54 protein-coding genes and 1 tRNA gene (1 of these 55 only partly in view) are annotated in these 55145 nt (G+C 75.4%); 30 read left to right on the forward strand and 25 right to left on the reverse strand.

Going from position 1 to position 55145, the window contains the following annotated elements; genetic code table 11:
* Positions 1-21 precede the first annotated feature (21 nt).
* A complete protein-coding gene (locus ACFU9A_RS04465; protein WP_430574059.1) occupies positions 22-243 on the forward strand; it encodes a hypothetical protein in 222 nt (73 codons plus the stop codon).
* Between the two features lie 3 nt (positions 244-246).
* Here ACFU9A_RS04465 and ACFU9A_RS04470 read toward each other — a convergent pair whose 3' ends face one another.
* Positions 247-1077 (reverse strand): hypothetical protein, encoded by an 831-nt coding sequence (locus tag ACFU9A_RS04470; protein WP_430574060.1) that lies wholly within the window; start codon positions 1075-1077, stop codon positions 247-249.
* 37 nt (positions 1078-1114) lie between these two features.
* Positions 1115-1693: a TetR/AcrR family transcriptional regulator gene (locus tag ACFU9A_RS04475; protein WP_430574061.1), complete on the reverse strand. Its 579-nt coding sequence runs from the start codon at positions 1691-1693 to the stop codon at positions 1115-1117.
* 102 nt (positions 1694-1795) lie between these two features.
* On the opposite strand from ACFU9A_RS04475, the gene ACFU9A_RS04480 reads away from it, so the two are divergent.
* The 5 genes from ACFU9A_RS04480 (at position 1796) to ACFU9A_RS04500 (ending at position 7057) form a co-directional block, all read left to right on the forward strand.
* A complete protein-coding gene (locus ACFU9A_RS04480; RefSeq protein WP_430574062.1) occupies positions 1796-2992 on the forward strand; it encodes an FAD-dependent monooxygenase in 1197 nt (398 codons plus the stop codon).
* A 34-nt stretch (positions 2993-3026) separates the two neighbouring features.
* A complete protein-coding gene (locus tag ACFU9A_RS04485; RefSeq protein ID WP_430574063.1) occupies positions 3027-4964 on the forward strand; it encodes an NHL domain-containing thioredoxin family protein in 1938 nt (645 codons plus the stop codon).
* Between the two features lie 45 nt (positions 4965-5009).
* Complete coding sequence (locus tag ACFU9A_RS04490) at positions 5010-5405, forward strand: DUF5655 domain-containing protein (protein ID WP_430574064.1); 396 nt, start codon at positions 5010-5012, stop codon at positions 5403-5405.
* Between the two features lie 121 nt (positions 5406-5526).
* Positions 5527-6123: a calcium-binding protein gene (locus ACFU9A_RS04495; RefSeq protein ID WP_430574065.1), complete on the forward strand. Its 597-nt coding sequence runs from the start codon at positions 5527-5529 to the stop codon at positions 6121-6123.
* A gap of 76 nt (positions 6124-6199) precedes the next feature.
* Positions 6200-7057, forward strand: a complete 858-nt coding sequence (locus tag ACFU9A_RS04500; protein WP_430574066.1) for a carbohydrate kinase family protein — start codon at positions 6200-6202, stop codon at positions 7055-7057.
* Between the two features lie 264 nt (positions 7058-7321).
* Here ACFU9A_RS04500 and ACFU9A_RS04505 read toward each other — a convergent pair whose 3' ends face one another.
* Complete coding sequence (locus ACFU9A_RS04505) at positions 7322-8029, reverse strand: response regulator (RefSeq protein ID WP_430574067.1); 708 nt, start codon at positions 8027-8029, stop codon at positions 7322-7324.
* Entirely contained in the window at positions 8026-9369 is a 1344-nt protein-coding gene (locus ACFU9A_RS04510; RefSeq protein ID WP_430574068.1) for a sensor histidine kinase, read from the reverse strand. The genes ACFU9A_RS04505 and ACFU9A_RS04510 overlap by 4 nt, the downstream gene beginning before the upstream one ends.
* Positions 9370-9506: 137 nt before the next feature.
* Between ACFU9A_RS04510 and ACFU9A_RS04515 the strand changes: the two genes are divergently transcribed.
* On the forward strand, positions 9507-10343 hold the full coding sequence (locus tag ACFU9A_RS04515; protein WP_430574069.1) for a GAP family protein: 837 nt from the start codon (positions 9507-9509) through the stop codon (positions 10341-10343).
* Positions 10344-10350: 7 nt separating this feature from the next.
* On the opposite strand, the gene ACFU9A_RS04520 is transcribed toward ACFU9A_RS04515, so the two are convergent.
* On the reverse strand, positions 10351-11343 hold the full coding sequence (locus ACFU9A_RS04520) for a phosphotransferase family protein (protein ID WP_430574070.1): 993 nt from the start codon (positions 11341-11343) through the stop codon (positions 10351-10353).
* 21 nt (positions 11344-11364) lie between these two features.
* Positions 11365-12009, reverse strand: coding sequence for an HAD family hydrolase (locus ACFU9A_RS04525; protein ID WP_430574071.1), 645 nt, complete (start codon positions 12007-12009; stop codon positions 11365-11367).
* A gap of 110 nt (positions 12010-12119) precedes the next feature.
* Between ACFU9A_RS04525 and ACFU9A_RS04530 the strand changes: the two genes are divergently transcribed.
* On the forward strand, positions 12120-13004 hold the full coding sequence (locus tag ACFU9A_RS04530) for a sugar phosphate isomerase/epimerase family protein (protein WP_430574072.1): 885 nt from the start codon (positions 12120-12122) through the stop codon (positions 13002-13004).
* A gap of 9 nt (positions 13005-13013) precedes the next feature.
* Here ACFU9A_RS04530 and ACFU9A_RS04535 read toward each other — a convergent pair whose 3' ends face one another.
* From ACFU9A_RS04535 to ACFU9A_RS04555, 5 genes are all read right to left on the reverse strand, one after another.
* Entirely contained in the window at positions 13014-13658 is a 645-nt protein-coding gene (locus ACFU9A_RS04535; RefSeq protein WP_430574073.1) for a response regulator transcription factor, read from the reverse strand.
* On the reverse strand, positions 13646-14866 hold the full coding sequence (locus tag ACFU9A_RS04540; RefSeq protein ID WP_430574074.1) for a sensor histidine kinase: 1221 nt from the start codon (positions 14864-14866) through the stop codon (positions 13646-13648). Before ACFU9A_RS04540 ends, ACFU9A_RS04535 begins: the two co-directional genes overlap by 13 nt.
* Positions 14867-14875: 9 nt before the next feature.
* Positions 14876-17365 (reverse strand): FtsX-like permease family protein, encoded by a 2490-nt coding sequence (locus ACFU9A_RS04545; RefSeq protein WP_430574075.1) that lies wholly within the window; start codon positions 17363-17365, stop codon positions 14876-14878.
* Complete coding sequence (locus tag ACFU9A_RS04550; protein WP_430574076.1) at positions 17362-18126, reverse strand: ABC transporter ATP-binding protein; 765 nt, start codon at positions 18124-18126, stop codon at positions 17362-17364. Before ACFU9A_RS04550 ends, ACFU9A_RS04545 begins: the two co-directional genes overlap by 4 nt.
* A gap of 117 nt (positions 18127-18243) precedes the next feature.
* Complete coding sequence (locus ACFU9A_RS04555; RefSeq protein WP_430574077.1) at positions 18244-18846, reverse strand: TetR/AcrR family transcriptional regulator; 603 nt, start codon at positions 18844-18846, stop codon at positions 18244-18246.
* 52 nt (positions 18847-18898) lie between these two features.
* Between ACFU9A_RS04555 and ACFU9A_RS04560 the strand changes: the two genes are divergently transcribed.
* From ACFU9A_RS04560 to ACFU9A_RS04570, 3 genes are all read left to right on the forward strand, one after another.
* Entirely contained in the window at positions 18899-19465 is a 567-nt protein-coding gene (locus ACFU9A_RS04560; protein WP_430574078.1) for a DinB family protein, read from the forward strand.
* 86 nt (positions 19466-19551) lie between these two features.
* A complete protein-coding gene (locus ACFU9A_RS04565) occupies positions 19552-20550 on the forward strand; it encodes a hypothetical protein (RefSeq protein ID WP_430574079.1) in 999 nt (332 codons plus the stop codon).
* A gap of 802 nt (positions 20551-21352) precedes the next feature.
* A complete protein-coding gene (locus ACFU9A_RS04570) occupies positions 21353-22384 on the forward strand; it encodes a pirin family protein (protein WP_430574080.1) in 1032 nt (343 codons plus the stop codon).
* Between the two features lie 6 nt (positions 22385-22390).
* Here the strand turns inward: ACFU9A_RS04570 and ACFU9A_RS04575 are convergent, their stop codons facing one another.
* Both ACFU9A_RS04575 and ACFU9A_RS04580 read right to left on the reverse strand, forming a co-directional pair.
* Positions 22391-23830 carry a hypothetical protein gene (locus tag ACFU9A_RS04575; RefSeq protein WP_430574081.1) on the reverse strand — a complete coding sequence of 480 codons (1440 nt, stop codon included), beginning with the start codon at positions 23828-23830 and terminating at the stop codon, positions 22391-22393.
* 161 nt (positions 23831-23991) lie between these two features.
* Positions 23992-24462, reverse strand: coding sequence for a nitroreductase family deazaflavin-dependent oxidoreductase (locus ACFU9A_RS04580; RefSeq protein WP_430574082.1), 471 nt, complete (start codon positions 24460-24462; stop codon positions 23992-23994).
* Positions 24463-24552: 90 nt separating this feature from the next.
* On the opposite strand from ACFU9A_RS04580, the gene ACFU9A_RS04585 reads away from it, so the two are divergent.
* Complete coding sequence (locus tag ACFU9A_RS04585) at positions 24553-25437, forward strand: LysR family transcriptional regulator (RefSeq protein WP_430574083.1); 885 nt, start codon at positions 24553-24555, stop codon at positions 25435-25437.
* Positions 25434-26417: a serine hydrolase gene (locus tag ACFU9A_RS04590; protein WP_430574084.1), complete on the forward strand. Its 984-nt coding sequence runs from the start codon at positions 25434-25436 to the stop codon at positions 26415-26417. Before ACFU9A_RS04585 ends, ACFU9A_RS04590 begins: the two co-directional genes overlap by 4 nt.
* On the opposite strand, the gene ACFU9A_RS04595 is transcribed toward ACFU9A_RS04590, so the two are convergent.
* The 3 genes from ACFU9A_RS04595 to ACFU9A_RS04605 form a co-directional block, all read right to left on the reverse strand.
* Positions 26390-27364 (reverse strand): MBL fold metallo-hydrolase, encoded by a 975-nt coding sequence (locus ACFU9A_RS04595; protein WP_430574085.1) that lies wholly within the window; start codon positions 27362-27364, stop codon positions 26390-26392. The two genes, ACFU9A_RS04590 and ACFU9A_RS04595, sit on opposite strands and share 28 nt — an antisense overlap.
* 174 nt (positions 27365-27538) lie before the next feature.
* Positions 27539-27612 (reverse strand) — tRNA-Gly (locus ACFU9A_RS04600).
* Between the two features lie 101 nt (positions 27613-27713).
* Positions 27714-27917: a cold-shock protein gene (locus ACFU9A_RS04605; RefSeq protein ID WP_380244697.1), complete on the reverse strand. Its 204-nt coding sequence runs from the start codon at positions 27915-27917 to the stop codon at positions 27714-27716.
* 828 nt (positions 27918-28745) lie between these two features.
* Between ACFU9A_RS04605 and dcd the strand changes: the two genes are divergently transcribed.
* From dcd to ACFU9A_RS04665, 12 genes are all read left to right on the forward strand, one after another.
* Positions 28746-29321, forward strand: coding sequence for a dCTP deaminase (dcd, locus tag ACFU9A_RS04610; RefSeq protein ID WP_430574086.1), 576 nt, complete (start codon positions 28746-28748; stop codon positions 29319-29321).
* A 158-nt stretch (positions 29322-29479) separates the two neighbouring features.
* Positions 29480-30613, forward strand: coding sequence for a hypothetical protein (locus ACFU9A_RS04615; RefSeq protein ID WP_430574087.1), 1134 nt, complete (start codon positions 29480-29482; stop codon positions 30611-30613).
* 197 nt (positions 30614-30810) lie between these two features.
* Entirely contained in the window at positions 30811-31692 is an 882-nt protein-coding gene (locus tag ACFU9A_RS04620; RefSeq protein ID WP_430574088.1) for an ABC transporter permease, read from the forward strand.
* Between the two features lie 62 nt (positions 31693-31754).
* The gene (locus ACFU9A_RS04625; RefSeq protein WP_430574089.1) at positions 31755-32804 is read left to right on the forward strand and encodes an ABC transporter substrate-binding protein; all 1050 of its coding nucleotides are present in this window, start codon (positions 31755-31757) and stop codon (positions 32802-32804) included.
* A gap of 11 nt (positions 32805-32815) precedes the next feature.
* On the forward strand, positions 32816-33631 hold the full coding sequence (locus ACFU9A_RS04630; protein WP_430574090.1) for an ABC transporter ATP-binding protein: 816 nt from the start codon (positions 32816-32818) through the stop codon (positions 33629-33631).
* A 174-nt stretch (positions 33632-33805) separates the two neighbouring features.
* Complete coding sequence (locus tag ACFU9A_RS04635) at positions 33806-36793, forward strand: Na+/H+ antiporter subunit A (protein WP_430574091.1); 2988 nt, start codon at positions 33806-33808, stop codon at positions 36791-36793.
* Positions 36790-37368 (forward strand): Na(+)/H(+) antiporter subunit C, encoded by a 579-nt coding sequence (locus ACFU9A_RS04640; RefSeq protein ID WP_430574092.1) that lies wholly within the window; start codon positions 36790-36792, stop codon positions 37366-37368. The genes ACFU9A_RS04635 and ACFU9A_RS04640 overlap by 4 nt, the downstream gene beginning before the upstream one ends.
* 38 nt (positions 37369-37406) lie before the next feature.
* Complete coding sequence (locus tag ACFU9A_RS04645) at positions 37407-38960, forward strand: Na+/H+ antiporter subunit D (RefSeq protein WP_430575339.1); 1554 nt, start codon at positions 37407-37409, stop codon at positions 38958-38960.
* Positions 38957-39580 carry a Na+/H+ antiporter subunit E gene (locus ACFU9A_RS04650; RefSeq protein WP_430574093.1) on the forward strand — a complete coding sequence of 208 codons (624 nt, stop codon included), beginning with the start codon at positions 38957-38959 and terminating at the stop codon, positions 39578-39580. Before ACFU9A_RS04645 ends, ACFU9A_RS04650 begins: the two co-directional genes overlap by 4 nt.
* A complete protein-coding gene (locus ACFU9A_RS04655) occupies positions 39577-39981 on the forward strand; it encodes a monovalent cation/H+ antiporter complex subunit F (RefSeq protein WP_430574094.1) in 405 nt (134 codons plus the stop codon). The genes ACFU9A_RS04650 and ACFU9A_RS04655 overlap by 4 nt, the downstream gene beginning before the upstream one ends.
* Positions 39978-40334, forward strand: a complete 357-nt coding sequence (gene mnhG / locus ACFU9A_RS04660) for a monovalent cation/H(+) antiporter subunit G (protein ID WP_430574095.1) — start codon at positions 39978-39980, stop codon at positions 40332-40334. The genes ACFU9A_RS04655 and mnhG overlap by 4 nt, the downstream gene beginning before the upstream one ends.
* A 23-nt stretch (positions 40335-40357) precedes the next feature.
* A complete protein-coding gene (locus ACFU9A_RS04665; RefSeq protein WP_430574096.1) occupies positions 40358-41404 on the forward strand; it encodes a cation diffusion facilitator family transporter in 1047 nt (348 codons plus the stop codon).
* 33 nt (positions 41405-41437) lie between these two features.
* Here ACFU9A_RS04665 and ACFU9A_RS04670 read toward each other — a convergent pair whose 3' ends face one another.
* The 4 genes from ACFU9A_RS04670 to ACFU9A_RS04685 form a co-directional block, all read right to left on the reverse strand.
* Complete coding sequence (locus tag ACFU9A_RS04670; protein ID WP_430574097.1) at positions 41438-41956, reverse strand: methylated-DNA--[protein]-cysteine S-methyltransferase; 519 nt, start codon at positions 41954-41956, stop codon at positions 41438-41440.
* Between the two features lie 74 nt (positions 41957-42030).
* Positions 42031-43671: an AlkA N-terminal domain-containing protein gene (locus ACFU9A_RS04675; protein ID WP_430574098.1), complete on the reverse strand. Its 1641-nt coding sequence runs from the start codon at positions 43669-43671 to the stop codon at positions 42031-42033.
* A gap of 156 nt (positions 43672-43827) precedes the next feature.
* On the reverse strand, positions 43828-44847 hold the full coding sequence (locus tag ACFU9A_RS04680; protein WP_430574099.1) for an alpha/beta hydrolase: 1020 nt from the start codon (positions 44845-44847) through the stop codon (positions 43828-43830).
* The gene (locus tag ACFU9A_RS04685; protein ID WP_430574100.1) at positions 44840-45925 is read right to left on the reverse strand and encodes an LppM family (lipo)protein; all 1086 of its coding nucleotides are present in this window, start codon (positions 45923-45925) and stop codon (positions 44840-44842) included. Before ACFU9A_RS04685 ends, ACFU9A_RS04680 begins: the two co-directional genes overlap by 8 nt.
* 136 nt (positions 45926-46061) lie before the next feature.
* Here ACFU9A_RS04685 and clpB point away from each other — a divergent pair, with 136 nt between their 5' ends.
* On the forward strand, positions 46062-48674 hold the full coding sequence (gene clpB / locus ACFU9A_RS04690) for an ATP-dependent chaperone ClpB (RefSeq protein WP_430574101.1): 2613 nt from the start codon (positions 46062-46064) through the stop codon (positions 48672-48674).
* Between the two features lie 67 nt (positions 48675-48741).
* Here the strand turns inward: clpB and ACFU9A_RS04695 are convergent, their stop codons facing one another.
* The 3 genes from ACFU9A_RS04695 to ACFU9A_RS04705 form a co-directional block, all read right to left on the reverse strand.
* Positions 48742-49539 carry a C40 family peptidase gene (locus tag ACFU9A_RS04695; protein ID WP_430574102.1) on the reverse strand — a complete coding sequence of 266 codons (798 nt, stop codon included), beginning with the start codon at positions 49537-49539 and terminating at the stop codon, positions 48742-48744.
* Positions 49540-50056: 517 nt separating this feature from the next.
* A complete protein-coding gene (locus tag ACFU9A_RS04700; protein WP_430574103.1) occupies positions 50057-50776 on the reverse strand; it encodes a septum formation family protein in 720 nt (239 codons plus the stop codon).
* Between the two features lie 17 nt (positions 50777-50793).
* Positions 50794-51678, reverse strand: coding sequence for an exodeoxyribonuclease III (locus ACFU9A_RS04705; protein ID WP_430574104.1), 885 nt, complete (start codon positions 51676-51678; stop codon positions 50794-50796).
* A gap of 193 nt (positions 51679-51871) precedes the next feature.
* On the opposite strand from ACFU9A_RS04705, the gene ACFU9A_RS04710 reads away from it, so the two are divergent.
* From ACFU9A_RS04710 to pyrE, 3 genes are read left to right on the forward strand one after another with little or no spacing between them, the layout of a single operon-like run.
* On the forward strand, positions 51872-52483 hold the full coding sequence (locus ACFU9A_RS04710; protein ID WP_430574105.1) for a hypothetical protein: 612 nt from the start codon (positions 51872-51874) through the stop codon (positions 52481-52483).
* A gap of 9 nt (positions 52484-52492) precedes the next feature.
* On the forward strand, positions 52493-53266 hold the full coding sequence (locus tag ACFU9A_RS04715) for an SDR family NAD(P)-dependent oxidoreductase (protein ID WP_430574106.1): 774 nt from the start codon (positions 52493-52495) through the stop codon (positions 53264-53266).
* A gap of 43 nt (positions 53267-53309) precedes the next feature.
* The gene (pyrE, locus tag ACFU9A_RS04720; protein ID WP_430574107.1) at positions 53310-53894 is read left to right on the forward strand and encodes an orotate phosphoribosyltransferase; all 585 of its coding nucleotides are present in this window, start codon (positions 53310-53312) and stop codon (positions 53892-53894) included.
* Between the two features lie 19 nt (positions 53895-53913).
* Here pyrE and ACFU9A_RS04725 read toward each other — a convergent pair whose 3' ends face one another.
* Both ACFU9A_RS04725 and ACFU9A_RS04730 read right to left on the reverse strand, forming a co-directional pair.
* Positions 53914-54120 carry a hypothetical protein gene (locus tag ACFU9A_RS04725; RefSeq protein WP_430574108.1) on the reverse strand — a complete coding sequence of 69 codons (207 nt, stop codon included), beginning with the start codon at positions 54118-54120 and terminating at the stop codon, positions 53914-53916.
* Positions 54121-54184: 64 nt separating this feature from the next.
* The gene (locus tag ACFU9A_RS04730; protein ID WP_430575340.1) at positions 54185-54925 is read right to left on the reverse strand and encodes an HAD-IIA family hydrolase; all 741 of its coding nucleotides are present in this window, start codon (positions 54923-54925) and stop codon (positions 54185-54187) included.
* Positions 54926-55012: 87 nt separating this feature from the next.
* On the opposite strand from ACFU9A_RS04730, the gene ACFU9A_RS04735 reads away from it, so the two are divergent.
* A protein-coding gene (locus tag ACFU9A_RS04735; protein ID WP_430574109.1) for an SDR family oxidoreductase crosses the window boundary here: on the forward strand, positions 55013-55145 show its beginning. It continues 701 nt past the right edge of the window; 133 of the gene's 834 nt are visible here — the first part of the coding sequence; the start codon lies at positions 55013-55015; its stop codon lies off the right edge, out of view.

The raw sequence follows: 55145 nt of genomic DNA on the forward strand, positions 1-55145 counted from the left end.
TGGAGGGGTCGGAGGTGTTCCATGGTCACGATCGACGAGGCGCGCGCCGCCAAGCCCGCCCTGCGCGAGGCGCTCGAGAGCGTCGAGGGGGTGTGCGGCGTCGGGCTCGCCCAACGCGGTGACGAGGCGGACTGGGTGCTCCAGGTGAACGTCGTCTCCCTCAGCGCGCGCAAGGACGTGCCGCCGCAGGTGGACGGCGTCCCCGTCCAGGTGACGGTCGTGGGCGCGGTCACCGCGCTCTGACACCTACGGGCGGCCGCCGCCCGCCTCCCGCCACGCCTCCGCGAGCGCGGCCACCGACGGCCAGCGCCCGGCCCGCTCGCTGAGCAGCGCGCGCTCCGCGACGGCGAGCTGCTCCGCGGACCCGACCCATGCGCCCGGCGCCTTCGTCGCGTCGTCGCCCAGGAAGGTGTGGGCCAGCGCGCCCAGCGCGACCACGGTGGTGACCTCGTCGATGGTCGCGCCGAGCTCGTACTCCTCCGGCGACATGAACCGCGTCGAGCCCCACATGCGGCCCATGCGGTTCACCACGGGCGCGCGCTCGTAGACGTCGAGGTCGCAGAGCGTCACCCGCCCGGTCCGGGGGTCGAGCAGCACGGAGCCGTCGTAGAGGTCGACCGCGGTCCAGCCGAGGGCGGCCGCGTGGACGTGGAAGTCGTAGACCTGCTGCACCGCGGCCGCCCGGTCCGCGGTCGAGAGCTCCCGCACCACGTGCCCCCGCTCGTACTGGCGCCCGACGGGCGTCGCGTCGGTCCAGTCGAACACCAGCGCGTGCCCCGTCCCGACGTCGACGGCCTCGCGCAGCCGGACCAGGGTGGGGTGCGCGAGCTCCCGGTACACCTCGGCGGCCCGGCGCAGCCGCGCGACGGCGTGGTCGACCTCGCCGTCGTACCGGGCCGTGCGCGCCCCCGCGTACTTGACGAACACGCGGCCGTCGGGCCCGTCCACGCCGAGGCAGAGGTTCCCCGAGTCCTGGTCGTCCAGCACGGCGAACACCGTGCCCCACCGGGCGGTGAACGACAGGTCGTGCTCCTCGCGCAGGCGCACCGGCATCCCGTCGACCTCCGTCAGCACCATGCGCCCGAGGCTAGCAACGCCCGCGGCGCCGACGTGCTCAGGCGGTCAGTGCGACGAGCGCCGCGGCCTGTGCCAGCAGGTCGTCCGCCCCGACGACGTCGGCCGGGTCGAGCAGCAGGTGCGAGACGGCGCCGAGCAGCAGCATCTGCAGCAGCGTGCCGTGCTCGGCGGGGACGCCGAAGAGCTCGGCCAGCGCGGCACGGGCCTGCTCGTTCGCGCCCCCCAGCGACGCCGCCCGCTCCGGGTCGCGCGCCGCGTCCGCGAGGAGCTCGAACTGCACTGCCCACAGCGACCGGTCCTCCGCCGCCGACGCGACGACGCGCCCCCAGACCGCCCGGAACCGCTCGCCGGGCGTGCCGCCGAGGTCCTCCGCACCGATGGCCTCCAGGCCTTCCCCCCAGTCGCGCAGGGCCTCGACGAGCGCCGCGTCGAGCAGCGCCTCCTTGCTCCCGAAGTGGTAGCCGATCGCGGCCAGGCTGACGCCCGCGCCGGTGGCGATGTCGCGGGCCGTGGTGCGCGCGTAGCCGCGGTCGCGGAGGCAGTCGCGCGCGGCGGCGAGGAGCGCCTCCCGGTTCCCGGCCGGCGGGGTGGGGCGGCGCGTGCTCGAGGAGGTCATGCGTCGATGGTAGCTCAAACGTCTGATACGAACGTCTTGCACAGATGTCTCAATCGCGTCTACGGTGGTGCCCGTCACGTTCCCTCGGCAGGAGGTCCTCCCATGAACCGCACGATCCTCGTCTCCGGCGGCGGCGTCGCCGGCCTCGCCCTCGCGCAGCGGCTGTCCGCCGGCGGCGACGCGGTCACCGTCGTCGAGCGGGCGCCCGGGCCCCGCGCCGGCGGCTACAAGGTGGACGTGCGCGGCGCCGCGCTCCGGGTCCTGGACCGCATGGGCCTGCTGGAGGAGGCCCGGACCCTGCGCACCGAGGTCCGCGCGGGCACCGTCGTCGACGCCCGCGGGCGCCGGGCGGCGAGCATGGACGGGGACACCTTCGGCGGCCGGGTGCACGACGATGTCGAGCTGCTGCGCGGTGACCTGCACCGCCTGCTGCGCGAGAGCGCCGCCGGGGCCGAGCACGTCCACGGCGACTCGATCGCCACGCTCGAGGACACGGGCGACGGCGTCGAGGTCGGCTTCGCGTCCGGCCGCACGGGCCGTTACGACCTCGTCGTCGGCGCGGACGGGCTCCGGTCCGCCACCCGCAACCTCGCCTTCGGCCCGGACGAGCGGTACCTCGTCGACCTCGGGTACTACGTCGCCGTCGCGACCGTCCCCAACCGCCTCGGCCTCGACCGCGAGGAGGTCACCTACGTGGGGCCGGGCCGCACCGCGCTGATGTACGCCATCGCGCGCGAGGAGGGCGCCCGCGCGATGTTCCTGTGGTCGTCCGGCCCGCTGGGGGAGCAGGGGCTCGACCGCGCCGGGCGCGAGCGCCTCCTCGCCGAGGCGTACGCCGGCGAGGGCTGGGAGGTGCCGGCGATGCTCGCGGACGTCCCCGACTCGCCCGACCTGCTGTTCGACCCCCTCAGCCAGGTGCGCATGGACCGGTGGTCCACCGGGCGCGTCGTGCTGCTGGGCGACGCCGCGCACTGCGCGTCGCCGGCGTCCGGGCAGGGCACGAGCATGGCCCTCGTCGGGGCGTACGTGCTGGCCGCGGCCCTCGCCGCGCACGACGACCACGCCGCGGCCCTCGCCGACTACGAGCGCATCATGCGCCCGTTCGTGGCCGCGAACCAGGCGCTCGGCCCGGCGAACGTCAAGCGCATGGTCGTCGGCACGAAGGGGCAGGTGCGCGCCTCGCTCGCCATGCTGCGCGTGCTGGACAGGCTGCCCGGCAAGGAGCGGATGCTCGCCGCGATGACCGCGCCCATCCACAAGGCGGCGAACGCCGTCGAGCTGCCCGAGCTGGTGCACTGACGGCGGCCGGGCGGGGCCGGTGCAGAATGCTCGGGTGACTTCCTCCACCCGCCTTCCCCGCGTCCGCGCCTCCGAGCTGGTCGGCCGCGGCTGGCTGAACACCGGCGGCCGCGACGTCACCCTGGCCGACCTGCGCGGCAAGGTCGTGGTCCTCGACTTCTGGACCTTCTGCTGCATCAACTGCCTGCACGTGCTGGACGAGCTGCGCGACCTGGAGGAGCGGCACCGCGACGAGCTGGTGATCGTCGGCGTGCACTCGCCGAAGTTCGCGCACGAGGCGGACCCCGTGGCGCTGGCCGCCGCCGTCGAGCGGTACGAGGTGCACCACCCGGTGCTCGACGACCCGGAGCTGGTCACGTGGGGCGCGTACACGGCGCGCGCCTGGCCGACGCTGGTCGTCGTCGACCCCGAGGGGTACGTCGTGGCGCAGATGGCGGGGGAGGGGCACGCGTCGGCGATCGAGGCGATCGTCGACGAGCTGGTCGCCGAGCACGACGCGAAGGGCACGCTGCACCGCGGCGACGGCCCGTACGTGCCGCCCGCGCCGGCGCCGAGCACGCTGCGCTTCCCCGCCAAGGCGGTGGCGCTGCCCGGCGGGAACCTCCTCGTCGCGGACGCCGGCCACCACGCCCTGACGGAGCTCGCGCCCGACGGCGAGACGCTGGTGCGGCGCATCGGCTCCGGCGAGCGCGGGCTGGTGGACGGCGGCCCCGCGGGCGCGGCGTTCAGCGAGCCGAACGGGCTCTGCCCGGTCCCGGACGAGCTGCGGCCCGCGCTCGGGTACGACGTGCTCGTCGCGGACACCGTCAACCACGTGCTGCGCGGGGTCGACCTGACGACGGGCCGCGTGACCACCGTCGCGGGCACCGGCGAGCAGTTCATGGTGGGCGGGCAGGAGAACGTCGTCGGGCCGACGGGGCCGTTCGACGCGGCCGCGACCCACCCCGCGAAGGCGGTCCGCCTCAGCTCGCCGTGGGACGTCGCCTGGTCGCCGCGGCTCGGCGCGTTCGTCGTCGCGATGGCGGGCCACCACACGCTGTGGGCGTTCGACCCGCTGGAGGGCGCCGTCCGGCTGCTCGCGGGGACGATGAACGAGGGGCTGGAGGACGGCCCGGGCGACCAGGCGTGGTTCGCGCAGCCGTCCGGGCTGGCGGCGGCGACCGGCCCGCACGCCGGCGACGCCCTGTGGCTGGCCGACGCCGAGACGTCCGCCCTGCGCCGGGTCGCGCCGGCCGACGACGGGTCGGTCACGGTCACGACCGCGGTCGGGCAGGGGCTGTTCGACTTCGGCCACCGCGACGGCCCGGCGGGCGAGGCGCTGCTGCAGCACCCGCTGGGCGTGGCGGCCCTGCCGGACGGCAGCGTCGTCGTCGCGGACACGTACAACGGCGCGCTGCGGCGCTACGACCCGGCCGCCGGTGTCGTCACGACGCTCGCCACCGGCCTGGCGGAGCCGAGCGACGTGCTCGTCGAGACGGCCGACGACGGCGTGCGCCTGCTGGTGGTGGAGTCCGCCGCGCACCGGCTCACGCGGGTGGCGCTGCCGGCGGACGTCGCGGGCGAGGTGCTCGACGGCGGGGCGCACCGCATGGCACGGCCGGCGACCGAGGTCACGGCCGGGGAGCTGCGCCTGGAGGTGCCGTTCGCGCCCGCGCCGGGGCAGAAGCTCGACGACCGCTGGGGCCCGTCCACGGAGCTGCGGGTCAGCGCCACGCCGCCGGAGCTGCTGCTCGACGGCGCGGGCGACGGCACCGACCTCGACCGCGTGCTCGTGGTCAACCCCGACGTGGCCGAGGGCGTGCTGCACGTGACCGCGAAGGCCGCGTCCTGCGACGTCGTGCCCCTGGGCCCGGACGGGGAGCCCGACCCGGACGTCTTCCCCGCCTGCCACCTCGCCCAGCAGGACTGGGGCGTGCCCGTGCGCGTCACCGCCGACGGCGACGCGACCCTCGTCCTGCCGCTGCGGGGCTGAGCCGCCGGCCCGGCGCCTGTCGGGGGCTCGCCGTAGCGTCTCGGTATGACCCCCGTCACCGAGGATGAAGCCGAGTCGCCGTGGACGGTCGACCGGCACCTGGAGGGCCGTCCCGAGGCGACCCTGGAGCTCTACCGCGCGTTCATGGAGCGGGCGGAGGCGATCGGCCCGTTCACGCTCTCGCTCTCGCGGTCGGCGATCACGCTGAAGGGCACCCGGCGCGGCTTCGCGGGCGTCGTGCCGCGCCCCGACATGCTGCGCGGGTACCTGGACCTGCAGCGCGTGGTCGAGGACCCGCGCATCACGAACGCCAAGCCCTACACCAAGCGCCTGTTCGTGCACTACTTCCGCCTCACCGACCTCGACCAGCTCGACGACGTCTTCGCGGGGTGGCTGCGCGAGGCGTACGCCGTCGGCGCGGGCGAGCACGTGGGCCTCTGACCTCGGGCGGCCTCCGACCCCGGGCCCCGGATGAGAGGGGCCTCATCTGCGCCCCATGAACGGCTCATCGCCGCGGGCGACGGTCGTCGTGTCCACACCGGAACGACACGGAGGTCCGACGATGAGCACCCAGTCAGCACGCACCCCGGCAGCGAGCACCCGAGGGGCTCGCCCCACCCGCACCCGCCGTCTGGCGGCGCTGTCGCTCGCCACCCTGGCCGCGGCGGGCCTGTCCACCGCGGCCCTCGCGTCGTCCGCGCAGGCGGCGACGCCCACCTGCGCGGGTCTGCGCGCCACGATCGTCGGCACCGACCGGGCCGACGAGATCGAGGGCACCTCGGGCCGTGACGTCATCGTCGCCCGCGGCGGCGCCGACGAGATCGACGGCAACGGCGGCGACGACGTCATCTGCGCGGGCAGCGGCAACGACGAGGTCGACGGCGGACGCGGCGACGACCGCATCTACGGCGGCTCGGGTCACGACGAGCTCGAGGGCGACAGCGGCGCCGACCGGATCAGCGGGTCGACCGGCAACGACCACCTCGAGGGCGGCTCCGGCGACGACCGCCTGTACGGCGGCAAGGGCCACGACCTCGTCGAGGGCGAGCGCGGCAGCGACCACGTCAGCGGCGGCGCGAGCACCGACATGGTGCGCCAGGGCAGCGCCTCCGACCGCGACGAGGACCGGTGGGACGCCCGGTACGGCGTCGACGACTGAGCCCCACGACGCGGGCCCTGCCCGGGTCGCGGCGCCGCGCACGCGGCGCCGCGACCTCGGCCGTTAGGGTTCCGGCGTGACCACTCCCGACGTCCTCGTCGCCGGCCCCGCGTCCTGGAACCGCATCGTCCACCTGGACGCCCTGCCGGACCCGACGCCGCACACCGTCTTCGCTCGCGGCGCGTACGACACGGTGGGCGGCACCTCCGCGGGCAAGGCCCTCAACCTCGCGAGCCTGGGTCGCGGCGTCGTGCTGCGCACCGTCCTCGGCGCCGACGACGAGGGCGCGCGCGTCCGTGGCGTGCTCGACGACGCGGGCGTCCGTCTCCTGGTCGAGCCGGCCCCGGACGGGCGCACGGAGAGCCACCTCAACCTCATGGACACCGCCGGCGGTCGGCTGTCGGTGTACCTGCGCGCGCCCGGCGAGGTCCGGGCCGGCGGGCCGGGCTGGGACGAGGCGCTCGCGGCCGTGGACGGCGCGGCGGCGGTCGTCGTCGACCTCGCGGTGCACTCCTTGCCCGTGCTCGCGGCGGCGGCCGACCGCGGGCGCGACGTGTGGGTCGACCTGCACGACTACGACGGCGACACCGCGTTCCACCGCCCGTGGGCGGAGGCGGGCACGCACGTGTTCCTCAGCTCCGACCGCCTGCCCGACCACCGGGCCTTCATGGCCGACCGCCTCGCCGCGGGGGCACGGCTCGTCGTCTGCACGCACGGCGCGCGCGGCGCCACGGCGCTCACGGCCGACGGCTTCGTCGACGTCCCCGCCGAGCGGGTGGACGACGTCGTGGACACCAACGGCGCGGGCGACGGGTTCTTCGCGGGCTTCCTCGACGCGCACCTGCGCGGCGCGGACGTCGCGGAGGCATTGTCGGCGGCGGCCGCGCACGCCGCCCGGGTGGTCCGCAGCCCGGGCCTCGCGCCCGTCGGCTGACGCCCTGCGCCGACTCCGCGGGCGTGTCGCCTGGCGTGTCGCCGCGCCGACCGCGGTGTCGTTCTTCCTGTCGTCAGCGAACCAGGAGCGATGGTTGCGGTGCGAGCGCGGATCCGGCTGGGGACGCAGATCGTGCTGGGCCGGACCGGTGACAGGTGGGCGGTCACGGATCCCGTTCTGCTGACGAGGCGAAAAACAGCAGCCCCTGCCGGGTGACGGCGCGCCGCACGACGCGCCGCGCGACGGCGACGCGCCCCGCGAGGGTTACGCGAGCCCGGCGTCCCGCGCGACGATCGCCGCCTGCATCCGCGAGACGACGCCCAGCTTGGCCAGCACCCGCGACACGTGCGTCTTGGCCGTGGCCTCGGTGATGACCAGCTCGTCCGCGATGCCCTGGTTGGACAGCCCGCGCCCCAGCGCGCCGAGCACGTCCACCTCCCGCGGCGTGAGACCGGCGAGCCGGGGGTCGGGCCGGCCGGCGGGGTCGGTCGTGGTCGTGGTCGCGGGCGAGGGCCCGCGGGCCGGGGCCCGCCCGCCGCTCAGCTGCGCCAGCACGCGCCGCGTCACCTCGGGCGCGAGCACGCCGTCCCCGGCCGCGACGCGCCGCACGGCGTCGACGAGGGCGGTGGGCTCCGCCGTCTTGAGGAGGAACCCGGCGGCGCCCGCGCGCAGGGCGCCGTCCACGTACTCGTCCAGGTCGAAGGTGGTGAGCACGAGGACGTCGGCCAGCCCCTCGGCGACGATCGCCCGCGTGGCGGTGATGCCGTCGGTGCCGGGCATGCGCAGGTCCATGAGCACGACGTCGGGGCGCAGCGCGCGGGCGTTGGTCACCGCCGCGGTGCCGTCGGCGGCCTCGCCCACCACCTCCACGCCGTCGGCGGCGTCCAGCAGGAGGCGGAGGCCGGCGCGGATGGCGGCGTGGTCGTCGGCGAGCAGCACGCGGACCGTGCCGGGGGCCGGGGTCGCCGTCATCGGGTCCGCGCCCCGCTCTCCGTGTCCGTGCCGCTGCCCGCGTCGAAGGCGCCGGACGGGACGCGCGCCCGCACCGCCCAGCCGCCGTCGTCGGTCGGCCCGGCCTCGAAGGACCCGCCCAGCGCCTCGGCGCGCTCGCGCATGGTGAGCATCCCCGTCCCCGCGCTGAGGGGCGCCGCCGACGCGACGTCGCCGGGGCGGCCGGTGGGCGGGGCGGCGTTCCGCACCTCCAGCGCGACCACGTCGCCGAGCGCCGGCTCGCGGGCCAGACGCACGGCGACGCCGGCCCCGGGCGCGTGCTTGCGGGCGTTGGTGAGCGCCTCCTGCGCGATCCGGTAGAGCGCGTGCCCGACGGCGGCGGGGCGGTCCGCGCCGGCCACGCCGTCCGGGTCGTCGACGGTCACGACGGTGCCGTCCGCGCGGGCGGCGTCGAGCAGGTCGTCCAGCCGGTCCAACCGGCCGGGGGCGGCGAGCGGGTCGCGGGGCGCGTCGGCGCGCAGCAGCTCGATCATCGACCGCATCTCGGTGAGCGACTCGACCGCGCTGGCGCGCACCTGCTCGAGGGCGCCGCGGTCCCGGTCGGCGTCCGGCGGGCCGCTGAGCGCCGCGCCCGAGTGGATCGCGATGGTCGACAGGTGCGAGGCGATGACGTCGTGCAGGTCGCGGGCCATGGCGGCACGCTCCGCCCGGACCGCCTCGTGCCGGTCGAGCTCGCCGATGCGCGCGAGGTCGGCGGCGCGCTCGCGCTCCAGCTCCGCGGTCCGCCGCGCCTCGTCCGCGCGAGAACGCTCCACGGCGGCCAGCTCGGACTTCTGCCGCACGTTGTCGGCCCACCACATCGGGACCAGCAGGATCGCGCCCAGGTTCAGGCCCATCGTGACGAAGGCGCGCGCGTCGCGGGTCGCCTCGCCCGCGGCGACCGCCCCCGCGACGCTCAGCACGACGGCCGTGCTCCACAGCCACCGGCGCGCCGTCGGGCCCGACCACATCGCCGCCGCGAACAGCAGGTCCCACAGCACGAGCAGGATCGCGAGGCTGCCGCCCCACGCCAGGTCGACCAGGGTGACCGCGACGCCGCCGGCGAGCGCCAGCATCGGGTGGGAGCGCTTGGCGAGCGTGAGGGCGCACCCGACGGCGAGGAGCGCGACCCGCCACCACGGCTGCGGCGTCGTCGCGCCGAGGGGGCCGCCCCGGAAGAGGTCGACGAGCCCCACCTCCAGCAGGAGCCAGCCGAGCGCGAACAGCGTCAGCGCGGTGGCGACGTCGCCGCGCCGGTCGTCGCCGCCCCACACGCGCACGACACGGCCCAGCAGCGTCGGCGCGCGGTGGTCGGTCGTCACGGCCCCATCCCAGCACAGGGGGCGGCGCGGGGGATCGGTCGAACGGTGTATCCGCGGCGTCCGACCGCGTGGCGGCGCCCGCAGGATCACTCGTTCGGCCGACGACCGCGGCCGGGCCGCCCGCCAGGATCGACGGCATGGACCTTCCCTTCGACCTCGGCGGCATCGAGGGCGCCGGCCTCGCCGCGATGGCCGGCGTGCTCGTGGTGCTGGCGCTCGTGGACTCGACCAGCTTCGGCACCCTCCTCATCCCCGTGTGGCTGCTGATGTCGCCCGGCCGGCCGCGCCCGGCGCGCCTGCTCGCGTACCTCGGCACGGTGGCGGCGTTCTACCTCGCGGTGGGGATCGCGGTGATGCTCGGTGCCGGCGCCGTCCTCGACCGGTACGGCGCCGCCCTGGACTCCCGGCCCGCGATGATCCTGCAGCTCCTCCTGGGCCTCGGCCTGTTCGCGCTGAGCTTCCGCTTCGACGGCAAGAAGGCCGCCGCCCGCGCCGAGCGGGAAGGGGCCAAGCCGGGGCGGCTCGTGCGCTGGCGCGCCCGCGCGATGGGCATCGAGGCGGGCGCCACGCCGGGCGCCGAGGCGGGCGTCGCCGTCCCGGGCCTGCTCCCGACGGCGACCGCCGCGCCCCCGCAGGCGTCGCTGCTGCCCCTGCTGGGCCTCGCGCTGGGTGCCGTGGCGCTGGAGGTCGGCACGATGCTGCCGTACCTGGCGGCGATCGGCCTCCTCGCGACGTCGGGCCTGACGACGACCGCGAGCGTCGGCGTCCTGGCCGCCTACTGCGTCGTCATGGTGCTCCCGGCGCTCCTGCTGCTCGGCGGCCGGCTGCTGGCGCGCCGCGTCGTCGAGCCGCTCCTGGCCCGGCTGGAGCGGTGGCTGTCGAAGAACGCGGCCGAGCTCACCGGGTGGGCGCTCGGAGGCCTCGGGGTGCTGCTCACGCTCAACGCGCTGGGCCGCCTCGGCTGGACCGGCTGACGCGAGGTCAGGCGTCGAGCTCGTCGAGGACCGTGCGCAGGTTGGCGCGGGCGGCGCGCTCGTGCCCGGCCACCCAGTCGCCGGTGTAGGCGCGCGGCAGCAGCTCCACCACCAGCAGGCAGGCGAAGTACGCCCGGTACAGGCGCAGGCGGCGCCAGGCGTCCGGGTCGCCCGACCCGGGGGTGCCGTCGCCGACGCCCAGGTCGCCGCCCGCGTCGCGGTAGCCGGCGAGGAGGTCGGGGTCCACGGCGCCGACGCCGAGCTGGTCCGCCCCGACGAGCTCGAACACCGGGTCGCCCCACAGCGCGCGCTCGCCGTCGAGGACGCCGACCACCGTGCGCCCCTCCGGGTCGAGCAGCACGTTGCCCGCCCACAGGTCCGCGTGCACCAGGCGGGGCGTGGTCACGGCCGCGAGCGGGTCGCGGTGCCGTGCGACGGCGCCGAGGATGCGGTCGACGGGGAGGTCGACGCCCCACCGCTCGGCATCGTCGAGCACCGCGCGCACCATGGCGTCGAACGCCTCGGGCCACGTCGGGGCGGTGAGGCCGGCCTCCGGGGCGGGGTACCCGAACCGGTCGCCCGTGAGGCGGTGCAGCCGCGCCATGAGGGCACCCAGCGAGCGGCGTGCCCGGGCGGAGCCGTCGGCGTCGAGGTCGAGAGCGCTCCACAGGTCGCCGTCGAGGAACGTCGTGACGAGGGCGTCGCCGTCCACGTGCGCGCGGGTCGTGTCGACGTGCAGGACGCGCGGCACCGGCAGCCCCGCCGCGTGCCCGAGGCGGTCCACCTCCGCCTCCGTGCCGAGCACGCCGTGCTCGTAGCGCAGCAGCCGGGCGGTGTCCGCACCGGTCACCTTCACCACCACGGCCCGGCCGTCGGCGAGGTCGGCGCGCAGCACGCTCGCGAACATGCCGCCGCTCAGCGGCGCGACCGTCCGCACCGCGCCGACCGGCGCGAGCAGGGCGACCACCTGGTCGTCGGTGACCTCAGTCTTGGTGAGCACCCGCGCGAGCGTAGCGGCTGCTCACGCGGCGAGGAGGGCGGGCAGCTCCAGCAGCGAGTCGACGACGGTGGCGCGCGCCGCCTCGGGCCGCTCGGCGTGCAGGTAGCCCCACGGGCCACGGCGGATCAGCACCGGCACCATCCCGGCGTCGGCGGCGGGCAGGACGTCGTTGTCGAGGCGGTCGCCGACGTACGCGATCTCACCGGCGGGCAGCCCGCTGAGCTCGGCGACCTTCGCGAAGAACTGCGGGTCCGGCTTCTCCACGCCCCACTCGTCGGAGGTGCGGATCGCGTCGACGGGCAGGCCCATCGCCTCCAGCGCGGCGCGGGCCTGGGGCGGCTGGTTCCCGGCCACGACGACGGTGAGGCCGGCGGCGCGCAGCGCGGCGAGCGCCTCGCGGACGTCGGGGTAGAGGTCGTCGGCGTCGAAGTTCTCCCGCAGCCCGTCCGGGTCGTCGAGCGCCCAGCGGGCGATCTCGGCCGGGACGTCGACGTCGGGCCGCACCATCTCGAACGCGTGCCGGTGCGACAGGTCGAGGGCCGCGCAGCCGCCGAGGACGCCCAGGAAGGTCAGGGCCGGCACCCCCAGCCGGTCGGCCCACCGGGTCCAGATCCGGGTCTCGTCGATCAGGGTCTCGCCGACGTCGAACACCACCGCACGCACCATGACCGCGACCCTATCGGGCACCCGTGCGGCACCTGTCCGACACCCGGTGCGCGGTCGGAGGACAGCCGCTTGTCAGCCTTCGTCCAGCCGCGGCGGCTATCGTGCGAGGCATGGCTGGTGCCACCGAAGACGTGACCGTACCCGTGACGCTGTCGACCGCGTCCGTCTACCCGCGCCGCGCGGCGTTCGCGTTCGAGGTCGCGGCCGAGCTCGGCTACGACGGCGTCGAGGTGATGGTCTGGTCGGACCCGGCCACGCAGGACCCCGCCGCGCTGCAGCGGCTCTCCGACGAGCACGGCGTGCCGATCCGGTCGGTCCACGCGCCGACGCTGCTGGTCAGCCAGCGCGTGTGGGGCCGGTCCCCGGCGGACAAGCTGCGGCGGGCGGTCGGCATGGCCGGCGAGCTGGGGGCGCCGACGGTCGTCGTCCACCCGCCGTTCCGCTGGCAGTACAAGTACGCGAAGCAGTTCCAGGAGCTGGTGCACGAGCTCAACGTGGCCAGCGCGGACCAGGCCGGCGGCGTCACCGTGGCCGTCGAGAACATGTACCCGTGGAAGCCGCGCTCCCGCGGCGACCGCGAGCTCAAGGCCTACCTGCCCGGCTGGGACCCGGCCGACCACGACTACGACGCCGTCACGCTCGACCTCTCGCACGCCGCCATCGCCCACCAGGACGGGCTGTCGCTGGTGCACGGCTTCGGCGACAAGCTGCGGCACGTGCACCTGGCGGACGGGACGGCGTCCGGGCGGGACGAGCACATGGTGCCCGGCCGCGGCGACATGGCATGCGACAAGGTCCTCGAGGAGCTGGTGCGGCGCGACTTCGCCGGCGACGTCGTCGTCGAGATCTCCACCCGCAAGGCGCGCACCGCGAGCGAGCGGCACGCCGACCTCCAGGCGGCGCTGAAGTTCGCGCGGGCGCACCTGGCGCCCGTCCCGGAGCCGTACCAGCCGCCGCCGGCCGAGCACCACCACCTGCCCGCCGACGCCTGGTGAGCTCCCGCGTCAGCCGTTGAGGTAGGCCAGCACGGCCCGCACCCGCCGGTGCGTGTCGTCCGAGGGCGGCAGCTCCAGCTTGGTGAGGATGTTGCCGATGTGCTTCTCCACCGAGGCGGGGGCGAGGTGGAGCTCGGCCCCGATCGCCGAGTTGGAGAGCCCCTGCGCCACCAGCCCCAGCACCTCGCGCTCCCGCGGTGACAGGGCGGCGACCCCGCGGTCACGGCCCTGGCGGGCGACGAGCTGCCGGACCACCTCGGGGTCCATCGCCGTGCCCCCGGACGCCACCCGCTCGAGGGCGTCGAGGAAGTCGTCGAGGGCGGTCACGCGGTCCTTGAGCAGGTACCCGACCGCGCCGCGCCCGTCGGCGAGCAGCTCCGCCGCGTACACGCGCTCCACGTACTGCGACAGGATCAGGACCGGCATCGCGGGCCGACGCCGTCGCACGGCGAGCGCCGCGCGCAGCCCCTCGTCACGGAAGTCCGGCGGGAGGCGCACGTCCACGACCGCGAGGTCCGGGGCGTGCTCGTCCACGGCGGCCTCCAGGTCGGGGCCCGAGGCCACGGCCGCGACGACGTCGTGACCGGTGTCGGTCAGCATGCGCACCAGCCCGTCGCGCAGCAGCAGCAGGTCTTCCGCGATCACGATGCGCACGGCAGCTCCGTCCTCACGACGGTCGGTCCTCCGGGTGGGCTGGTGACGTCGAGCAGGCCGTCGAGCGCCTCGGCCCTGCGGCGGAGGCCGTCCAGCCCGGAGCCGTCGGGGTCGGCGCCGCCGACGCCGTCGTCCCGCACCTCGACGGTCAGGACGTCGGCGTGGCGTACCAGGGTGACGTCGCAGGTCGCGGCGTCCGCGTGCTTGACGACGTTGGCGAGGGACTCGGCGACCACGAAGTAGGCGGCGGACTCGACCGCCGGGGGCAGGGCGCCCAGCGCGCCGGCCGTGACGCCCACCGGCAGAGGGGCGTCGCCCGCGAGCGCGGCGAGCCCCGCCACGAGGCCCCGGTCCGTGAGGATCGGCGGGTGGATGCCGCGGACCAGCCGGCGGAGGTCGGTGAGCGCGTCCTCGAGCTGGCGGCGCGCGGCACGCACGTCGTCGGCGGGCTGGCCCGCGGCGCGCAGCCGGCGGTCGGCGAGCGCCAGGGTCATCCCGGCGGCCACGATCCGCGCCTGGGCGCCGTCGTGCAGGTCGCGTTCGATGCGACGCAGCTCGGCGGCCTGGGCGTCGACGACGCGTCGTCGGCTCGTCTCGAGCACGTGCGCGCGACGGCTCAGCCGCCAGCGCGGCCCCGGGCCGAGCAGGGCCGCGGCGGACCGCGCCTGCCAGCGCGCGGCAGCGGCGACGGTCCACGCGGCGACGGGCGCGAGGGCGAGGCCCGCGGCGCTGAGCACGAACCGGCCGGCCACGGTGTGGAAGAGCCAGTCCGCGACGGCGGGCAGCGAGGGGTTGGGCACGGCCCACAACCACACGGGCGCGAGCACGACGCCGACGTCCACGACGGCCGCGACCAGGGCCGCCGCACCCGCGAGCCCCGCGGGGAGCATGAGGAGCAGCCAGGCGAGGTCGCGCCACGTGGCGGCGTCCCGCACGAGGGCGCGGCCCCGCCGCCAGACGTCTCCGCCGCCGGGCGGGTCGTAGGGCACCTCGACCGGGCGGCGGAGGACGGACGACGCCCGCACCCGCTCGAGCGTGGCGAGGCGCCGGGTGACCCACGTGGCCGCGAGGAAGACCGGCGGCGCGAGGTAGGTGAAGGACAGCACACCGCTGACCACCGTCGTGACCAGGGCCCAGGTGAACGTCAGGGGCGCGAGGACGACGGTGGCCAGCAGGTGGGGAAGCGCGACGAGGGCGCGACGGAGCACGGGACGAACCTAGCCCGCGATCAGCGGGAGGGACCGCCGTCCGACCACGATCCGGGCAGGTACCGCCCCCGCGACGATCCCGAGGAGGCCGACCGCGCCGACCATCCCCAGGTAGCGCAGGGGGTCGGCGAAGAGCCGCCACCGGCCGTCCTGGGCGATGCTGAACGTCCCGACGACGGCGCCGGCGACCGCGCAGCCGAGGACGAGCGCGATCGCCACCGCGACGACCGCCTCGCGGTCGAGGAGCCCGTGGACCTGCCGGCCGGTGGCCCCGGAGAGCCTCAGGTCGCCCAGCTCCCGCCGACGGGCGGCCGTGGACACCGCGAAGGTGTTGACCACCGCGATCGCGGTGAAGCCCAGCGAGATGACGACCATGAGCTCCCAGGCCGCCTGCTGGTTGCGCAGGTCCGCCGCGCCGGCGCGGGGGTCGGCCGCGGCGGTCGCCGCGAGACCCGGCACGTCGGCGACGACGGCCGCGACGTCGTCGCCCCGCAGGTAGAGGGAGCCGACGAGCCCGCGCGGGTCGTGCGCGGCCACGCGGCCCGCAGGGAGGACCAGGTCGCCGAAGCCGCGCCAGCGCGTGTACGTGGCGACGATCGTGGGGCGGACCGGCGTGCCGTCCGCCAGCCAGAGGGTCGGCCGGTCGCCGACCGCCCAGCCGTTCGCCCGGGCCAGGGGCACGCTGACCGCCACGGTCCGTGACCCGAGGTCGCCGAGGTCGCCGTGCACGACGCCCAGGTCGAGCGCGTCCTCGCCCGTGGCCCACAGGCCCTCGGAGGCGTAGTCCTCCGGCTTGCCGTCGCGGGCGACGACCACGCGCGTGCCGATCGTCGCCGCGGCGCCCGACACCCGCGGGTCCCGGGCCAGGTCCTGCGCCCGGTCCAGCGGGACGCCGGGCCCGTCGGTGGCGGCGACCCGGACGTCGGACAGGGCCGAACGGGCGACCTGCTGGTCCGCCGTGACCTGGGCCTGGACGTCGCCGCTCAGGAGCATGGTGGCGTTGAGGGCGAACATGAGGGTGAGCGGGACGACGACCCCCACGACCCGCTGGTTCCCGGCTCGGGCCAGCGACCCGGCGAGCAGACCCAGCGGTCCCGTGACCGCCACGGCGCGGGAGGCGACCGCCGTGAGCGCGCCGACGAGGAGCGGGCCGACCGCGACGGTCGCGCACAGCAGCAGCGCGCTGGCGACGAACGACATCCCCATGCCGAACGGTCCGCCGAGCGGCACGAGGGTCAGGACGGCGACGGCCCCGGCGACCAGCACGGCCGCCACGACGACGCGGGGTGCCGTCCCCGCCCGGCCCGCGACGGCGCTCTCCTGCAGCGCCAGGGTCGGGGGGATCCGTGCGGCCCGGCGCGCGGCGACCCAGGTGGCGCTCGTCGTGACGAGCACGCCGGCGGCGACCGCCGCGACGAGCACAGGCACGTTCACGTCGACGGTGAGCTGCGCCGGGACGGCTCCCAGCGCGCGGAACCGGGCGGCCAGCACGTGGGCGAGCGCGACCCCGGCGGGCAGGCCGGGCACGGCGGCGAGCAGCGCGACGACGGCGGCCTCGGCCCGCAGGATCCGGTGCAGCTGCCGGGGGGTGGCGCCGATCGTCCGCAGCAGGGCGAGCTCGCGTTGCCGCTGGCGCACGCTCAGCGAGACCGTCCCCGTCAGCACGAAGATCGCGGCGAACCCCGTGATGCCCAGCGTGAAGCCGAGCACGGAGACGGCACCGACGTAGTCGGGCACGGCGCCGGGCAGGTCGGCGGCGACCTTGTCGGCCCCCGCGTGGACCGTCGCGGCGCCGTCGACCGCCTCGGCCACGGCGTCGACCGCCGCAGGCTCGGCCCGGATCGCCAGCGCCGTGGGTCCGGTCAGCCCGGACAGGGCGGCCACCTGGGAGTCCGGGACGAACACCCCGGCCTGACCTGGCACGTCGCCGTCGACGACGCCGACGACGCGCAGCTCCTGCGTGCCCGTGCGGGAGGTGAGCCGCACGACCGTGCCGGGACGGACCCCGAGGTCACGCTGCAGCACGACCTCCCCGCGCCCGGGTGCGGTGCCGTCGACCAGCCGGTACGGGGTGAGCGCGGCCGAGGACCAGCCGTGCGCCACGGTCGCGGCGCCGGGGGCGGCGACCGGTGCCCCCTCCGCGGCGAGGGCCACCGGGAAGGCGTGGTCCTCGACGACGGACTCGACGCCCGGGACGCCCGCGACCGCCCGCACGACCGTGTCCGGCAGCGGCTCGGCGCCCGTGAGGCGCTCCGTCTTGGTCTTCGTCTTGACCTTGTCGCCCTTGTCCTTGGTCGTGGTGACCGCGACGTCGCGGGCCCCGGCCACGGTCGCGTCGGCCCGGGCGAAGCGGTCGGCCCCCGGGCCGGCGGTGAGCACCGACCACAGCAGGAGGCCGCCGGCGGCGAGCAGGGCGACCGCCAGGGCTGCCGTGAGGAACGTCCCGGCGAACGACGCGCGGCGGTGCCGGACGCTCGCGACGGCCAGACGGGCGCTCATCGGGTCAGCTCCGCCATGCGCGCCGACACCTGGTCGACGGTGGGCGCGTGCAGCTCGCCGGCGAGCGCGCCGTCGGCGAGGAGCACGACACGGTCGGCGCGGGCCGCCGCGGCCGCGTCGTGGGTGACCATGACCACGGTCGCGCCGAGCTCGTCCACGAAGCCGCGCAGCAGGCCCAGCACCTCGCGGCCGGCCGCGAGGTCGAGGGCGCCGGTCGGCTCGTCGCCGAACACGACCTCCGGCCGGGAGGCGAGGGCGCGGGCGAGCGCGACCCGCTGCTTCTGCCCGCCCGAGAGGTGCGCCGGCCGTGCCTTGTCGCGCCCGGCCAGCCCCACCCGCTCCAGCAGCTCGCGCGCCCACGCGCGGTCCGGCCGGTGCCCCGCGAGCCGCTGGGGGAGCAGCACGTTGTCCAGCACGGTCAGCGCGTCGACGAGGTGGAACGACTGGAAGGCGAAGCCCACGTGCCGGCGGCGGACCGTCGTGAGGCGCGGCTCGCGCAGCGTCCCGAGGTCCTGTCCGGCGAGGTGCACGCGCCCCGACGTCGGGCGGTCGAGCCCCGCGGCGCACTGCAGCAGCGTCGACTTGCCGGAGCCGGAGGGGCCCATCACGGCGGTGAACGTCCCTCGGCCGAACCCGACGGTCACGCCGCGCAGGGCGTGGATCGGGCCGGGGTGCACGCGGGTCACGTCGACGAGCTGCACCACGGCGGGTGGTGCGGCCGCTGCCGGGCTCACCCGGGCTGTCTGCTGGAGGATCGTCATGCGTCGAGTCTTGCGACGCGCCGGTCGGCGCCCCACCGTGCAGGCGATGATCTTCGGGGTAGGGCTGGCCCTACCCCGGGCCCCCGGCGGAGCCGCCGGGAGGGTCCGCGGAGCGGGTCAGGCGACGGGGACGCGGGTGCCGACGGCCCGCAGCACGAACGCCTCGGTGGCACGCACGGCGCGCTCGCGGGCCTCGGGCTCGTCCGGCACGAGCCGGCCGGAGAGGCACGCGTTGACGAGCTGCACCGTGGGCTCGATGTCCTGCTCGGGGAACTCGCCCTCCGCGATCCCCGCGCGCAGGATGCGCTTGAGGATGGACTCCACGATCTCCGCGTGCTCGCGCAGGCGCGCCTGCGTGGTGCGGGAGAGCACGGTACGGAGGTCCGGGCCGGGGGCGAGGTGGAAGACGCGGGTGAGCTGGGCCTGCTGGCGGATGTACGTCCGGAGCTGCTCCACGGGGTCGTCCACCTCGGCGAGGGCCCGCTCCAGGGTCTGCGCGTACTGCTCGGTCTCGTGGGTGATGAAGCCCAGCAGCAGCGCTTCCTTGTCGGGGAAGTGGTTGTACACCGCGGTCCGTCCGACGCCGGCGGCCGTCGCGATGTCGGCCAGCGTCACGGAGTCGAACCCGCGCTCCGACATCAACGTCGACAGCGCGGTGAACAGCTTGTGCCGGGTCATCTGGCGGTGCTCGTGCAGGCTCTTCCCGATGATCTTGGGCATGCTGACATCATAGGCATCCGTTGTCAGCACCTCGGGACGCTAGGGTGCCGGTGTGACCGAGCCCACCGCGTCGTCCGAGCCTGCCCCCGCCGCCCCCGAGGACGGCATCGTGCCCGACACCAAGGACTGGACCTGGGTGCTCGCGCGCCCGTGCCCGGAGTGCGGCTTCGTGGCCGCCGAGGTCTCCCCGTCCGACGTCGGCCCGGCCGTCCGCGACTCCCTGCCGCGGTGGCGCGCCGCCCTCGAGCGCCCCGACGCCGCGGCGCGGCCCCGCCCGGACGTGTGGTCCCCGCTCGAGTACGCCGCGCACGTGCGCGACGTGTTCCGCGTCTTCGACGAGCGGCTCGCGCTCATGCTGACGCAGGACGACCCCGCGTTCGAGAACTGGGACCAGGACGTCACCGCCGTCGAGAGCGACTACGCCCACCAGGTCCCGGCGGCCGTGGCCGACGAGATCGACGTCGCCGGGCACGTCGTCGCGGCGGCGTTCGACGCGGTCGAGCCGGGCCAGGAGGAGCGCACCGGCCGCCGGTCGAACGGGTCGGTGTTCACCGTGCGCACCCTGGGCCAGTACTTCCTGCACGACGTGGTGCACCACCTGCACGACCTGCGCGCCTGACCGCGCCGGGCGCCGTCCCCGCAGGTCACACGATCGCAACACCGCCGTGACGTCCCGGTGACCCCGGCGGCGGTACCGTCCGCGCCATGGCCTCGGTCCCGGCGCTCGTCCCTGCGGAGCACATGGCGGACCACGTGCTGGTCCTGCCCCGGCCGGGCGCGTCGGCGCCGGACCTTCTGCTGGGGCTGGCCGCCGCCTGGTTCGACGACGTGGCCTGGCTGCGCCCGCCCGCCGACGACGCGCCGACGAGGGGTGGCGGCGGGGCCCGGTTCCACGGCGCGCGGGTGCGCGGGCGGCCGACGCCGGCCCTGCTGCGCCTGGGCGACGAGCACCGCGCGGCCGGCCCCTTCCTGCTCGATGACGGGACCGCCGCGCCGCTGGGGGTCGTCGGGCCGGCGTCGGCCTGGGCGCTCGGCCGCGTGGACGGCGGGCTCGACCAGCGCGCCGGGCGGCCGGTGGTCCACGACGACCGTGACGGTCTCGTACGGGCGTTCGCGGCGGGTCTGCCGGCGGGCGAGGAGCTGCGGGTCGTGACGTGGGCCGTGGCGGCCGCCCGCCGCACGGGCGGGGTGCTGCTCGCCGACGGCCGGCAGGCGTTGCGTCCGGACCCTGCGGCGTCCGTCGACCTGTCCGTCTGGCCGGCCCGGCCCGTGCCCGCGGCGGAGCTGCTCGAGGTGGTGCGCTCGGTGGTCGCGACGTCCGACCTCGGGATGCTGCCCGGCGGGGTGCCCGGGCACCGGGTGGTGGCGCGGACCCCGTACGACGGCGACCTCGTGGTGGACCAGGCGCCGGCGGGCGGGCTGCCCCGGGCGCTCGCGCACGAGCCGTGGCCCGACGGCGCGCCGGCCACGATGCTCCGCCTCGCGTGGCTGCCGCAGGACCCGTACGAGCTGGAGGTCGAGGTGCCGTCGGGCGTGCACGGCATCGCCCGGTCCAGGGCACGGGCCCTGCTGGCGAGGATCGCGGCGCTGCTGCAGGCACGGGCCGGGGGCGCGGTCCTCGACGACGCCGGGTTCGCCCTGCGTGCCGCGGACCTGAGTGCGCGGCGGGAGTCGCCCACGCCGGGCACGCGCGCCTGGGTGTGAGCCGCCGTCGTCCACAGGCTCTGTCCACAGGCTCTGTCCACAACCGCGGCGGCGGGACGACGGCGTGCTCCGCGCCCCTCACCTGGGGCGTTCCACGCTGGAACCGTGCCGCGGGCGGGCGTCCGTGCCGCGCGGGGCCATGCCGTCAGCGCCGGAGATGCCGCCAGGAACCGCGAGATCCCGCGGTTTTCGCCGTGCGAGGACGTCGCCCCGACGCGGTGCTTACCACGCCGTCGTCGATCCCCGGAACGGGCAGCGCGTGTCGCGCCCGGCGCGTCGTCCACAAATTTCTTCCACAGGCCTGTGGGTGGTGTGGGGATTCCGCCGGTCAGCTTGTGGACAAGGCTGTGACTGGAGATCCGGGCCGGAAAACCCTCCTCGGACCCCTTGCACCGCACTCCCAGCAGGTCTAGAAACGTGCCTACCGGTCTTGCGGAGATCGGGTCGACGAACCACCTGCGAAGGACGGTCGTCTGCCCACTCCACGGGACACGGTCGACCGGAGAACGACGGGCCGTCCCGTACCGCGGTGCGGGTTGTGGGTGACGACACAGGTGTCTGTACGGGGCCGGAAGACCACCCGCGCCCGGCTGTTCGTGGAGAACGGGTTCCTGAGAGGCGACGACGCACCAGGCCTCGACGGGACGCGACGAGCGGTCGGGGTCGTGACGTCGCCACGGCACCCCTGGTCCCCGGGACCGTCGATCAGGGGTACGCGGTCATCTCCGAGGCCCCCCGGCCGCCCCGGGGGGCCTCGGCACACCCGGCGCACCACCCTCCTCGCGCGTCCTAGGCTCGGCCCATGAGCAACCTCGAGACGCGCCCCACGGAACGCACCTGCACCGCCGGGGACCAGCCCGCCGGGGTCGAGCTGCTCACCGCGCGGGAGGTCCCGCTCGGCGGCCCGCGCGCCATGGACGTGCGCCGCACCATCCCGCAGCGCCAGCGCTCGCTGGTGGGCGCCTGGTGCTTCTGCGACCACTACGGCCCGGACGACGTGTCGGCGTCGGCGGGGATGCAGGTGCCGCCGCACCCGCACATCGGGCTGCAGACCGTGTCGTGGCTGTTCGCCGGCGAGATCCTGCACCGCGACTCGGTGGGCTCGCTCCAGGCGGTGCGGCCGGGGGAGCTCAACCTCATGACGGCGGGCGTCGGCATCTCGCACTCGGAGGAGTCCCCGGCGGAGGGCCGCCCGCCGACGCTGCACGGCGTCCAGCTGTGGACGGTGCTGCCGGAGGCGGACCGCGGCGGCGCGCCCCACTTCGAGCACCATGGCGACCTGCCCGTCGCGACCTCCGGCGGCGCGCGCGTGCAGGTCTTCATGGGCGCGCTCGGCGTCGCGGGGGAGCGGCTGGTGTCGCCGGCCCGCACCTACACGCCGATCGTCGGCGCGCAGCTCGACGTGCCGGCGGGTGCCACCGTCACCGTCGGGACCGACCCGTCGTTCGAGCACGCCCTGCTGGTCGACGCCGGCGACGCCACCTTCGAGGGAGAGCCGGTGCCGCCCGCCGAGCTGGGCTACGTCGCACCGGGGCGCGACCGCCTCGTCGTGACCGCGGGCGCGACGCCCGTGCGCGCCGTCCTCATCGGGGGCGAGCCGTTCACCGAGGACGTGGTCATGTGGTGGAACTTCGTGGGCCGCACGCACGACGACGTGGCCCGGGCGCGCGCCGACTGGATGGCGCAGGTCGCCGACGACGGCGCGGGCACGCCCACCCGGTACTCCGACGGCGCCGCCGGGCGCCGGTTCGGGCAGGTGCACGGGTACGCGAGCGGGCCGCTGCGGGCGCCCGCGCTGCCCGACGTGCGGCTGCGACCGCGCACCCGCCGCTGACCGGCGTCAGGTGCGGGGGAACGTCACCCGCAGCGTCGCGGTCCCGTCCGTCGTGGACCGCACGGTGAGGCGCAGCGCGCCCGAGCGGGTGGTGAACGTCGAGCCCCGGAGCAGGTACGACTTCCGCGCCGACTCCTTGCCCATCGGCACGATGAGGTGCTCGCCGGGGATCGCCCACGTCGACCCCTTCTTCCCGAACCGGCTGACGGTGACCCCGTACGAGACGGTGTAGTCGTCGGCCGCCCGCCACGGCATGCCGCCGAGGTAGGGGTAGCGCGCCCCGGACTGCCGGCGGAGCTCGACGGAGTAGTACTGCCCGGTCTTCGGGTCCACGGCACGCAGCAGGGTGGGCCGGCTGGTGGACCGGTGCCGGGCGTCGATCGTCACGGTGCGCGCCCCGCCCTTCTTCGTGACGGTGACGATGTCCGACGCCGGGAGCACGCCCAGCCGCTTGAGCTGGGCCCGGGACAGGGGCGCGGTGCCGACGGCGGCGAAGTCGGCGCCCATGAGGTCCATGGGGTCGAGGCCCTCGACCGCGCCGCAGCGCGTCGACGTGAAGCCGCCGTCGGCGGCGCCGCGGCACCAGCCGACGCCGGAGTGCTCGAGCCCCATGTTGTGGCCCAGCTCGTGCGCCAGCGTCGAGACGGCCGTCGCGTACTGGGCGTGGCTGAAGCGGGAGGAGCGCGCCTCGCCGTCGGCGCCGCCGAAGAGCGAGAAGGACCAGCCGCCCGGGTTGTCGCGGCCCGCCGCGCCCGGCAGCGAGCCCAGGCCGAGCGTGCCGGCGCACGTGTCGCCGAAGCGGGCGCCGCCCGGGAAGTCGGTGCGCACGTACGGGAACAGCACCACGAGGTGCTCCCGCCGCCCCGGCCCCCGCGTGCTCGAGTCCCACCACCCGGAGCCGTAGTGCGCCCGCCCGCCCGCCTTCACCTGCGAGATGATGCGGCCCGTCGTCGAGCAGGACCCGTCCCCGGTCTCGACCCGCTTGATCGCCGAGCTGCGGACGAAGGTGATCCGGCCGCCCGACTGCGTCGACCAGTACGTCGAGACCTTCGCCAGCAGCGCGTCCACGTCCTGGTCGCGGATCAGCTGCGCCGCCCGGGCCTTGGACATCCAGCGCGGCGTCGCGACGGCGACGTCCACCTGGTGCACACGCCGGTCCGCCTGCGCGCGCACGGTCGAGCGCGCCAGGTCGGGGGAGACCCCCGTCGCCGCGGACTGCCAGCGGACGGTGTCGTCGACGGCACGGTCGTCGACGGCACGGTCGTCGACGGCGCGACCGTCGATGGTGAGGTCGTCGCCGTGACCTGCGGCGGCCGACGCTGCGACGGACGCGGCCTGGACGCCCGACGGCGCGGCGGCGACGGACGGTGCGCCCGCCGCGGCGAGCGGTTCCGCGAGCAGCGCCGCGGTGACGAGAGCGGCGACGGTGATCGCGCGAGCCTGCATGACTCCCCCTGGGGCTCCGGCGTGCCGCGGCCGGACGGGCGCGGGCGGTGCCAGAAGCGTAGGCACCGGCCCGCGCCGTCGCCCGCCCTGTCGAGGGGTGACGTGCCTCCCGGGCGGGTGAAATCGTCGCCCGGGGCGCCGTCCGGCCGGGCCGACGGGCGTCAGAGCAGCCGCAGCTCGACCACCGGCACCACCCGGAGCCAGTCGGCCTCGCCGCGCTCGCGGGCCAGCGGCTCCGCCCACTCCGCGAGCACCGGGCGCAGCTGCGCCCACGGGCCGGGGTGGGCGTCGGTGTACGCGCGCAGGACCGCGGCGCCGTCGTCGGGCGGCAGCACGACCGCCCGGGCCCGATCGGCCCGACGGGTGCCGATCGAGACGAGCACGCGGGGGTCGGCCCTCACGTTGCGGAACCACTGCGACCCCGGCCCCAGGCCCGCGACGACGACCGCGCGGTCCGGCGCGGGCCGCGCGACGACCTCGAGCACGACGTACCGCCGCTGCCCGCTGCTCCGGCCGCGGTGCTGCATCATCAGCAGCCGGCCCCCGGCGAGGAACCCCAGGCCCGCCCGGAACATGCCGATCGGGGCGCGGACGAACCAGCGGGTGTGCAGCGCGCGGGAGGCGAGGCTCATGCCCGGCACGGTAGGGCAGGCCCGCGGCGACCGCCGGTCGGACGACCGTCGCCGCGCCCGCTTCGCCCGGCCGGTGGGGATAATCGCCGCGTGGACATCGAGAGCGGCTGCCGCGCGTTCGTCGCGGTGAGCGAGCGTCGCAGCTTCACCGGGGCGGCGGCGTCGATCGGGGTGCCGCAGCCGGTGGTCAGCCGCCGCGTCGCCGCGCTCGAGTCGCACCTGGGCGGGAGCCTGTTCGACCGGACGACGCGCGAGGTCTTCCCGACCGCGCTGGGACGCCGGCTGCTCCCCGCCGCGCAGCGCGTCGTCGAGGCGGCGGACGACCTGCGGGCGGCGGCCGCGACGCGGGAGGCCGCCCCTGTACGCCTGGCGGTCCCGGAGGACATGTCGCCGTCCGCCGCTGCCACGCTGATCGGGGACGCCCAGGCGGAGGGGATCGCGCTGCGGCCGGTACCGGCCGCGCCGGCCCGGCGTGCGGAGCTGGTGCGGGACGCGTTCGTCGACGCCGCACTGGTGACCGCCACGACCGGCGCGGCCCGCTGGTCCGCGCCGCTGGGCCTCGGTGGCTGTGGTCCGGACGGCGGGGCGCGGGTGTACCTGGACGAGCTGTCGCCGGGACGGGGCGACGCGGCCTCCCCGCGGCGCGTGTGGGTCACGCCGGAGGACGACAACGCCCTCGTCGGCGACGCCCTGGCGCGCCACGCGGTCGCCGCGGGCTGCCTCCCCGCGCAGGTGCGGGTCGCGCCCCTGGTCCCGGCCCTGGCCGCCGTGACGACGAGTGCGGACCTGCTGCTGTGCACGCCGGCGCAGGCGCGCGAGCTGGGACTCTCCTGGACCCCGCTCGGCGGGGTCGACCTCACCCGCACGTACCGCGCGGAGCTGCGGGCCGGCCACTCCGAGGCGGCCGGCGCCGTCGAGGGCACGCTGGTCGCGGCCGTCGCGCTCGCGCTGGGCGCCGCGGAGGTCGCGGCGTGACGGAGCCCACCGGGTCCGCCGCAGCGCACGTGGTCCGGCAGGTGCGGGGCGAGCTCGCCGACGCGGGGCTCACCGCCGGGATCCTCGTGCGCGACCTCGACTCCGGGCACGAGGTCGGGATCGACCCGCACCTCGACCTGCCGATCGCGTCCCTGGTGAAGGTCCCGGTGGCCCTGGCGACGCTCGAGCGGATCCGCCGCGGGGAGCTCGACGCCGCCGCGACCGTGACGGTCGAGCCGGGGCGGGTCACGACCGCAGGCCCGCCGGGGACGACGCGGTTCCGGCACCCTGCCTCCGTGGCCCTGGAGGACCTGGTCTACCTCGCCGTCTCGCTGAGCGACAGCAGTGCCTGCGACGCCCTGCTCGCCCTCACCCCGCCGGCCCAGGTCGGGCGGGTGCTGCGCGAGCTCGCGGTGCCGGGCATCGACATCCGCCACGGCCTGGGCGAGCTGGGCGACACGCCGGTCGAGGCCCTGGAGCACCTCCACCCCGGCCTGGGGCACGCCTTCGCGACGATGGCGACCACGGCGAACGGCGGCAGCGTCATCCGCTGGCTCGACGTCTCGGTGACGACGACGTCGTCGGCGCGCGTGCTGGCCGACCTCCTCGCGGCCGTCTGGCGCGCCGACAGCGCCGACAGGGTGGACCCGGCGGTGTCGGCCCGGCTGCGCGAGCTGCTCGCCGCCAACGTGCACCGGCAGCGTCTGGCGCCGGAGTTCGACCGCGACGCGTCCACCTGGTCCTCCAAGACGGGCACCGTGCTCAACCTGCGGCACGAGGCGGGGGTCGTCGAGCACGCGGACGGTCGCCGGATCGTCGTCGTGGTGCTCAGCCGGTCGGCCGTCGCGGCGGGCGCCCAGCCGGCCGCGGAGATCGTCCTCGGGCGGGCCGCGCGCCGGCTGCACGACCTCGTGCGCCGCACGGCGCCGCCCGTCCGCGCGGGCGCCCCCGGTCAGAGGAGCTCGAGCGGCGTCCGGTAGTCCGGCACGACGACGCGGGTCCGCGGCGAGGCGCGGCGGATCGCGCTCACCGTGGCGCGCAGCTGGCCGGCGGTCTTCTCGTCCTGCACGGTCGGCGGGTCGGTCGGCGGGGCCTCGAAGTGGTCCCAGTGGACGGGCACCACCAGCCGTGGGCCGCCGAGGACGTCCATGAGCCGCGCGGCGTACTCGCTGGTGACGTCGTTGGCGGGCACCGGGACGGCGACCGCGTCGGGCCGCAGCCCTCGCAACGACACGTCGTCGAAGTCGCTCGCGCCCAGGAGCAGCACGCTGCGGCCCGAGGGCGCGCGGAGGAGGTACGCGAGGGTGTCGCCCTCCGGCAGGTCGGCGACGGTCGCGGGGGCGGGCGGCACCGTGTGGCGCACCCCGGGGAACAGGACCCCGCCGTTGCCGGAGCGGCTGTGCAGCGACCGGATCGCACGGACCACCAGGTCGCCCAGGACGATCTCCTCGCCGCCCTTGAGCACCGCCACCTGCGAGGCCGCCACCCCGAGGGACTGCGCCAGGTGGTAGCCGGTGAGCGTCGTGAACACGGTGCCGCCCCGGGTGCCGGCGATGTGCGGGACGTCGCCGAAGTGGTCCCAGTGGGTGTGGGTCACCAGGGTCGCGGTGACCCGGCCCGCCCCGTCCGCCGGGCCGAGGGCGGCGTCGACCGCCGTGGGGTCCACCGTGAGCCCGGTGGTCGGCGTGAACCGACCTCTCGCGAGCCCGGTGTCGAAGCGGGTCAGGTAGGGGTCCACCAGCAGGTGCGCGCCGGGCGTGCGGATCTGCCAGCCCGCCACGCCCAGCCAGCGGAACGACGCGAAGCCGGTCGCACCCGCGTCCGGCGCCCGAAGGGTGGCGAGCGCGGGGGGAGTGCCGGCCAGGGCTCCGGCGGCGGCGGTGCCGGCCGCGGCGAGCAGGGTCCGGCGGCGGACGGGACGGGTCATGGTCGTCTCCTCGGGTCGTCGAGGTGACGACCGTGCCAGCGGGAGACCGATGCGCGCCAAGACGCCGGGCGCCCGACTCATGCGTCCGGCGCATGGGTGGCCGGGCCGTCCGCGGGCACGTGGGGCCCGGGGACGACGAAGGCCCAGACCGGAGAAACGGTCTGGGCCTCGTGGTGGAGCGGGTGACGGGAATCGAACCCGCGCTGTCAGCTTGGGAAGCTGAAGTTCTACCATTGAACTACACCCGCGCAGCAGCACCTGACGGTGTGCGCGCCCCGATCATACCCAACCGGGGTTGATGCTCCGAACCGGTGGCCGGCACGCCGCGGACGGCGTGCCGGCGGCGGCGTCAGAGCGGACGGATGTCCGAGGCCTGCAGGCCCTTGGGGCCCTGGGTGACCTCGAACTCGACCTGCTGGCCCTCGTTGAGGGTGCGGAAGCCGCTGGCCGAGATCGCGCTGTAGTGCGCGAACACGTCGGCGGTGCCGTCGGAGGGGGCGATGAAGCCGAAGCCCTTCTCCTCGTTGAACCACTTCACAGTTCCGGTGGTCATGTTGTCTTCTCTCGTTGATGCGACGGACCCGCGAACGTGGGTCCGGTCGTCGCGCCCGAGCGGGCGCGGACGGTTCGGGTACGGGCTCGGCGAGCCCGTACGGTGCCGGGGCGCGAAGGGGCGCGCAGCCGCTTCGCCTCGGCAAGGGTGGGGACGGCGGCGACGGGCCGCGAGTAGCGGTCGTGCACGTGGAAGCCGTCGGGACGTCGGGTGATCATGCCGCCGTACTCGCCGTCGACCGTCGCGACCCACAGGTCGTCGTCGGCGCGGCGCCACACGGGCGTCGATCGGGGGCTGGCCTCTGCCGCAGACGCGGGTGCCGAAGACTCGGGCACGGGCCGTTCCAGGGTGGAAGAAGAAGTGATGCTCTCTGCTCTCGCTCCGCGCTCGATGGGCGGAGTTCTGTCGGTGGACAGCGGTGCTGTCGCGTGCGCGGGACCATGCTTCGATGCAAAGGACCGAAGAGTGCCGTGGGGTCGATCCCCGGCGTGCGCGGCACCCATGGTACACGGCGCGGCGCCGGTCCCCTCAGTCGGCGCCGATCCGGTAGCGCCGCAGCCGTCGTCCCGGGGCGCGACCGCCGGCCTTCACGCCGTCGACGGCGAGCACCTTCACGGGGCTGAACCAGCACTGCGAGCGCTTGTGCAGCGCTCGTCGGGCAGCCGGAGGCGCGCGGCCAGGGTTGCGGGCGCGACGAAGGGGCGTCGCGCGGGGGCGAACCAGCCCGACCAGCGGTCGGCGAGGGCGTCGGGGACGTCGATGTCGAGGGCGCGCACGGTCCGTGAGCGTACGTGGGCGCCCGGCGGGGTCGGCGACTACCGTGTCCCCGTGCTGCTCTCCGACCGCGACATCCGGGCCGAGCTCGACGCCGGACGGGTCGTCCTCGACCCGTACGACGCGTCCATGCTCCAGCCGTCCAGCATCGACGTCCGCCTCGACCGGTACTTCCGGCTGTTCGACAACCACAAGTACCCGTTCATCGACCCGTCGGAGGAGCAGCCGGAGCTGACGCGGCTCGTGGAGGTGGCGCCGGACGAGCCGTTCGTGCTCCACCCGGGCGAGTTCGTGCTCGGCTCGACGTTCGAGTCGGTCACGCTGCCCGACGACGTCGCCGCGCGGCTGGAGGGCAAGTCGTCGCTGGGGCGGCTCGGCCTGCTCACGCACAGCACGGCGGGGTTCATCGACCCCGGGTTCTCCGGTCACGTGACGCTGGAGCTGAGCAACGTCGCGACCCTGCCGATCACGCTCTGGCCGGGGATGAAGATCGGCCAGATGTGCTTCTTCCGCCTGTCGTCGCCGGCGGAGCACCCGTACGGCTCCGACGCGTACGGGTCGCGGTACCAGGGTCAGCGCGGGCCGACGGCGAGCCGGTCCTGGCAGTCCTTCCACCGGAGCACGGTCTGACCGGCGCGCGGGGCGGCCGCCCCGGGTTCGGGGCCGGGCCCGGGGCGGGGTCCGAGCGGACGTCCCGCGAGGGGTCGGGACGTCGCTACGCTCGGTCCCGTCGCGCCGGCACCGGTGCGGGGCGCGCCGCGCCCGTGACCCGGAAGGAGCTCCGCGAAGTGGCCCAGAACCGTTCGGCGCAGAACCAGCCGGCCCTGCCGTCGCTGCCTCAGGTGTCGGCGCAGGGTCACCAGGCCCGCCACCTGCTCGGAGTCCCCTCGGACGTCGTCGTGGACGAGATCGAGGTGCTGGCGATGTCGCGCTTCGTCGGCACGCGCTGGGACGTCGTCCCGGCCGACCTGCCGGGCGCGGACGTCCCGGTGGGACGGATGGCGAACCCGGGCGAGCCGGGCGTGCTGCGGCTGTCGCGGCACAGCGCGGTCTCCGGGCCGTACGCGCCCGCCGGCAAGGGCGTCGACGCCGGCCTCCCGCCGGGCACCGAGATGGTCTTCGACGTCGTGTGCCCGCGCGAGCGCTGGGACGACGCCACCCGCTTCGGCGGGGACCGCGACGGCATCGGCCGGGCGTTCCCGGCCGCGCTGCCGAACCGTGAGGAGGAGCGCGTCGTCCAGTGGCTGGTGGAGGCGGCGCGCCGCCTGGGCGGCTCGGTGCGGCTCGACGTCGCGGGCACGTGGGACGAGTCGGACGGCGGCCGCCGCGCCTCCGGCCCGGGCGTCGTCCTGACCCCTGACCCGGGCCGGGCCGTGGACCTCACGGTCTACTCCGACATCTGGCTGGACCCGCAGGCCGCGCACCGCGTGCTGCAGGCCGTGCACCCGCGCGTCGTGCTCGCCACCGAGGGCAAGCCGTACCAGGGCCCGCCGCGCGGCCTCGCGGACCGCCCCCTGTACCCGGGCGAGCCCCTCGACCCGGAGGTGCGCAAGGCGATCCACGAGCGCGCCGACGACGTCGACATCGACGCCCTGCAGGCCCCGATGGTGCTGGACGCCTACGGGCTGACCAGCGACCTGGGCCTGGACGGCTCGATCACGGTCGAGGTGGTCGGCGACGAGACGCTGCCGCTGCTGGTGCGCGAGCTGCCGTGGGCGGCGGCCGGCGCCGTCTGCTACCACGTGCGCTGGGACGCCCCGGACGTGTTCGAGGCGAACCAGGAGTTCCCGCAGGCGGCGCACGTCGTCGCGCGTCGCCGGGCGGCCGACCTCGTGGGGAAGATGGCGGTGGCGATCCACGCCGCCGTGGGCGGGGAGATCGCCGACGAGGCGGACTTCCTGCTCGCGCCCGAGGACCTCTGACCGCTCCCGGCCGCGCGGCCGTCACGATGCCCGGGCAGACCGTTGCCCGGAGCCCCTCCCCGCGGCCGCTCCCGCGCCGTCCGCCGGCCGCGAGGGTGGCTGGCCTGCCTGTTTGACACCCCCGGGCGAGCCGCTTAGCGTTCACCTCGGAAAGCGTATTCCGCGAGGTTCATCACACTGGCGTGAGGAGCAGCATGGTGACGACGACACCGGGGTCGGCGGTCGAGCAGGAGAGGCGGGCGGCCCAGGAGGCCCCCGCCCAGGAACGGCGTCCGCGCACGCTGCCCACCCCCGTGCGCTGGGTGCTGGACCAGTGGCGGCCCATCGCCTTCGTGGTGGTGCTGTTCGCGGTGTGGTGGTTCGTCACCGCGGAGGGCCTGGTCGCGCCGTACGTGCTGCCGTCGCCGGCGGACACGTGGGCCGCCGCGACGGAGAACGTCGACTACCTGCTGCACCACACGTACGTGACGACCTACGAGACGGTCGTCGGCTTCGCGATCGCGGTCGTGGTCGGCGAGCTCGTGGCGGTGCTGATGGCGTACTCCCGCGGCACCGAGAAGACGCTCTACCCGATCATCCTCGTGGCGCAGGTCATCCCGAAGATCGCCGTCGCGCCGCTGTTCGTGGTGTGGCTCGGCTTCGGCCTCGCGCCCAAGATCACCGTCGCGGTGCTCATGGCGTTCTTCCCCGTGGTGATCTCCGGCCTCGCCGGCCTGCGCTCGGTGGACCCCGAGATCCTGCAGCTCACCTCGACCATGGGCGCGAGCCGCATCAAGACGTTCGCCAAGGTGATGTTCCCGGCGTCGCTGCCGCAGCTGCTGTCGGGGCTCAAGGTCGCCGCGACGCTCGCCGTCACGGGCGCCGTCGTCGGCGAGTTCGTCGGCGGCAACGACGGCCTCGGCTACGTCATCCTCCAGGCCAACGGCAACATCGACACCGCGATGCTCTTCGCCGCCCTGTTCATCATGTCGGCCCTCGGGATCGTGCTGTTCGCGATCATCCAGGTCGCCGAGCGCTTCCTCATCGGCTGGCACGCGTCGCGCCGCTTCGAATCGGCCGCCACCACCGTCGCGGCCTGACCGCAGTCACCCCGCGCCGCCGGCGCGACCCCCTGGACCCTCACGTGCAAAGGAGCACCCCGATGACTCTCCGAGCGACCGCCCGATCCAAGGCCCTCGCGGCCGCCGCGGCCCTCTCCGCGACCGCCCTGACGCTCGCGGCCTGCGCCCCGTCCACCGACGGGGGAGCCGAGGCAGAGGCCCCGGCCGGGGCCGACACCACCGACGTGACGCTGATGCTCAACTGGTACCCCTACGGCGAGCACGCCCCGTTCTACTACGGGCTCGAGGAGGGCATCTTCGCCGACCACGGGATCAACCTGAAGATCGAGGCCGGCCAGGGCTCCACCAAGACGGCGCAGGCCGTCGGCGCCGACCAGGTCCAGTTCGGCTGGGCCGACACGCCCGCCGTCCTCGCCAACATCGACAAGGGCGTCAAGATCCGCAGCCTCGGCGTCTTCCTGCAGACGACGCCGTCGTCGGTGCAGGTCTTCTCCGACTCGGGCATCAAGGAGCCCGCCGACCTCAAGGGCAAGACCATCGCCGTCTCCGCGGGCGACGCCCCGACGACGACCTTCCCCCTCTACCTCGAGGCCGCGGGCGTGCCGGAGGACGCGGTGACGCAGCAGAACCTCGACCCCGCCGGCAAGATCTCCGCGATGCTCACCGAGAAGGTGGACGGCCTCATCGGGTTCGCGCACGACCAGGGCCCGACGATCGCCTCCAAGAGCGGCCGCGACATCACCTACCTGCGGTACTCCGACGTCGGGCTCAACTTCTTCAGCAACGGGCTCATCGCGTCCGAGAAGACGATCTCCTCCGACCCCGACCTCGTGAAGGAGATGGTCGCCGCGACGTCCGAGGCGTTCGCCGCGGCCGCCGAGGACCCGGACGCCGCCGTCGCCTCGATGGAGGGCAAGGACCCGCAGATGCCCGCCGCCGACGTGCTCACCGAGCAGTGGAAGCAGACCATCGACCTGCTCCACACCGACGCCACCGAGGGCAAGGCGCCCGGCGTGAACGACCCCGCCGACTGGGCCGCCACCCTGGACGTCCTGTCCAGCTCGGGCCTCGTCGCCGAGGGCACGACGGCCGACGACTACTTCGACGACTCGTTCGCCCCGGCGAACTGAACGGAGGGGCCATGACCACCACGACCACGGGCGGGCTCGCCGCGCGGGGTGCCACCACCGGCGCCGTCGTCGACATCGAGGACGTCTCGGTCACCTTCCGCAGCCGCCGCGTGTCCACCCCGGCCCTCGGGTCGGTCGACCTGCAGCTCGCCCGCGGCGAGTTCGTCACGATCGCGGGGCCGTCGGGCTGCGGCAAGTCCACGCTGCTCAAGGTCGTGGCCGGCCTGACCGCCCCGACGACGGGGCAGGTGCGGCTGCGCGGCGAGGTGGTGCGGGGCCCGCGCCAGGACATCGGCTTCGTCTTCCAGCGCGCGGCGCTGCTGGAGTGGCGCGACGTCCGGGCGAACATCCTGCTGCAGGCCGAGATGCGCGGCATGGACGGCGCCACCGCGCGCCGCCGGTGCGACGAGCTCGTCGAGATGACGGGGCTGAAGGGCTTCGAGAAGGCGATGCCGCACGAGCTGTCGGGTGGCATGCAGCAGCGCGTCTCGCTCTGCCGGGCCCTGCTGCACCAGCCCGACGTCCTGCTCATGGACGAGCCGTTCGGCGCCCTCGACGCCCTCACCCGGGAGCGGATGAACGTCGAGCTGCACCGCATCTGGCGCGAGACCGGCGTCTCCGTGCTCCTCGTGACGCACTCGGTCGCGGAGGCCGTGTACCTCGCCAACCGGGTCGTCGTCATGGGGCCGCGGCCGGGCACGATCGTCGAGGAGCTGACGGTGGACCTGCCCGCCGAGCGCGACTACGCCGCGACCGTGCGCGACCCCGAGTTCGGGCGCGTCTCGGGGCGCGTGCGCGAGCTGCTCGGCTCGCCCGGCGGGGACTGACCGCCGGCCCGCGCCCGACCGCGCTCCCGACCGCGCTCCCGCCCCGCACGAGCCCGTGCGAGGGCGGGGGCGCGACCCAGGTCACAGGCCCGTGTCATCTCGATCGCGCCGGGACCATCGCTCGTTGCCGGTAGGGTAAAGCCGACGCCCCGCCCCTCGACCGGACGGAGTGCTGTGCTCCCAGTGCTGCTCTTCACTTTCCTGCTGGCCCTCGCGGCGCCGGCTCTGGTGGCATGGCTGGGCAGACGGGCTTTCTGGGTGCTGGCCCTCGGGCCGGCATCGGCGGCGGTCTACGCGCTGGCCATGACCCCGCGGGTCACGGCGGGCGACTTCCCCACCACCCAGGTCCCGTGGGTCCCCGGCCTGCACCTGTCGATCACCCTGCAGCTCGACACCCTCGCGTGGTTCATGCTCCTGGTGGTCGGCGGCGTCGGCGCGCTCGTGCTCCTGTACTGCTCGGCCTACTTCGCGCGTGACGCCCTCGGCCTCGGCCGGTTCGCGGCCGTGCTCACGGCGTTCGCCGCCGCGATGGTCGGGCTCGTCGTCGCCGACGACCTGCTGCTCCTGTTCGTGTTCTGGGAGCTCACCACCGTCTTCTCCTACCTGCTGATCGGCCACTACGCCGACCGCAAGGCGTCGCGGCGCGCGGCGATGCAGGCGATCGTCGTCACGACCGCGGGCGGCCTCGCCATGCTGGTCGGGCTCATCATCCTGGGCGTCGTCGGCGACACGTGGCGGGTCTCGGAGCTGGTGGCGAACCCGCCGTCGGGCACCGCCGTCACCTGGGCGGCCGTCTGCCTGCTCGCGGGCGCCGCCACCAAGTCCGCGCTCATCCCGTTCCACTTCTGGCTCCCCGCGGCGATGGCCGCGCCGACGCCGGTGTCCGCCTACCTGCACGCGGCGGCCATGGTCAAGGCGGGCGTCTACCTCGTCGCCCGCTTCGCCCCCGCCTTCGCCGACCTGCCCGTGTGGCGCTGGCTGGTGCTCGTCCTCGGGGGCGGCACGCTCCTGCTGGGCGGCTACCAGGCGCTGCGCCAGCACGACCTCAAGCTGGTGCTCGCGTTCGGCACCGTCTCCCAGCTCGGCCTGATCGTCCTGCTGCTCGGGCTCGGCTCGAGGTCGCTGGCGCTCGCCGGCCTGGCCATGCTGGGCGCGCACGCCATGTTCAAGGCCGCCCTGTTCCTCGTCGTCGGCGCCGTCGACGTCGCGACCGGCACGCGCGACCTGCGCAAGCTCTCCGGGCTGTGGCGCACGATGCCGTTCACCACGGCGGCGGGCGTGCTCGCGACCGCGTCGATGATCGGCTTCCCGCCGTTCGCCGGGTACGTCGCCAAGGAGGCCGCGCTCGAGGGCCTGTGGCACGACGTCACCCACGGCGCCGGGGCGGTCGAGACGATCGCCCTCGTCGCGGTGGTCGTCGGCTCGGCCCTCACCGTGGCCTACGGCCTGCGGTTCGCGTGGGGCGCGTTCGGCACCAAGCGGCGTCCTGGCGCGACCGCGGCCGGCGCGATGGCCGCCCCGTCGGCGCACGACGCCGCCGCGGAGCCCGCGCCCGCGACGCCCGTGCGGCGCCAGCCGTGGCTGCTCGTCACGCCGCCGCTCGTCCTCGCCCTGCTCGGCCTCGCCGTCGCGCTGGTCCCGGCCACGGGGGAGCGGCTGCTCGCCCCGTACGCCGACCTCTACCCGACGGGGGAGCCCGGGCACCTGGTGCTGTGGGGCGGGTTCACGCCCGTCCTCGCGCTGACCGTCCTCGTGCTCCTCGCCGGCTTCGTGCTCTTCTGGCAGCGCGCGCGGGTGGAGCGGGCCCAGGACTTCTTCTGGTCGCCGCGCAGCGCCGAGGTCGTCTACCGGCGCACGATGCGGCGTCTCGACGACCTGGCGGCCGACGTCACCGCCGCCACCCAGCGCGGCTCCCTGCCGGTCTACCTCGGCATGATCCTCGTGGTGCTCGCCGTCGCCCCCGGCGCCGTGATCGCCGCGGGCCTGGTCGGCGGCACCCCGGAGGTGCAGCTGGTGCTCTGGGACCGCCCGGGCGACGCCGCCGTCGTCGCGATCATCGTGATCGCGTGCGTGCTCGCGGCCCGCGCGCGCCGGCGGCTCAAGGCCGTGGTGCTGGTGGGCGTCGCGGGGTACGCCAACGCGACGCTGTTCATGCTGCACGGCGCCCCCGACCTCGCCCTCACCCAGGTGCTGTGCGAGACGATCACGCTGGTCATCATGATGCTGGTGCTGCGGCGCCTGCCCCCGTACTTCACCGACCGGCCGCTCGCCGCCAGCCGCTGGGTGCGCCTGGTGCTGGGCGTCGTGACCGGCCTGGTGATGATGGCCCTGACCGTCGCGGCCCCGCTGGTGCGGGTGGCCGAGCCGATCAGCACGCACTTCCCCGACGAGGCGTACACCTGGGGCGGCGGCAAGAACATCGTCAACGTGACCCTGGTCGACATCCGCGCCTGGGACACCGTGGGCGAGATCTCCGTGCTGCTCGTCGCGGCCACGGGCGTCGCGTCGCTCATCTTCCTGCGCCAGCGCAGCGGGGAGGTGCTGCGCCTGTCCCGCGTGGACGAGGTCAGCCAGTCCGACCCGCACACCCGCCGCGTGTGGCTCGCCGCCGGCTCCACGCTGGAGCCCGAGCGCCGGTCGGTGATGTTCGAGGTCATCACCCGCGTCATCTTCCACGCCATGATCGTGTTCGCCCTGTTCCTGCTGTTCAGCGGGCACAACGCGCCGGGCGGCGGCTTCGCCGCGGGGCTCGTCGTGGGCATCGCGTTCGCGGTGCGCTACCTCGCGGGTGGGAGGTACGAGCTCGGCGAGGCCGCGCCGATCAGCCCGGGCGTGCTGCTGGGCACCGGGCTGTTCCTCTCCGCCGGCGTGGGCCTCGCGACGCTGGTCGGCGGCCAGGAGGTGCTGCAGAGCACGATCCGGAACATCCACCTGCCGGTGCTCGGCGAGGTGCACCTCGTGACGTCGCTGTTCTTCGACATCGGCGTGATGCTCGTGGTCGTCGGGCTGGTGCTCGACCTGCTGCGCACGCTCGGGGCCGAGATCGACCGGCAGGACCCGCGGCCCGCGCGCACGGTGGTCGGCGAGGTCGAGGTCCCGCCCCCGCCGGGCGTCGCCCCGCACCCGCCGGGCGACGCCCCGCACGAGGAGGCCGCCCGATGATCGTCCTCGAGAACACCCCGCCCGCCATCCTGGTCCTCGCCATCGGCGTGCTCTTCGCCACCGGCGTCTACCTGCTGCTGGAGCGTCCGCTGACGCGCGTGCTGCTCGGCTTCGTGCTCATCGGCAACGGCGTGAACCTCATGCTGCTGGTCATGGGCGGCCGCTCCGGCGCGTCGCCGATCATCGGCAACGCCCCGGACGGCGTGCGCATGAGCGACCCGCTGGCGCAGGCCATGGTGCTCACCTCGATCGTCATCACCCTGGCCCTCACCGCGTTCGTGCTGGCCATGGCCTACCGCTCGTGGCAGCTGCACGGCCACGACGAGGTCGCGGACGACGTCGAGGACCGCCGCGTCGCCCGGCACGCCGCGCTCAACGCGCCCGCGTTCGAGGACGCCGACGACACCGAGCCCGACCAGACCCTCGACGAGGAAGCCGCCGACGTGCACGACGACGTCGACGACAGCGACGACGACGCCCCGCGCGAGCGCCGCGGCGCCCGCAGGACCGACCCCCACGCCGACAGCGACCCCGAGCCGACGGACCGCCGCACGGACACCGAGGAGCGCCCGTGATCGCCTGGTCCGTCGACACGCTCGTCCCGCTGCCGGTCATGGTGCCGCTGTTCGCGGCGGGGCTGACGCTCGCCCTGCACCGGTACGCCCGCGTGCAGCGCATCATCAGCGTCACGGCCCTGACCGCCGCGCTCGCCGCGTCGGTCGGGCTGCTGTTCGCCGCCGACTCCGGCCCGATCGTCGTCGAGGTCGGCAACTGGGCGGTGCCCGTCGGGATCGACCTGGTGGCCGACCGGATCTCGGCGGTGATGCTCACCGTCTCGTTCGTGATGCTGCTGTGCGTGCTCCTGTACTCGCTGGGCCAGGGCGTGCCCGAGGGGGAGGACGACCCGGGCACCACGCGCGGCGACCAGATCCCCGTCGCGATCTTCCACCCGACGTTCCTCATCCTGGCCGCGGGCGTGGCGAACGCGTTCCTCACCGGCGACCTGTTCAACCTGTACGTCGGCTTCGAGATCCTGCTCGCGTCGTCGGCGGTGCTGCTCACGCTCGGTGGCACGGCCGAGCGCATCCGCGCCGGGTCGGTCTACATCATCGTGACGCTGGTGTCCTCGACGCTGTTCCTCACGGCCATCGCGCTGATCTACGGCGCCACCGGCACGGTGAACATGGCGCAGCTCGCCGAGCGGCTGCCGGAGATCGACCCGACCGTGCGCACCGCGCTGCAGCTCCTGCTGCTCCTCGCCTTCGGCATCAAGGCCGCCATCTTCCCGCTGTCCGCGTGGCTGCCGGACTCCTACCCGACGGCTCCCGCGCCCGTCACCGCCGTGTTCGCCGGCCTGCTCACCAAGGTGGGCGTGTACTCCATCCTGCGCACGCAGACCCTGCTGTTCCCGGACAACCCCACCGTGGACCAGGTGCTCATGGTGCTGGCGCTGCTCACCATGGTCATCGGCATCCTGGGCGCCGTGGCGCAGAACGACGTCAAACGCCTGTTGTCGTTCACCCTGGTCAGCCACATCGGCTACATGATCTTCGGCATCGCGCTCGCCACCGAGGCGGGCACGGCCGCGGCCATCTACTACGTGGTGCACCACATCTCCGTCCAGACGGCGCTGTTCCTCGTCGTGGGGCTCGTGGAGTGGCGCGGCGGCTCGACGTCGCTCGACCGGCTCGGCGGCCTCGCGAAGCTCGCGCCGGGGCTGGCCGTGCTGTTCTTCGTGCCCGCGCTCAACCTGGCGGGCATCCCGCCGCTGTCCGGGTTCCTGGGCAAGGTGGGCCTGCTCACCGAGGGCGCGCGCGTCGGCACGGGGCTGGCGTGGGTGCTGGTCGTGGGCTCCGTCGTGACGTCGCTGCTCACGCTCTACGCCGTCGTCAAGGCGTGGAACAAGGCGTTCTGGCAGGCGCCGTCGGAGGAGATCGAGTCCGACGTGCCGCTGCCGCGCGGGATGGTGCTGCCCACGGGCGCGCTCGTCGCGTTCGGGCTGCTGCTCACCGTCGTCGCGGGCCCGCTGTACGGGTACGCGGAGCGGGCCGCGACCGCGTCGATGGACGGGCACACGTACGTCGACGCCGTCTTCCCCGGCGGCGCGGACCGCGGGCAGGGCGAGTCCGTCGCCGGGAACGGCGGCCACGAGGGAGGCGGCAAGTGAGCCCGCAGCCGCGGCGCCGGCCCCACCTGCTGCGCCGCCTGGGCTCCCAGTGGCACGCCCTCGCGCTGCTCACCCTCATCTGGGTGCTGCTGTGGGGCGACCTGTCGTGGGCCAACGTCTTCGCCGGCGCCCTGATCGCCGCGGTCGTGGTCACGCTGTTCCCGCTGCCGAACATCTCCATGCAGGGCACCGTGCGGCCGTGGCCCACCGCCGTCCTCGTGGGGCGGTTCGTCTCCGACCTGTTCCTCGCGTCCTTCGAGGTCGCGTGGACGGCGATCAAGCCCGGCCCCACGCCGCACGGCGCGATCGTCGCCGTCCGGCTGCGCAACCCCGAGGACGCGTACCTCACCATCACGGCCGTGATGTCGTCGCTGGTGCCCGGGTCGCTCGTCATCGAGGCGCGGCGCAGCACCGGCGTCGTCTACCTGCACGTGCTCGACATCGACGGGGCCGGCGGGGCCGAGGCGGTGCGTCGTGACACGCTCGCTCTGGAGGAGCGCGTGCTGCGGGCGTTCGCGAGCAGCGCCGTCCTGACCCGCTGCGGGCTCGGGGCCGACGCCGTCGGGCCCGGACAGCCCGGAAAGCCCGGACAGCCCGGACGAGGGGAGGAGGACGCATGATCCTCGCAGCCGTGATCGCGGCGGCCGTGCTCGTGGCCGTCGCGGCGATGCTCGCGCTGGTCCGCGTCGAGCGGGGACCGTCGATGCTCGACCGGGCGGTCGCCCTGGACGCCCTCACGATCACCCTCGTCGGCGCCATCGCCATCGAGGCGTTCTGGTCGCGCCGTACCGAGACCATCCCCATCCTCGTCGCGCTCTCCATGGTCGGCTTCGTCGGCTCCGTCACGATGGCGCGGTTCGCCGCGAAGGAGCCCGAGGGCGAGGGCCGCGTGCGCTCGCCCGAGGAGGTCGCCGCCCAGGCGCGCGCCGCGGACGTGCCGCGTGGTGAGCAACGCGGCGAGGCGCGGGACGCGGCGCGCGCCGAGCGCGACGCCGAGGACGAGGGAGGTGCCGCGCGATGACCCAGGTCGAGCCCGGGCTGTGGACCACGATCGCCGACTCCCTCGCGGTCGTGTGCCTGCTCGGTGGCGCGTTCCTCACCCTCGCGGCGGGCGTGGGCCTGACCCGCTTCCCGTCCCTGCTCGCGCGCATGCACACCGTGACCAAGCCGCAGGTGCTGGGGCTGGTGCTCATGCTCACGGCCCTCGCGCTGCGCGTGCGCAGCTGGTCGGCCGTGGCGATGCTCGTGCTGGTGGTGGCGTTCCAGCTCGTCACGTCGCCCGTCGCCGCGCACATGGTGGGCCGGGCCGGGTTCCGCACCGGCAAGGTCGACCCGGAGGACCTGCGCCCCAACGAGTTCGGCGAGCCCGACTGACGCGCGACTGGTAGACCGGGCGCATGGCACCCGCCGCGCCCGAGTCCTCGCCCGACCCGTTCGACGCCCTCACGCACCCTGCCGCTCCGGAGCCGGACGCCGCGCCTCCCCACCCCGGCGTCAGCCCGCGCGTGGTGCAGGACGCCCACGGAGGCGAGAGCACGCTCACGGTGATCATCGCGTTCTTCGCGAACGCCGTCGTCGCGGCGGCGAAGACCGCCGCCGCCGTCATCACGGGGTCCGCGTCGATGCTCGCGGAGGCCGTGCACTCCTGGGCCGACACCGGCAACGAGATCTTCCTGCTCGTCGCCGACCGGCGCTCCCGGCGGCCCGCCGACCCGCTCCACCCGCTCGGGTTCGGCCGCGAGGCGTACGTGTGGTCCATGTTCGCCGCCATCGGCCTGTTCGCCGTCGGCGCGGGCGTGTCCATCACGCACGGCATCCAGGAGCTGGTGCACCCGGAGCCCGCGAGCGACTTCGGCGTCGCCTACGCCGTGCTCGGGCTCGCGTTCGTGCTCGAGGGGATGTCGTTCCTGCAGGCCAGCCGGCAGGCGCGCGCCGAGGCGAAGAAGGCCGAGCACGACGTGCTGCACCACGTCCTGGTCACCTCCGACCCGACGCTGCGCGCCGTCTACGCGGAGGACGCCGCCGCGCTGATCGGTCTCGTGATCGCGTTCGGCGGCGTGCTGGCGCACCAGCTCACCGGGTCGCCGGTGCCCGACGCGCTCGGGTCGATCCTCGTCGGCGTCGTCCTCGCGGTCGTGTCGCTCGTTCTCGTGGACCGCAACCGCCGGTTCCTCGTCGGCGAGGCCGCGCGGCCCGAGACGACGTCCGCCGTGCTGGCGCACCTCGTCACCATGCCGCAGGTGGAGCGGGTCACGTACCTGCGGCTCGAGTACGTGGGGCCGCGGTCGCTGTACCTCGTGGCCAGCGTGGACCTCAGCGGCAACGAGCCCGAGTCGACCGTCGCGCGGCGGCTCGACGACCTCGAGCGCGCCGCCACGCAGGTGCCCGTCATCGCCGGGGCGGTGTTCACCGTGTCGACGCCGGAGGAGCCGTCGCTGGCGTGACGGCTCCTCCGGGGCGCGGCCCCGGCGGCGGGCTCAGCCCGCGTGCCGGGCCTCGTGGGCCAGCAGGCTCCGCTTGACGTCGAGGCCGTAGCGGAAGCCGCCGAGGGTGCCGTCGGTGCGCAGCACGCGGTGGCACGGCACGAACAGGGCGGCCGCGTTCATCGCGCACGCGCCGGCGGCGGCGCGCACCGCGGCGGGCCGGCCGGAGAGCTCCGCGTAGCGGGTGTAGGTGACCGGGTCGCCGGCGTCGACGGTGCGCAGCACGTCCCACGCGTGGGCGCGGTAGGGCCCGGACACCTGGCGCACGGGGACGCCGTCGATCGCGTGCACGTCGCCCGCGTAGTACGCGCGCACCGCCGCGACGGCGGGCGCGACGGCCGCGTCGTCCTCCGGCACGCCGACGGTCTCGGCCGGTCGGACGTCGGGGTGGGTGAGGCCGACCAGTGCGTCGGCGTCGGTGGTCCAGCCGGACGCCAGCACCGTGCCGTCCGGCTCGACGACGACGGTGAACGGGCCGTCGGGCGTGCTCAGCGTAGTGGTACGAGCAGACATGGTTCCTCCAGGAGTCGGGTGCCGAACAGGCGGTTGATCGCGGAAAGCGGCGGGAACGCCGCCGGAGACGGTGGCTACTGCCTGGTCGGCGGGAGGGCGGCGCGCCACAGGTGCATGGCGGCGTACGACCGCCACGGAGCCCACCGCTCCGCGCGGGTGGCGAGGGCGCGGGACCGGGCGGCGCGAGGAGCGTCGTCGGGCACCCCGGGCAGGGAGATCCCCGCCGCCGCCGCGCCCGCGAGGAGGGCGACGTCGCCGTCGAGCCAGGAGTCCGGGTCGCGCAGCACGCGCATCGCGACGTACGCCGCGGTCCACGGGCCGATGCCGCGCCGGGCGACGAGCGCGGCGCGCAGCTCGTCGCCGTCGTCGCCGACCCCCACGGCGAGGGAGCCGTCGTCCAGCGCGCGCGCCGTGTCCGCGACGGTGGCCAGGGACCGGGCGGGCAGCCGCAGGTGGTCGGCCGCCGACGCCGCGACCTGCGCGGGCGTGGGGAACAGCCGGGTGAGGCCGGGCACGGCCGAGTCGTACGGGGTGCCCGCGCCCGCGGCGAGCCGGCCCAGGTGGGTGCGCGCCGCGGCGACGCTGATCTGCTGCCCGACGATGGCGCGCACCACGATCTCGTGCGGGTCCACCGTGCCCGGGACGCGCAGCCCGGGGGTGCGCGCGACGAGGGGCGCGAGGGCCGGGTCGTCGGCGAGGGTCGTGTCGACGGCGGCCGGGTCGGAGTCGAGGTCGAGCAGGCGGCGCAGGCGCGTCACGGCCACGGAGACGTCCGCGGCCGACGCGAGCTCCAGCCGCACCGCGACGCGCCCCGGCCCGACGCCCGGCCCCGCGACGACCTCGGCCGCCCCGGGGCCGTGGGGCAGGCTCAGCGTCCGGGCGTACCGCGCGTCGTCGCCGGACAGGTCGGCGACCTCCACGCCGTCGACGGCGCGGGCGGCGAGGAACGCCACGACGCCCCGACCGTCGAACGGCTCGCGGACCGGCAGCTCCAGGTCGAGGCGGACCCGCGCGACGTCGCAGCCGCGGTCGCCCTCCAGCAGGCGATCGTTCGCGCCGTCGGGCCGCGTCGGGCGAGGGACGGCGTGCTGGAAGGGCGTCGGGCGGCGGCGGGCGCGGGCGCGCAGGTCGCTCGGCGTGGTGTCGAAGACCTCGACCACGGTCTCGTTGAACTGCCGGATCGAGCCGAAGCCGGAGGCGAACGCGACGTCCGCGAGCGGCATGTCCGTCCCGACCACCAGGCTGCGCGCGGTCTGCGCCCGCTGCGCCCGGGCGAGGGCGAGCGGGCCGGCGCCGAGCTCGGCGGAGAGCAGCCGGTGCACGTGCCGCGCGCTGTACCCGAGCCGCGCGGCCAGACCGTCCGTGCCCTCGCGGTCGACGACGCCGTCGGCGATGAGCCGCATCGCGCGCCCGGCCAGGTCGTGCCGCAGGTCCCACGCCGGCGTACCGGGCGCCGCCTCGGGCAGGCACCGCTTGCAGGCGCGGTACCCGGCCTCGTGGGCCGCCGCCGACGTCAGGTAGAACGTGACGTTCTCCGGCTTCGGCGTCCGGGCCGGGCACGACGGCCGGCAGTAGATGCCGGTGGACCGCACGGCGGTGAAGAACTGCCCGTCGAAGCGGGTGTCGCGGGCCGCGATCGCACGGTACCGCTCCGCGAAGGCCTGCGTGTCCCGCGCGGTCGGGGCCGGGGTGCCGGGCCGGGCTGTCGTCGTCATGCCCCTATCCTCACGCGCGCCCCCGACGCCGGGCTAGCGGGAATCGGACACGGCCGTGGCGCCTCCCTCAACGCCGAACAGGCAGTTGCTGCCGGTATGGCGGCCGCATCGCCGCCATACCGGGAGCAACTGCCTGTTCGGCACCGGGGTTCGGTGCTAGGTGAGGGACTCGATCCAGTCCAGCACGGTGGTGAGGTACGCGTCGCGGGCGGGCTGCGGCGACAGGGCGAGGTCGTGCGCGCCGCCGACGACGGTCCGCACGGTGACGTCGCTGCCCAGGCGCGGGGCACGCTCGCGGATGTGCACGACGTCGAGCACGGAGTCCGTGGTCACCAGCTCGTCGTGCCACGACCGCGCCGGGCCGGACCGGTCGGAGGCGAGCACCAGCACCGGGATCGTGAGGTCCAGGCCGCGGGCCACCCGGCGGTGCGCGCGACGGACCGAGCGCAGCCAGCCGGCGCGGGCGGGGAAGCCGGCGTGCGGCTTCCAGGCTAGGTCGTAGTCCCACTCGCCGCCGGACTCCCGGTGCAGCGCGGCCCCGTAGTGCTCGCCGACGGAGCCCACGGTCAGCCGCGGCGCGAACCGCCCGACGACGTCGATCGCCCAGGTCGCCGGGCCGCGCATGAGCCAGCTCTCGTTGAGCTCGAGCCACGGGCTGTTGAGCACCAGTGCGTCCGCGCGGCCGGGGCGGGCGTTCGCCCACAGCGGCGCGACCAGGCCGCCCGTGGAGTGCCCGAGCACCACCAGCCGCTCGTGGCCCGCGGCGCGCACGACGTCGGCCGCGGCGTCGAGGTCCTGCGCGTACAGGGCGAGGTCGTCCACGAGGTTCGGGTCGCGCCCGGCGGCGACGTGCGCGGCCAGCGCCCGCCCGTAGCCGCGCAGGTCGACGGCGTAGAACGCGTGCCCGCGCGCCGCGACCGCGCGCGCGACGTGCGGGTGGAAGAAGTAGTCCACGAAGCCGTGCACGTAGAGCACCGCGGTGCGGGCGGGCGGCGCGCCTCCCGGCGTGCCGCCCGCCACGGCGGGGTCGGACGGTCCGGGCGTGGACGGGACGTGGCGCACCAGCACCGCCTCCGCGCCGCCGGGCAGGGGCAGGGTGCGTGCCTGGAACTCCGGGCCGAGGACGTCCTCGCGCCAGGACGCCGCGGGGCCCGGCGCGGCCGGGGCGTCAGGCACCGGGCGTCGGGCCGGTCGGGCGCTCCGGCCCCGGCGTCGCACCAGGGTCGTCGGGGCCGGGCTCGTCGGGGCCGGGCTCGTCGGGGCCGGGCTCGTCGGACGACGGCGGGGTGGGGCCGGGCTCGGCGGCGCCGTGCTCCTGCCGGTAGGCGTCCTCCTCGCCGGGGCGGCCGGGCTCCAGCGGCTCGGCGACCGGGCCGGTCGAGGGCCCGGGCGGGGGCGTGGGCTCGGGCGCGGCCTCCGGCTCGAGCGGCTCCGCCACGGGGCCGGTCGCGGGCGGCGCGCCGAAGACCTGCTCCTCCGGCGTCGGGCCGGCGGCGGGCACGGCCCCGGGCGCCGCCTGCGCGGCGAACGCGGCGTCGCCGGACGCGGTGCCGGTGACGGCGGCGGGACGGCGGTTGTTCCGTACGACGAACCACACGACGAGACCGATGACGACCAGCCCGATGACGAGCCCGACGACCCACCACGGGAACCCGCCGGCCCCGGCGTCGGCGGCGCCCACCGCGTGGATCGTGGTGGTCTCGCCGATCTTCGGGGTCCAGGTGACGGTGGTGCCGTCCACGGTGCCGGTGGCGTCGCTGACCGCGCCGGGGAAGGTGATGGCGAGGCGCACGTCGAAGGCGTCCTGCACCTTCTGCGGCAGCGACTTGAGCTGGTCGGCGCCCTGGGCGAGGTCGAGGGTGCCGTCGACCACGTAGTTGTCGCCGTCGCGCGTGATGGTCAGGTCCTCTCCGCCGGTGCCGGAGATGTCGCTGATCGGGGCGTCGGTGAACGTGTACTTGGTGCCGGTGTACTCGTCGTCGGAGTACGGCTCCTGCGTGGCGCCCTTCGGCGCGTCCTGCCCCAGCTCGCCGCCGGCCTGCTTCCACAGGTCGCCGGGCGACATCCCCATCGTCTCGGCGAGGCTGTTCGAGACGGCCATGATCATCGTCCCGGAGACGGTGTCGTCCTCCGACAGCGTCATGTCCAGGTCGACCTTCATGCACCCGGAGAGGGCGAGGATCCCGACGGCGGCGAGCATGGCCGCGATCGCGGTGCGGAGGCGGCGCACGGGGCCGCGGGCTGGAGTGGTCACCGGCCCAGCATCCCGCAGCGTCGGGACGTGAGCCACCGGGCATGCCGGGCGGCTTGCGATCAAAGTTGAGCGGAATAGACTCAACTTTGGCGGCGTTCCCTCGACAGACGAATTCCCGTGTCATCCCGGAGGTCCCATGGACATCAAGCTCACGACCATGTCGCAGCAGGCGCTCGGCGACGCCGTCCAGTCGGCGGCCGCCGCGGGCAACCCCCAGCTCGAGCCGGTGCACCTGCTGCAGTCGCTGCTCCAGCAGACGGGCGGCGTCGCCGTCGGGCTGCTCGACGCCGTCGGCGCGGGCGCCCAGCAGATCGGGCAGCGCGCCCGCGCCGCCCTCGTCGCCCTGCCCCAGGTGAGCGGCAGCGCCGTCGCGCAGCCCTCGCCGTCGCGCGCCATGAGCGCCGTGCTGGAGAACGCGGCCAAGGAGGCCGAGGCCCTCGGCGACGAGTACGTCTCGACCGAGCACCTGCTCATCGCCCTGGCGGCCGGGCAGTCCGCCGCCGCCCAGGCGCTGACCGAGGCGGGCGCCACCGCCGACGCGCTGCGCGCCGCGCTGCCCGCGGTCCGCGGCTCCTCGCGCGTCACCAGCCCCAACCCCGAGGGCACGTACAAGGCGCTCGAGCAGTACGGCAGCGACCTCACGCAGCAGGCCCGCGACGGCAGGCTCGACCCCGTCATCGGTCGGGACGCGGAGATCCGCCGCGTCGTGCAGGTGCTGAGCCGCCGCACCAAGAACAACCCCGTGCTGATCGGCGAGCCCGGCGTCGGCAAGACCGCCGTCGTCGAGGGCCTGGCCCAGCGCATCGTCGCGGGCGACGTCCCGACGTCCCTGCAGGGCAAGCGCCTCGTCGCGCTCGACCTGGCCGGGATGGTCGCGGGCGCCAAGTACCGCGGCGAGTTCGAGGAGCGGCTCAAGGCCGTGCTCGAGGAGATCACCGCGTCCGACGGCGAGGTCATCACCTTCATCGACGAGCTGCACACCGTGGTCGGCGCGGGCGCCGGCGGCGAGGGCGCCATGGACGCGGGCAACATGCTCAAGCCCATGCTCGCCCGCGGCGAGCTGCGCCTGGTGGGCGCCACGACCCTCGACGAGTACCGCGAGCACATCGAGAAGGACCCGGCCCTCGAGCGCCGGTTCCAGCAGGTGTTCGTCGGCGAGCCGTCCGTGGAGGACACGGTCGCCATCCTGCGCGGGCTCAAGGAGCGGTACGAGGCGCACCACAAGGTGACGATCGCGGACTCCGCGCTCGTCGCCGCTGCCGCGCTGTCCGACCGGTACATCACCGGCCGCCAGCTCCCCGACAAGGCGATCGACCTCGTCGACGAGGCGGCGTCGCGGCTGCGCATGGAGATGGACTCCTCGCCTGTCGAGATCGACGAGCTGCAGCGCGCCGTCACGCGCCTCGAGATGGAGGAGGTCGTGCTCAAGGAGTCCGACGACGCCGCGTCGAAGGACCGCCTGGAGCGGCTGCGCGCCGACCTCGCCGACACGCGCGAGCGGCTCGCCGCCCTCACCGCCCGGTGGGAGTCGGAGAAGGCCGGCCACAACCGGGTCGGCGACCTGCGTGCCCGCATCGACGAGCTGCGCACCGAGTCCGACCGGCTGCAGCGCGAGGGCGACCTCGAGTCCGCCGCCCGCCTGCTGTACGGGGAGATCCCGCAGGTCGAGCGCGAGCTCGCGGAGGCCGAGCGGGTCGAGGCGTCGCAGGAGGCGGACGAGACCGTGGCGCACGAGGCGCCGATGATCGCCGACAAGGTGGGTTCGGACGAGATCGCCGAGGTGGTCTCCGCCTGGACGGGCATCCCCGCCGGGCGGCTGCTGCAGGGCGAGTCGGAGAAGCTCCTGCACATGGAGGACGTCCTCGGCGAGCGGCTCATCGGGCAGACGGCCGCCGTGCGTGCCGTGTCCGACGCCGTGCGGCGCTCGCGGGCGGGGGTGGCCGACCCCGACCGGCCCACCGGGTCGTTCCTCTTCCTCGGCCCCACCGGCGTCGGCAAGACGGAGCTGGCCAAGTCGCTGGCGGACTTCCTCTTCGACGACGAGCGCGCCATGGTGCGCATCGACATGTCCGAGTACTCGGAGAAGCACTCCGTGTCCCGGCTCGTCGGCGCCCCTCCGGGGTACGTCGGCTACGAGGAGGGCGGCCAGCTCACCGAGGCCGTGCGCCGGCGCCCCTACTCCGTCGTGCTGCTGGACGAGGTGGAGAAGGCGCACCCCGAGGTCTTCGACATCCTGCTGCAGGTGCTCGACGACGGCCGCCTCACCGACGGCCAGGGGCGGACGGTGGACTTCCGCAACGTCATCCTCGTGCTGACGTCGAACCTGGGGTCGCAGTTCCTCGTGGACCCGGCCCTCGACGACGACGCTCGCCGCGAGGCCGTGATGGCCGCCGTGCGCGCGTCGTTCAAGCCGGAGTTCCTCAACCGGCTCGACGACGTGGTGGTCTTCGAGGCGCTGACCGTCGAGGAGCTCGGCGAGATCGTCGACCTGCAGGTCGCGGCGTTCGCGCAGCGGCTGGCCGACCGGCGCATCACGGTGGACGTCACGCCCGCCGCGCGCGAGTGGCTCGCCCTCGAGGGGTTCGACCCGGCGTACGGGGCTCGCCCGCTGCGCCGCCTGGTGCAGCGCGAGATCGGCGACCGGCTCGCCAAGGAGCTCCTGTCCGGGGCGGTCACCGACGGCGGCGCCGTCGTCGTCGACCTCGACCCCGACGGCGCGGGGCTGGTCGTGACGCCGCAGACCGCCTGAGCGGGGACGACGAAGCGCGGCCCACGAGACCGAGGTCTCGTGGGCCGCGCTTCGCGTGTCCGCCGGGTCAGATGCGGATGAACCGCGGGCTGTCCTGCCAGATGTGGCGCTTCACGACGCCGACGCCCGGACGGGCGGCCTCGACCTGCTGGCCGTTGCCGACGTAGATCGAGACGTGGCCGGGGGTCCAGATGATGTCGCCGGGGCGGGCGTTCTTGCGCGAGACGACCTTGCCGGCCGCCTTCTGCGCGGACGAGGACCGCGGCAGCGACTTGCCCACGGCCTTCTTGTAGACGTAGCTGGTGAGGCCGGAGCAGTCGAACGAGCTCGGGCCGCTGGCGCCGTACGCGTAGCGGTCGCCGACCTGGGCCTTCGCGACCTTGACGAGCTTCTGCCGCGCCGTGAGCGGCTTCGTCGCCGTGACACGGACGGTCTTCGTCGACTTGTCCGCCAGCGCCGCGCGGGCCGGGTGCACGACGACGCGCACCGTGTTGGTGCCGACGCGGTAGCGCCACAGGCCGGGGGTGAAGGTGAACTTGCCGTGGACGAGTCGGGCGCTGTACTGGCGCTTGCCGTTCATGATCAGCGTGGCCGATCCGGCGATCCTGCTGCCGTTCTTGCTGGCCGTGACCGTGTAGCGGGCCTTCGTGGCGCCGGGCTTCTTCGCGACGGAGTGCCGGGACACGGAGTACGTCGTGCTCGGCGTCGCCGTGGCGGCGGAGGCGTGGGGGGCCTGCTGGGTCTGGGCGACGAGGACGCCGCCGGTGAGGGCGGCGGTGAGGCCGAGGGCGATGAGTGCGCGGCGCGGCCGGGAGGCCGTCACGGCGACGGTGCCGGGGCGCGCAGGATCGAGGGACGTAGGCATGGGTCGTGACCTCCAGCCTGCGAGATGAGCTGTCGGGTGAGGCCGAGATCGTTGGCCCGCCACCATCGGGTGGCTGAACCCCAAGGCCGGGGGCGTCCGGAGCGTGGCGCGTCCGGGCGGCCGGCCGGAAGTGGGTCTCCCGCTGCTGCCGTGAGTTTCGTGGTCACCGTGACGCCGGCAGCACTCGGCTGCGTCCCGGTCGGCCGACACCTGGAGAAGGTGCGGTCGAGGGACGCTAACCCGACGGACGCCGGGTGGTCACGTTCCGATAACGGAGCCTGGGCGTCTTCCGGGCAACCGTTGTCCGGCGTCCGCGCAGGACGAGTCGGGGCATCCCGGCCCGAACCGGGCGGCACGACGTGATACGGAATGTGATCAAGGTCACAGTAGGAGTCGAAGGTGTGCCGGTCAGCCCCGCAGCCGCCGCTTCGCGGCCGCGTACTCCTCGCCGGTCAGGGCTCCCGAGGCGTGCGGGCGACGGGGTCGGACGGCAGGGGCACGGGTCGATCCTCCCGGATCAGGACAGCAGGTCGTGCGCGCCGGGCTCGTCGGTCACCGCGAGGCACAGGCCCGTGCGGTCGCCGCGCGACCAGCCCTCCTCCGAGGGCGTCAGCACCACGAACCGCACGCCGTCGACCTCGCGCCCCGCGGAGCCGAGCTGCTCCGGGCCGCACACCGTGGACGCACGCTGCACCAGGGCGTCGCCGCCCGGCCAGACCGCGCCGGGGTCGGAGTCCGTGCGCCCGACCACCTGGGCCACGTGCGCGTCGTCGCACGGCACCGCCGTGACCCGGCCGACGTCGCCGGCGGGCAGGCCGCGCAGGCACGTGCCGAGCACGAGCTGCACCGCGTTCGCCTCGACCGGCTCCGGCACCGCGGCCGGCAGGGGCTCCCACGCCCGGTCGCGTGCCGTGGTGACGGCGATCCCGGTCACGCCGCCCGCGACGGCGAGCACCGCCACCGCCGCCCCGGCCCACAGGAGCCGGCGCCGGGCGCGGGCCGACACCGTCCGGCGCGGGGACGTCGTGCCGGGCGCGCCACCGGCCGACGCGGGTCCGTGCTGCGCCAGGTCCGGCAGATGCAGGTCCGTCAGGCCCTCCGCGGGCAGCGTGCCGGGCGGCGTGGGTGCCGCGAAGACCGGCTCCTCCGGCGTCGCGGCGGGCGTCGCCCCGGGGGGCGGCCCCGACGGTGCGGCGGTCGGCTCGCGGTGCGGTCCGCTGGACGGGTCGGTGGTCACGGCGTGCTCCGTCCTGCTCAGGCGGGGTCGGCGAGGTCGAGGATCACCGGGACGTGGTCGCTGGCGCCCTTGCCCTTGCGCTCGTCGCGGTCGATGACGACGCCGGTGACGCGCTCGGCGACGGCGGGGGAGGCGTACGCGAAGTCGATCCGCAGGCCCTTGTTCCGCGGGAACGCGAGCTGCTGGTAGTCCCAGTACGTGTAGGTGTGCTCGGCGGGCAGGTGCTCGCGCGTCACCTCCGTGTAGCCGGCGGCGGCGAACGCGGCGAACGCCTCCCGCTCCGCGGGGGTGACGTGGGTGTGCCCCGCGAACGCGGCCGGGTCGTACACGTCGGTGTCGAGGGGGATGACGTTCCAGTCGCCCACCAGCGCCACCTGGGCGCGCGGGTCGGCGTCGAGCCAGCCGGCCGACGTGTCCCGCAGCGCCCCCAGCCAGGCCAGCTTGTAGGCGTAGTGCGGGTCGTCGATCGCCCGGCCGTGCGGCACGTACAGCGACCACACCCGCACGCCGCCGCAGGTGGCGCCCAGGGCGCGCGCCTCCACGGGCGGGGGCACGTCGAGCAGGGTGGCCGGCGCCTCTCCGGGGGCCTCTCCGGGCGCCTCCCCGGGGGCGTCGTCGGCCGGCGCCGGGGCGGCGGCCTTGGCGAAGCCCGGCTGGCCCGGGAAGGACGTCTCGACGTCCGCGATCCCGACCCGCGACGCGATCGCGACCCCGTTCCACGCCGAGTGCCCGACGTGCGCGACCTCGTACCCCGCGGCCTCGAACGCGCCCACGGGGAACTGCTCGTCGCGGCACTTGGTCTCCTGGATCGCGAGCACGTCCGTCTGCGAGCGCTCGAGGAACGCGATCACGCGGTCGACACGGGCACGGGCGGAGTTGACGTTCCAGGTGGCGAGGCGCACGGGCGCCAGGCTACCGGCGGTCGCCGCGCCGGGGCGGCCCGCCCGGCGTCGGGCTCGTCACTCCCTCGCGGCGGCCCTCGTGCGGCCGGCGGGGGGCCTCACGTCGCGTCCGGGTCGGGCGTCCGGGGGGCGGCCGCCGCCGCCCTAGGCTGGGGCGGCCATGAACCGTCGTCGCCCGCCCCGTCCTGCGCCGATGCGCGTCCTCTTCGTCCCGGGGCTGGGGGACCGGCTGGGCTGGCTCGTCCGCCTGCAGCGCGAGGCCCTGCGGTCGTGGCGCCCGCTGGGGGTGCGGACGGCGGTGTTCCGCGTGCGGTGGTCGGCGGACGTGCCCTTCGACGACCGCGTCGAGGCGCTGGTGCACCTCGTCGACCGGTACGCCGACCGCGGCGAGCGGGTGGTGCTGCTCGGGGCGTCGGCGGGCGCGGGGGCGGTGCTCGCCGCGTACGAGCAGCGGCGCGACCTGGCCGCCGTCGTCCTCGTCGCGGGCAAGTTCTGGCGCCCGGATCACCTGCCGGAGGCGGTCCTCGACCACAACGACGTCTTCGACGAGGCGCTGCACGCCGTCCCGCGCGCGCTGGAGCGGCTGGGACCGCACGAGCGCCGTCGCATCCTGTCGCTCCGCTCGGCGCACGACGGCGTCATCCCCGACCACGACCCGGTGCTGCCGGGGGCGGTCAACGAGGAGATGCGCGTGGTCGGGCACGTCAGCGCGATCGGGTTCGCGCTCCTGTTCCGGGCCCGCCGCATCGTGCGGTTCGTGCGCGAGGTGGCACCGGGCCACGGGGCACCGGTGCGGACGCTCTAGGCTGCCCCCATGGGTACCGCGCTCGTCACCGGCGCCACAGCCGGCCTCGGCCTGGAGTTCGTCTGGCAGCTCGCCACCGCGCGACACGACGTCGTCGTCGTCGCGCGCGACGTCGACCGCCTCGAGGAGGTCGCCACGCAGGTGCGCGCCGCCGCGGGCGTGCGGGTGGAGGTGCTGCCCGCCGACCTCTCCGTCCCCGAGGACCTGGACCGCGTCGCCGAGCGCCTCGCCGTGACCGGCGACGAGGAGGGCGACGACCGGCGACCGGTGGGCCTGCTCGTCAACAACGCCGGGTTCGCGACCGCGCAGCGGTTCGTCGGGGGCGACCTCGACGTCGAGCTGCGGGCCCTGGACGTGATGGTGCACGCGGTGCTGGTGCTCTCCCACGCCGCGACCGGGCAGATGACGGCCCGCGGGCGGGGCGCCATCCTCAACGTGGCGTCCGTCGCCGCGCTCACCGCCGGCGGCACGTACGCCGCCGCGAAGGCGTTCGTGCGGACGTTCACCGAGGGCCTCGCGGTCGAGCTCAAGGGCACGGGCGTCACCGCCACCGCCCTGTGCCCCGGGTTCGTGCGCACGGAGTTCCACGACCGCGCCGGCATCGACATGTCGACGGTCCCCGAGGCGGGCTGGCTGGACGCGCCGCGCGTCGTCGCCGACGCGCTCGCGGACGTCCGCCGCGGTGTCGTCATCTCCACCCCGTCCGTCCGGTACAAGACGGCCTCCGCCCTGCTGCGCCTCGCGCCGCGGTCCGCCGTCCGCGCCGTCGGCAAGTACCGCTGACGCGCCGTCGTCCCGGCGGGGCCCGCCCCGTACCCTGGTCCCCGTGACGACCTCCGACGCTTCCTTCGGCCCCACGCCCCGCGAGCAGCTGCGCGACCTCATCACCGAGCTCGCCGTCGTGCACGGCAAGGTGACGCTGTCCTCCGGCAAGGAGGCCGACTACTACGTCGACCTGCGCCGCATCACCCTGCACCACCGGGCCGCCCCGCTGGTGGGCCACGTGCTGCTCGACCACCTCGAGGAGGTCGGCCTCGGCACGGCGGAGGTCGACGCCGTCGGCGGCCTGACGCTCGGGGCGGACCCGATCGCGGACGCGCTGCTGCATGCCGCCGCGTCGCGCGGGCAGGACCTCGACGCGTTCGTGGTCCGCAAGGCGGCCAAGGCGCACGGCATGCAGCGGCAGATCGAGGGCCCCGAGGTCGCGGGCCGCAAGGTCGTGGTCCTGGAGGACACGACGACGACCGGCGGGTCGCCCATCACCGCCATCGAGGCGCTGCGTGCCGCGGGCGCCGAGGTGCTGGGCTGCGCCACGATCGTGGACCGCGCCACCGGCGCCGGCGAGAAGATCGAGGCGCTCGGCGTGCCCTACCACTACCTCTTCGACCTGGCGGACCTCGGCCTTGCCTGAGGGTCTCGCCTGAGCCTGCTCAGCGTCGCCGACGGCCGAGCAGGAAGCCCCCGCCCAGGCCGGTCAGCAGCGCGCCCAGCCCGAACAGCACCCACATCCCCATGAGCCGCGAGGACCCCGGGACGAACACGGTGTCAGACAGCGGGGCGTACGCGAACCAGCCGAACGACGCGTAGCCGACGGGGCGGGTCAGCACCCAGAGGATCATGCCGGCGCCGATCGCCATCGAGGCCACCGCGATCCACGTGCCGCGTCGTCCCCGAGAGTCCCCGGGGGGCAAGGGGGCGTCGTCAGACACGGCCGATGAGGTCCGCGACCGAGTCCACGACGTGCGACGGGCGGAACGGGTAGGTGTCGATCTCGTCGGGGGTGGTGGACCCCGTCATGACGAGGAACGTCTCCAGGCCGGCCTCGATACCCGCGACGACGTCGGTGTCCATGCGGTCGCCGATCATCGCCGTGACCTCGGAGTGGGCGTCGATGCGGTTGAGCGCGGAGCGGAACATCATCGGGTTCGGCTTGCCCACGTAGTACGGGGAGCGCCCGGTGGCGGCCTGGATCATCGCCGCCACGGCGCCCGTGGCGGGCAGCGGGCCCTCGGCCGACGGGCCGGTGGTGTCCGGGTTGGTGGCGATGAAGCGGGCCCCGTCGCGCACCAGGCGGATGGCCTTGGTGATGGCGGTGAAGGAGTACGTGCGCGTCTCGCCGAGCACCACGTAGTCCGGGTTCGACTCCGTGAGCGTGTAGCCCGCCTCGTAGAGCGCGGTGGTGAGGCCGGCCTCGCCGATCACGTACGCCGAGCCGTTCGGCACCTGGTCCGACAGGAACTGCCCCGTCGCGAGCGCCGACGTCCAGATCGCCTCCTCCGGCACGTCGATGCCGGACGTGGAGAGGCGGGCGCGCAGGTCGCGCGGCGTGAAGATCGAGTTGTTCGTGAGGACGAGGAACGGCCGCTCCGCGTCGCGCAGGGCGCGGATGAACTCCGGGGCCCCGGGGATGGCCTGACCCTCGTGCACGAGGACGCCGTCCATGTCGGTCAGCCAGCACTCGATCCGTCGTTCGCTCACCCGCTCACCCTAGTGCGCGGGCCGCCCGCGTGCGTCCGCCAGGATGGGCCCATGACGACGATCGTGGTGGTGGGCGGGACCGGGCACGCGGGCCGCGCCGTCGTGCGCGAGGCCGAGGCGCGCGGGCACGAGGTGCGCGTGGTGTCGCGCCGTCGGCCGGAAGGTCCCCTCGGCGCCGCGCACC

The organism is Isoptericola sp. NPDC057653 (genome assembly GCF_042799955.1).
Lineage (GTDB): Bacteria > Actinomycetota > Actinomycetes > Actinomycetales > Cellulomonadaceae > Isoptericola.

What these genes read in the sequence shown, in the direction of transcription:
- ACFU9A_RS04710 (WP_430574105.1), top strand. Translation starts at nt 51,872, where the DNA reads ATGCGCGTCCTCTTCGTCCCGGGGCTGGGGGACCGGCTGGGCTGGCTC.
- ACFU9A_RS04530 (WP_430574072.1), top strand. Translation starts at nt 12,120, where the DNA reads ATGGCTGGTGCCACCGAAGACGTGACCGTACCCGTGACGCTGTCGACC.
- ACFU9A_RS04665 (WP_430574096.1), top strand. Translation starts at nt 40,358, where the DNA reads ATGGCACCCGCCGCGCCCGAGTCCTCGCCCGACCCGTTCGACGCCCTC.
- ACFU9A_RS04580 (WP_430574082.1), bottom strand. Translation starts at nt 24,462, where the DNA reads ATGAGCCTCGCCTCCCGCGCGCTGCACACCCGCTGGTTCGTCCGCGCC.
- ACFU9A_RS04505 (WP_430574067.1), bottom strand. Translation starts at nt 8,029, where the DNA reads ATGACGGCGACCCCGGCCCCCGGCACGGTCCGCGTGCTGCTCGCCGAC.
- ACFU9A_RS04630 (WP_430574090.1), top strand. Translation starts at nt 32,816, where the DNA reads ATGACCACCACGACCACGGGCGGGCTCGCCGCGCGGGGTGCCACCACC.
- ACFU9A_RS04595 (WP_430574085.1), bottom strand. Translation starts at nt 27,364, where the DNA reads ATGACCCGTCCCGTCCGCCGCCGGACCCTGCTCGCCGCGGCCGGCACC.
- clpB (WP_430574101.1), top strand. Translation starts at nt 46,062, where the DNA reads ATGGACATCAAGCTCACGACCATGTCGCAGCAGGCGCTCGGCGACGCC.
- ACFU9A_RS04625 (WP_430574089.1), top strand. Translation starts at nt 31,755, where the DNA reads ATGACTCTCCGAGCGACCGCCCGATCCAAGGCCCTCGCGGCCGCCGCG.
- ACFU9A_RS04605 (WP_380244697.1), bottom strand. Translation starts at nt 27,917, where the DNA reads ATGACCACCGGAACTGTGAAGTGGTTCAACGAGGAGAAGGGCTTCGGC.
- ACFU9A_RS04495 (WP_430574065.1), top strand. Translation starts at nt 5,527, where the DNA reads ATGAGCACCCAGTCAGCACGCACCCCGGCAGCGAGCACCCGAGGGGCT.
- ACFU9A_RS04695 (WP_430574102.1), bottom strand. Translation starts at nt 49,539, where the DNA reads ATGCCTACGTCCCTCGATCCTGCGCGCCCCGGCACCGTCGCCGTGACG.
- ACFU9A_RS04470 (WP_430574060.1), bottom strand. Translation starts at nt 1,077, where the DNA reads ATGGTGCTGACGGAGGTCGACGGGATGCCGGTGCGCCTGCGCGAGGAG.
- ACFU9A_RS04465 (WP_430574059.1), top strand. Translation starts at nt 22, where the DNA reads ATGGTCACGATCGACGAGGCGCGCGCCGCCAAGCCCGCCCTGCGCGAG.
- ACFU9A_RS04480 (WP_430574062.1), top strand. Translation starts at nt 1,796, where the DNA reads ATGAACCGCACGATCCTCGTCTCCGGCGGCGGCGTCGCCGGCCTCGCC.
- mnhG (WP_430574095.1), top strand. Translation starts at nt 39,978, where the DNA reads ATGACCCAGGTCGAGCCCGGGCTGTGGACCACGATCGCCGACTCCCTC.
- ACFU9A_RS04670 (WP_430574097.1), bottom strand. Translation starts at nt 41,956, where the DNA reads ATGTCTGCTCGTACCACTACGCTGAGCACGCCCGACGGCCCGTTCACC.
- ACFU9A_RS04675 (WP_430574098.1), bottom strand. Translation starts at nt 43,671, where the DNA reads ATGACGACGACAGCCCGGCCCGGCACCCCGGCCCCGACCGCGCGGGAC.
- ACFU9A_RS04725 (WP_430574108.1), bottom strand. Translation starts at nt 54,120, where the DNA reads ATGGCGATCGGCGCCGGCATGATCCTCTGGGTGCTGACCCGCCCCGTC.
- ACFU9A_RS04640 (WP_430574092.1), top strand. Translation starts at nt 36,790, where the DNA reads ATGATCGTCCTCGAGAACACCCCGCCCGCCATCCTGGTCCTCGCCATC.
- ACFU9A_RS04645 (WP_430575339.1), top strand. Translation starts at nt 37,407, where the DNA reads ATGGTGCCGCTGTTCGCGGCGGGGCTGACGCTCGCCCTGCACCGGTAC.
- ACFU9A_RS04555 (WP_430574077.1), bottom strand. Translation starts at nt 18,846, where the DNA reads ATGCCCAAGATCATCGGGAAGAGCCTGCACGAGCACCGCCAGATGACC.
- ACFU9A_RS04730 (WP_430575340.1), bottom strand. Translation starts at nt 54,925, where the DNA reads ATGGACGGCGTCCTCGTGCACGAGGGTCAGGCCATCCCCGGGGCCCCG.
- ACFU9A_RS04545 (WP_430574075.1), bottom strand. Translation starts at nt 17,365, where the DNA reads ATGAGCGCCCGTCTGGCCGTCGCGAGCGTCCGGCACCGCCGCGCGTCG.
- ACFU9A_RS04550 (WP_430574076.1), bottom strand. Translation starts at nt 18,126, where the DNA reads ATGACGATCCTCCAGCAGACAGCCCGGGTGAGCCCGGCAGCGGCCGCA.
- ACFU9A_RS04525 (WP_430574071.1), bottom strand. Translation starts at nt 12,009, where the DNA reads ATGGTGCGTGCGGTGGTGTTCGACGTCGGCGAGACCCTGATCGACGAG.
- ACFU9A_RS04655 (WP_430574094.1), top strand. Translation starts at nt 39,577, where the DNA reads ATGATCCTCGCAGCCGTGATCGCGGCGGCCGTGCTCGTGGCCGTCGCG.
- ACFU9A_RS04515 (WP_430574069.1), top strand. Translation starts at nt 9,507, where the DNA reads ATGGACCTTCCCTTCGACCTCGGCGGCATCGAGGGCGCCGGCCTCGCC.
- ACFU9A_RS04570 (WP_430574080.1), top strand. Translation starts at nt 21,353, where the DNA reads ATGAGCAACCTCGAGACGCGCCCCACGGAACGCACCTGCACCGCCGGG.
- ACFU9A_RS04490 (WP_430574064.1), top strand. Translation starts at nt 5,010, where the DNA reads ATGACCCCCGTCACCGAGGATGAAGCCGAGTCGCCGTGGACGGTCGAC.
- ACFU9A_RS04565 (WP_430574079.1), top strand. Translation starts at nt 19,552, where the DNA reads ATGGCCTCGGTCCCGGCGCTCGTCCCTGCGGAGCACATGGCGGACCAC.
- ACFU9A_RS04715 (WP_430574106.1), top strand. Translation starts at nt 52,493, where the DNA reads ATGGGTACCGCGCTCGTCACCGGCGCCACAGCCGGCCTCGGCCTGGAG.
- ACFU9A_RS04575 (WP_430574081.1), bottom strand. Translation starts at nt 23,830, where the DNA reads ATGCAGGCTCGCGCGATCACCGTCGCCGCTCTCGTCACCGCGGCGCTG.
- ACFU9A_RS04475 (WP_430574061.1), bottom strand. Translation starts at nt 1,693, where the DNA reads ATGACCTCCTCGAGCACGCGCCGCCCCACCCCGCCGGCCGGGAACCGG.